We start from the raw sequence: 57,671 nt of genomic DNA on the forward strand, positions 1-57,671 counted from the left end.
TTACTTCCCTCAGGATTCTTTCGTCAGGGAGCTGTGCGGGCGGGACGGGCCGGCTGACGCGCACGAAGCCCGATTCGAGGAGGTCGCCGAGGAGGACGCGGACGACACCGACGGGCAGGTCGGCGTCGGCGGCGAGTTCGGCCACGGACTGGGTCTCGGCCCTGCACAGGGTGAGCAGGGACCGGTGCTCGGGGCCGAGGAGCGCTTCCTCGGCCGGCCCGGGCGGCTCGTCGTCCACGACGACGAGGGCGATGAGGTCGAACCGTACGTTGCTGGGTCCCGGCTTGGTCCGTCCTCCGGTCATCGCGTAGGGGCGTACGAGCGGTCCTGCCTCGGCGTCGTACCACTGACTGCCCGGCACGGAAGGCCGTTCGCCGCCGCTGTCGTCGTTCATGGGCTTCTCCGGGTCAGCCGGCGGCCGGTGGGGTCGCGGTGAGGCGCGGCGGGGTGTGCAGGTGCTCGCCGACGCGCTTCACCAGGCGGGCCATCTCGTAGGCGATGAGGCCGATGTCGGCGCTGACGGAGCTGAGGACGGCGAGGCAGGAGCCGTCTCCCGCCGCGGCGACGAAGAGGAAGCCGTCGTCCATCTCGACCATCGTCTGGCGGACTCCGCCGGTGTGGAACTGGCGTCCGGCGCCTTTGGCGAGGCTGTTGAAGCCGGAGGCGATGGCGGCCAGATGCTCGGCGTCCTCACGGCTGAGCCCGCTGGAGGCGCCCACGGCGAGCCCGTCGTTCGAGAGCACCACGGTGTGGCGGACCTCGCGGACCCGCATGACGAGATCGTCGAGGAGCCAGTCCAGTTCGCCGGACCGGTGGTGCGAGATCCGCTCGTGGTCGATCATGCGTCGTCTCCTTCGGAGCGAGGGTCGAGGGGGGCGGTGCCGCGGCCGCGGTCGTGGCTGCTGTCGGTTCCGAAGCCCGTGCCGAGGGGGCGTCTGGTGCCGGGGGCGGCGCCACCGCCCCGCTGCCAGCCGTCTCGGTACGCCGCCATGCGGTCCCGGACCTGCTCCGGAGTACGTGCGTCCGTGCCGGGGGCCACCGGTACGGACACCGATGCCGGGGCCGGTGTCTCACGCAGCTGGGGAACGAGACTCGCCTGCCGTATGCGGCGGGGCAGTTCACTCTCGGAGTCGCCGTGTCCGTCGGGTCCGACGGGTCCATAGGGTCCCGCGGGGTCCCCCTGGCTGCCGGGGCCGGCGTGACCGACGTTCCCGCCCCGATCGGGCGGAGCGCCCGGCGACTGCTCCCGCGTGGGCGCCGGTGCGGAGGGACCGCGTCGGCGCAGTTCGGTGACTCCCGCAGGGGCGGGGCCCGGCCTGACGCCCCTCCCGGCTTCCGGCCGGGATCCCGATCCGGCGCCCGGCCCGGATCCGGGGCCCGCTCCCGTCCCGTCCCCCTGCTCCGGCCCCGCCGCGAGTGCGGGCACGGCGGTCGGGCGGGCCGGCGACTGAGGACGCGAGGCCGACGTGGACGGGGAAGACGGGGGCTGCGAGGGAACCGGGGGTCGCGATCCTTCCGTCTGCTGGGGAAGGATCCCGGGTCGCGCCCCCGTCTGCGGCTGCGGGGCGGCCCGTCGTCCGGACGCGACGGGTGAGGCCGGGTGCCCGGGGAGTGCGGGAGCTGCCGGGGCGGGCGGGCCGACCTGCGGGGCGGGCGGCGGGACCTGGGGCCTGCCGAAGCGGCGGGCCTCGGCACGGTGCGCCTCTTCGCGTTCCCGTGCGGCGCGCGCGTCGTCGGTGCGCGGAGCCGCGCCGGTCCCGCCGCCGGCCTGTCCGGCGGTGGCGTGGGTCCCCGGGTTCCCCGCGCGCGGGGTTCCGGCAGGGGGCGTTCCGGGGCCGCTTGCCGGCATGCCGCGGCCGGGCGGCAGTGCGCCCTGGAGCAGGTCGGTGGGGAGCAGGACGACGGCGGTCGTACCGCCGTAGGGAGAGGTCCGCAGGTGGACCTTGATGTCGTGGCGGGAGGAGAGACGGCTGACGACGAAGAGGCCGAGCCGGTCGCTGTCGAAGAGGTCGAGTGCCTCGGACTGGGAGATACGGGCGTTCGCCTCGGCGAGGGTCTCCTTGCCCATACCGAGCCCCCGGTCCTCGATCTCCAGGGCGTAGCCGTTGCCGACGGGTTCGCCGCTGACCCGCACCTTGGTGTGGGGCGGCGAGAACTGGGCGGCGTTCTCGATGAGTTCGGCCAGGAGGTGGGTGAGGTCGGCGACGGCTCCGCCGACGACGGCCGTCTCGGGGAGCCGCCGCATCTCCACGCGCGCGTAGTCCTCGATCTCGGAGACGGCGGCGCGGACGACGTTGGTGAGGGGGACGGGCATGCGCCAGGCGCGGCCGGGGGCTGCCCCGGAGAGGATGATCAGGCTCTCGGCGTGGCGTCGCATGCGGGTGGTGAGGTGGTCGAGCCGGAAGAGGTCGCCGAGCTCGTTGGGGTCGTCGGCGCGCCGTTCCATGCTGTCCAGGAGGTTCAGCTGGCGGTGGACGAGGACCTGGCTGCGGCGGGCGAGGTTGACGAAGACTCCGGCGATGCCGCTGGCGAGTTCGGCGCGTTCCACGGCGGCGGAGAGTGCCGCGCGGTGGACGGTGGTGAGGGCCTCGCCGACCTGACCGATCTCGTCCTGGGACACGGGGCCGGGCGGGGCCTCGGCCTGGACGTCGATCTCCTCGCCGACGCGGAGCCGGCGCATGGCTTCGGGGAGTTTGCGGCGTGCGATGCCGAGGGCGGTGTTGCGGAGGCTGACGAGCTCGACGACGAGCCCCCGGCCGATCCGTACGGAGATGACGAGCGAGGCCGCGACGGCGGCGAGGCCGAGGACGACCGCCGCGCCACCCGCGGTGAGGGCGCCGCCGGCGAAGGGATCGGCGCGGTGGGCGGCAGCACCGCGCGCGTCGTTCTCGATCGCGGTGAGTCCGCCGCGTACGGCCGCGAGGGTGTCGTCCCATTCGGCGGAGGTGACCGCCTGGGCGGCGGGGCGGCCCGGGCTCGCCTCGCCGACCCGGTCCTCCGCGCGCGTGAGCCGGGTGTGGTCGCTGCCGGTGGAGAGCCGGGCCCAGGCGGCGCGTTCGGCGGCGGGCAGGTCGGCGGTGGCCGAGGCGAGGAGGGTACGCCGGGTCTCGACGGCCCCGGCGAAGTCGCGGAGCCGGTCCGCGGTGAGCCGGCCGGTGAGGTGGGCGGAGGTCAGGAGGGCGTCCTCGCGGGACAGCATCTCGCCGGCCCGGCCGAATTCGAGGAGTACGCGCGCGTCGGACCCCTGCTCGGCGTCCTGTATGCCGGTGAGGGAGCCGCCGACCGCGAAGGCGGCGGAGATGGTGTCCGTGTACTCCTCGTACACCTGGTCCCAGTCGGCGCGCCCGTCGGTCGCGGCGGTGCGGAGCCGGGCGAGGCCCTCGACCTTGCCGACGAAGGTGCTCACCCGTTCGGCGACGTCACCGGGCAGGTCTCCGGTGTCGCCGACGGTGTGCGCCCCGTCCAGGCGGAGGCGGTCGACGGCCTCGTCGGTCCGGTGGATCCGGTCCTTGAGCTCGGCGGCCCGGGTGGCGCCGGGTGCCGCGACCTGCCGTACGGCGGCGCGCCGTTCGGCCTGGAGGGCGGAGAGGGCGGCTGTCACGGGCTCGCGGATCTCGGCGTCGACGCGCTGGAGCTGGCGGAGCCGGGCGACGTCCTGAGCGGTGGTGACGGTGGCGAAGCCCCAGAGGGCGAGGAGCGAGACGACCGGGACCATCAGGAGCGAGACGATCTTGGCGCGGACGGTGCGCGGACGCAGCCCTTGGAATGCGGGGCGGACGCTGCCTCCGTCAGCCGGGTGTGGCCCTGCGGGGCCACCGGGGGGTACGGAGGCCTCGGCGAAGAGCCCGGCAGGGTGGGCGGCGGGGCCGGGCGTCGAGGCGCCTGCGTGGCTGCCCGGGGTCGGGGAGGCATCGGGGGTCGGCTCCCCCGGCTCGTCGGCGGGCGGGCCCGCGTGTGCGCGCCGCCCGCGCACGGCCGCCGGTGGCGGCGTGGCCGCCTCGGCGTCCTTGGTCTTGCGGGGAGTTCGCATGGCCTCCTCGTTCCGGCTTCGTCTGTCTCTGGTGCGGTGGGTCGTCCGTCGGGAGGGTCAGGTCGTGGGTGTGCGGGCCGCTTCCGCGGTGCGGAAGCCGGGCGGTGCGACGTCGACCGCGCGGTCGTCCGGTTCGGTGAGGCGTCCGGCGGATGCGTACGCGGCGCGTTCCCTGGCCGTCGGGGACAGGGCGACGAAGGCGGAGGTGATGAAGAGGTACGAGCCGAGGCCGACGGCGAGCGGGAAGATGAACTGCATGACCGTCGCTCCCGGGAGGGCAGCTCCGGAGGGAACGACCTCGACCCGGACGGCGAACATCCCGGTGTAGTGCATGCTGCTGACGGCCGCGCCCATCACGAGCGAGGCGACGGCCACGGCCGCGGGCGCGTGGATGTTGAGTGCCGCCCAGAGCGCGGCCGTGGCGGCGACGACGGCGATCAGCACCGAGAGTCCGACCAGCAGCGGGTCGTACCGCACCTGGCCGTGCAGCCGGAGTGCGGCCATTCCCATGTAGTGCATGCTCGCCACGCCGATGCCCGTGGTCAGTCCGCCGATCAGGAGCGAACGGACCCGGTCGCGTCCATAGCCGACGGCGAAGACGCCGACGCCGACGACGGCCATCGCGACGACAAGGCTGAGGATGGTGAGCGGCACGTCGTACCGGATGTCGGTGCCCGTCACTCCGAATCCGAGCATCGCCACGAAGTGCATGGTCCAGATGCCGGTGCCGATCGCGGAGGCGGCGGTCAGCAGCCAGTTGCGCCGGGACCGGCCGGTCGCGTCGAGCGCTCGTACGGTGCAGCGCAGCCCGAGAGCGGCGCCGATGCAGGCCATCGCGTACGACAGCGCGGGGGTCAGCCAGCCGAAGGTGGCGTGGTCCAGGTGTCCCATGGCTCAGGGACGCTAGTGCGCATCAGGGGGCGCACCGGGGGCGCATTTCGAAAGCTGCTGGAATATGACAGAGAGATGGTCCCGAACGATCACGCCGAGCTCGAACGTGCACACAGAACGTTCACCCCTCCGTGTGCGGGAAAGGTACGAGATCATGAGCGCATGAGCGATGACCCCACGCATGTACGAGAGTTCTTCGGCGCCCGCGCAGCCGACTGGGACACCAGGTTCCCGGACGACGGCCCCGCCTACGCCGCGGCCGTGGGCGACCTCGGTCTGCGCCCCGGCGACGCCGTGCTGGACGCCGGCTGCGGGACCGGCCGCGCGCTCCCGCCGCTCCGCGCCGCCGTCGGCCCCTCCGGCACCGTGCTCGGAGCCGATCTCACCCCGGAGATGATCGAACGGGCCGTCAGCGCCGGGCGCGGAGGCGAGGAGGGCGGGACCCTGCTGCTCGCCGACGTCGGCCGACTGCCGGTGCGCGACGGCGCGCTCGACGCCGTCTTCGGGGCGGGGCTCATCTCGCATCTCGCGGAACCCGTCGCCGATCTGCGGGAACTCGCCCGGGTGGTACGGCCCGGGGGCCGGCTCGCGCTCTTCCACCCGATCGGGCGAGCCGCCCTGGCGGCCCGTCACGGCCGGCAGATCACACCGGACGACCTGCGCGCCGAGCCCCGGCTGCGGCCCCTGCTCGCCGAGGCCGGCTGGCGGCTCGTCAGCTACGTGGACGAGGACGCGCGCTTCCTGGCCCTCGCCGTCCGCGAGGGCTGAGCACCGCAGCGGGACGCGATGCACCGGCACCCCGCCGGGCTGCACCGCCACGCGGAGACCGGACGGGTCCGCCGGGTGAAACCGCGGTACGCGGCGGAGGCGGGGCCGGTTGCGGCAGAGTCGGGGCGGGGGTTGAGGTCGGGCTCCGGGGACTCGCCCGTCCCCGCCGGGGCCGTGTCGGGTGAGGGAGCAACGGGTGGCCCCCGTCACCGAGCCCGCCGATCTCAACGGTCTGACGGTCTGCTCAGCCACCGGCAGCACCTCCGCGCTCACTTTCCGGACGCTGATCGCCCCGCAGGCACAGGTCCGGACGTACGACACCTACACCCAGTGCATGACCGCGCTGAGCTCGGGCGAGGTCGACGCCGTCACCACCGACGACGCGCTGCTGGCCGGGTACGCGACCCGGGGCGGCCCCGAGGGCCGGTTCGAGCTCGCGGGCTTCCGCCTCACCGAGGAGCGCTACGGCATCGGCCTCCCGAAGGCCAGCGCCCTGCGGGCGAAGGCCCAGTCGGCGCTCGCGCGGATGGTCACCGACGGCTCGTGGCACAAGGCCGTCGAGAAGAACCTTCCGCTCCTGCGCACGGACCCGCCTCCGTTCACCGACTGAGCCCGCCGGACGCGTCTCACACGCTCACCACGCATGCCAACGCACCCTTCTTTAACGGCACTTCACTGTCTACCGTGGAGATGCCGGGCAGTCGTGCCCGGGAAAGGCGGCGGGCCGTGGCACGAGTTCCGGAAAGACTGCGCAGACTCCTCCCCTCCAGCCGGAAGGCGCCCGAAGCCGCCGCGCCGGCGCCACCGCGCCCCCGGCAGGGGCACAACCTCTTCGAGGCGGCGGCCGAGTACGTCGCCGCCTGCGCCGAGAACGACCCCGCCCGGGCGGAGGAGGCGGCGAGCCGGGTCTCCCCCGGCATGCTCTCCTTCGGCGTCAACGAACTGGCCTGCCGGGCCCTGATCACGCTCGCCCGGGAACGGAACCAGTCCCCGAGCACCGTCGCCCGCTCGCTGCTCGGCCTCCGCGACCAGACGACGACCCGGCGGGCCGGTGACGCCTGACGGGCGCGCGTCGATGAGACGAGGTTCCCGGGTGGAGACCCTCGACGCGCGGGTTACCCACTGGTTAAGGTGCGCCGACGACCAGATGGGGAGGATGCCGTGGCTGGGACGGACCCGATCGCCGAGGCCGACGCCGACGCGCTGTTTGTGCTGACCGCGGCACTGCTGACGCCCGCGCGCTTCCCGAGCGTGCTCGGTGACGACTACCCGGCGGCCTGCGCCGCACTGGGCCTGCAGCCGTACGCCGAGGGGTACGGCCTGGTGTTCGGCCAGGACGGGCGCGGAGCCCGCTGGACGGTCGTCGTCGACGACGTGTCGCTCGTCGCGGTGGCCATCTCCTCCTGGGACTGCGGCATGGCCTACGACCTCTCCCCCGACGAGCGCTCGGTGGTGGCCGGGCTGCCGGGCTGGCCGCTGCCCGTGGCGACCGTCGCCCCCGGTGTCCCGGCCCCGCACGATCCGGAGCCGGAGGAGGGCGATCCCGCGCCCCTGATCTCGCCCTCGGGCGAGGAGTGGGGACCGGCCCAGCGGCGGCTCGGCGCCGACGAAGTGGCGCTCCAGTGGGACGCCTGGCGGGCCCGGGTGGGCGACGAGGTGGAGTCGGGGACGGCTCGCACCTCGGAAGCCACAGGAGCGGCCGGCCCCCGACCCCCGGCCCGGCCCGAGGACCAGGGGCAGGCCCCGCCCCAGAGCCCGGCCGCGACCCAGGCCCCCGGCGACTCCGCCCCCGCCCCGGCCACCGGTGTCGGGAAGGCCCTCGCCGAGCTGCGCGGCTACCTGGAGGAGCCCCCGCCGGTGGGCCGGGTCCGCTCGGCCTCCGGCACGCTGCGCGTGGACGGTCCCGGCTGGTCGCTCGTGGCCAAGGCGGACGACATGGCGTTCGTCCTCCTCGACGAGCTGCCGCACGAGGTGCTGCCCGTGACGCGGGGGCCCAGGCTGCCCGCCCTCCTCGAAGCGCTCGACGCGATGGCCATCCGCCCCTCCTGAAGGCTCAGACCGTTCCACCCCGTCTTCGCACCCCATAGGACGACGATCCGCGGTGTGGTTCCGAACCATGGCCCGGCGGTAGTGCAGCGCCGCACGATGTGGCGCCGCACCCCCTTTCCGTCGTCCCACCGGAGGCTCACCATGCGCCTGTTCCCAGGCGTCTCCCTGTTCGCCGCGCTCCTCACCGGGGTCACCGTCCTCGGCCCCGCGAGCCCCGCCGGGGCTGAAGCACCGGCCGCCGCGCACTGCGCCCGTCAGGACCGGGTCCATGTGCCCGGCGCCGAGCGTCAGCAGTCCGCTTGTCTGGCCGACCTGACCACCGCCGCTCTCGCCGGCACCCCGTACACCGACCTGGCGGACCAGGCCGGGCTCGCCGCCAAGGCGACCCGCAACCCCTCGGGGGTGCCGGGCGTCCAGGTCGACGGCTACTTCCCCGACGACTCCCGCCTCAACGCCACCCACGGCTGGGCCCATGACGCGCAGTTCGTCATCCGGCTGCCCGACCACTGGAACGGCGGGCTCGTCGTCACGGGCGCCCCCGGCAGCCGGCGTCAGTACTCCACGGACGCCCTGATCTCCGACCAGGTGCTCGCCCGGGGCTTCGCCTACGCCGCCACCGACAAGGGCAACACCGGCCCGGACTTCTTCACCGACGGGCGGGAGCCGGGCGACGCGGTCGCCGAGTGGAACCGCCGGGTGACCGAGCTGACGCGGGCCGCGAAGAAGGTCGTACGGCAGCGGTACGGCCACGCGCCGGAGCGCACGTACATGACCGGCATCTCCAACGCCGGCTACCTCACGCGCTGGCAGCTGGAGAACCGGCCCGAGCTGTACGACGGCGGGGTCGACTGGGAGGGCGTGCTGTGGACGACCCGCGGCCCGAACCTGCTGACGAGCCTGCCGGTGACGGTCGCCCGGTCCCAGGGTCTCGCCACCGACGAGGACCTGATCGCGGCGGGCTTCGCGCCCGGGTCGCGTTTCCTGTGGCCGTACCACGAGAAGGCCTACTGGGGTCTGACGCAGAAGCTCTTCCGGGCCGAGTTCGACCCCGCGTACGACCCGGCCTGCCCCGGTGCCACGGCCGGTGGGACGGTGGAGCAGATCTTCGCGCCCTGCGCCTCGGACGCCTCCTACGACTACGCCTCCCGTCCGGCGTCCGTCCATCGCGCGGTCGCGAAGGTGGCGCTCACCGGGCGGATCGGCAAGCCGCTCATCACGCTCCACGGCGACCTCGACACCCTGCTGCCGATCGCCACGGACTCCGACGTGTACGCGCGGATGATCGACGCGCGGGGCCGGGGCGGGCTGCACCGCTACTACACGGTGCAGGACGGGACGCACACGGACGGGCTCTACGACACGTACCCGGACCGGCTGCGGCCGATCCTGCCCTGCTACCGCTCCGCGTTCGACGCCCTGACGCGCTGGGTCGAGGAGGGTGCGGCGCCGCCCGCGGACCGTACGATCGCGCGGCCCGCGAGCGGTGACGTGGTCAACTCCTGCGCACTGGAGGGATGAGCGGGGGCCCTCCGCGGGCTCAGACGCGCTCCAGCGGGCGGTGCGGCTCGGCCGGCAGTTCGGCCCGGATCGGGTCGCCGGGCCGCACCTCCCCGCCGGAGCGCACGACGCCCATGATGCCCGCCCTGCGCACGATCTCGCCGTTCTCGTCACGGCCGAGGACCTGCTTGAGGAGGCCGTGCTGGAAGGTGTCGATCTGCGCGCAGGGGTTGCGCAGGCCGGTGACCTCGACGACGGCCTCCTCGCCGAGGTGCAGAAGGGTGCCGGTGGGGAGCGCGAGCAGGTCGATCCCCCGGGTCGTGACGTTCTCGCCGAGGTCGCCGGGGGTGACCTCGAAGCCCGCGCCGGCGACGTCGTCGAAGAGCTCGGCGTGGATGAGGTGGACCTGCCGCAGGTTGGGCTGGGTGGGGTCCTGCGCGACGCGGGACCGGTGCTTCACCGTCACGCCCGCGTGGACGTCGCCCTCCACGCCGAGCCCGGCGAGGAGGGTGATGCCGTCCCTGTTGGGCTTGGTGAACGAGTAGGTGCCGTTGCTGCTGACCGTGGTGACGATGCCGCCGCTCATGGTGGAGAGCTCCCCTTCTCTGCCTCTCCGGGCGGCGGCTCACCGCCCGCCCGGACCGATGATCACATCGCGCCTCGGTGTACGACCCTACTCGGCGCCCTCGGTGCGGAGCGGCGCGCCCACCTCGTGCAGATGGCCGAGGGCCTGGCGGTACGAGTCCACGAAGCCGGTCTCCGTGTACGGGACTCCCAGTGCGGCGCAGTGGGCCCGGACGGCGGGCTGCGCCAGGCGGAGGTTCGGGCGCGGCATGCTCGGGAACAGGTGGTGCTCGACCTGGTAGTTCAGTCCGCCGAGGAACCAGTCCGTCAGGGCGCCGCCCCGGATGTTGCGGGAGGTGAGCACCTGGCGGCGCAGATGCCCCCAGCTGTCGCCGTCGGCGTGCTCGTCCGGCCGGTCCATGCCCTTGTGGTTGGGGGCGAAGGCCATGCCGAGGTGCACGCCGAGCAGCATCTGGTGGAGGAGGGCGAAGACGAGGGCCTGGGCGGGCGTCAGGAGCGTGAGCAGCAGCGTCGCGTATCCGGCGAAGTGGGCCAGGAGCAGGGCGCCCTCGACGAGCCGCTCGCGCCGGGTGCGGCACGGACCGTCCTTCGCGAGCAGGGCCTGGACCCCGTACACCTTGAGCGCGATGCCCTCCAGGGTGGTCAGCGGGAAGAACAGCCAGGCCTGGTGGCGGGTGAGGAATCCGCGTAGGCCCGTGCGGCCCGCCGTCTGGTGTTCGGCGAAGACGAGGATGTCGGCGGCGACGTCCGGGTCCTTGTCGAGGTGGTTGGGGTTGGCGTGGTGGCGGTTGTGCTTGTCGTTCCACCACTCCCGGCTCATCCCGAGGAGCAGGTTGGCGTGCACGAGCTGGAGGATCCGGCTCGTCTTCCGGTTGGCGGTGATCTGCGCGTGGCCGGCGTCGTGGCCGACGAAGGCGGCACGGGCGGAGAACAGGGCGAGGGGGACGGCGAGCAGCAGTGCCCACCAGGAGGGCCCGATGAGGGCGAGCCCGGCCGCGACGGCGGCGATGCCGAGGAGGTTCACCACGATCCCTCGGGCGTACCAGGCGGGACGGTGTTCGAGGAGGCCCTGTTCCCTGACCGTCCGCAGGAGTGGGGTGAACTCGCTGGTGCCCCTGGCGCGGGCGGGCGCCGCGACGGGTGCGGCGGCCGGGGGCAGGACGGTGGCCTGGGACATGACGGGCTCCGGTTTCTGTCGGTCGGTACGGTCGGTGCGGGTCGGTTTCCGGTCGGTGGGCGCCTACCGAGAACGTACGGATCCGTGATCGTCCGGGGCCATGGCGTCACCACCCGTCCACCACCGGGGGCACGCCGGGGGGCGGGGGTGGGGCGAGCCCCACCCCTCCCCGAGCACCGGCCGAGTGTGGCGTGGATCACTTGAGGGAGGTGCACATCCGGGGACTCTCTCGGGTACCATCGGCGACTCGGTCTCCAGGTAGTCAAATTTGAGGAATGCGTTGTCGCTCTCGCACGGATCCGATGAATCGGCCCGCGAACCCGCCCAGGAACCCTCCCTCTCGCACGAACTCGTCCGTCACTCCGCCGTCTTCCTCCCCGCCGATCCGCCCCGCGCCGGGCGGATCGCATTCTGGGCACCGGACGGCGAACCGTGGGCGGACCCTGCCGACGCCTCCGCCGGTGACACGGCGATCACGGTCGTCGAGGACGACGGTCTCCAGGCCGTCACCGTCGCCGCCCGCTCCCTGTCCGTACGGGACGCCCTGCCGTTGCTCGCCCGTGCCCGTTTCTCGGACACCGCCTCCCCCGCGACCGCCTTCTGGGGCGCCGCGTCCCTGTTCGCCCTGGACCTCGTCGCGCGCGGACTGCTGCTGCCCGGCCTCACCGCAACCGACCACGACGCCTGGCGTGTCGGGCCCCTCGGCCCCGGCGAACTGGCCGAACTCCGCACGCTCGCCGCGTCGATGCCGCCCGCCGCGCACGCCGTACCCCTGCCCGCCCGGGCGCCCTCGGCCGACGACGTACCGGTATCCGACGACGTAGCCGTCTCCGACGACGAGCAGCTGCTCCTGCCCGAGCCCGAGGCGCTGCTCCGTGCCTTCGCCGACGCCGTGGCCGACACACTGCCCCGTACCCCAGCGGCTCCGCTGGCAGCCGGCGGACCCGCCTTCGCGGCCGGCGAACCGCAGACCGTTCCCGAACAGCGGGCGTGGGCGGCCGACGTGGCGGCGGTGCACGACGCCGGCATCCGGCTCTCGCTCCGGCTGGAACTGCCCGGATTCACCGCGGACGCGCGGGAGGCGCCCGGCTTCCGGGCCGTGCTCCAGCTGCACGGCGTCGCCGACCCGACCATGGTCGCGGACGCGGCGGAGGTGTGGGCCGGCTCCGGTCGGGCCGGGGCCACGTTCGGCCCCAGGGCCCGGATGGACGCCCTCCTCGCACTCCGGCGCGCCGCCCGTGCCTGGCCTCCGCTGTCCCCTCTCCTGTCCGCGGCCGTACCCGACACCGTCGACCTCGCCGACGAGGAGGTCGCGGAGCTCCTGGGCCCGGCGGCCGAGGCCCTGGCGGCGTCGGGCGTCCTGATCCACTGGCCGCGCGAGCTCGCCGACCGGCTCACCGCGCGCGCGGTGATCGGCCCGGCGGCAGCCCACGCCGGAGCCGAGGTCTCGGCATTCCGCGAGGGAGTCGGCGCCGACGAGACGGACGCTGCGGACTCCACCGATGCCGCCCACGCCTCCGGGCTGCCCTCCTTCCTCGCCGCGGACTCCCTGCTCGCCTTCAACTGGCGCTTCGCCGTCGGCGACCACGAGCTCACCCGGGCCGAACTCGACCGGCTCGCGGAGGACGGCCGGCCGCTCGTACGACTGCGCGACCGCTGGGTCCTCGTCGATCCGGCCGAGGTGCGCCGGGCCCGGACCCACCAGGACCGCAAGGTCACCCCGGTGGACGCCCTCTCGGCCGTCCTCACCGGCACGACCGAGGTCGACGGACGCCCCGTCGAGGTGGCCGCGACCGGCTGGCTGGAACGGCTGCGGGCGCGACTCGCCGAACCCGAGGGCGACCGGCCGGAGATCGCGCAGCCCCCGGCGCTCGCCGCGACCCTGCGCGACTACCAGCTCCGCGGACTCGACTGGCTCCACCGCATGACCTCGCTCGGCCTCGGCGGCTGCCTCGCCGACGACATGGGCCTCGGCAAGACCATCACGGTCATCGCCCTGCATCTGCACCGGCAGACCGACCCGGCGTCCGCGGGACCCACCCTCGTGGTCTGCCCCACCTCGCTCATGGGCAACTGGCAGCGGGAGATCGAGAAGTTCGCACCCGGCACACCGGTGCGCCGCTTCCACGGCGCGGCCCGTGACCTGGAGGACTTCGCCGACGGCGGCTTCGTGCTCACCACGTACGGCACCATGCGGCTGGACGCCGAGCGGCTCGCCGCCCGGAACTGGGGGCTCGTCGTCGCGGACGAGGCACAGCACGTCAAGAACCCGTACTCGGCGACGGCCCGGCAGCTGCGCACCATCGGGGCACGCGCGCGCGTGGCGCTGTCCGGCACGCCGGTCGAGAACAACCTCTCCGAGCTGTGGGCGATCCTCGACTGGACCACGCCGGGTCTGCTCGGCGGCCTCGGCGCGTTCCGGACCCGGTTCGCCGCCGCCGTCGAAGGCGGGCGGGACCCGGCCGCCGCCGAACGGCTCGCCGCACTCGTGCGCCCCTTCCTGCTCCGCAGGCGCAAGTCCGACCCCGGCATCGCCCCCGAGCTGCCGCCGAAGACCGAGACCGACCGGACTGTCTCCCTGACGCCCGAACAGGCCGGTCTGTACGAGGCGGTGGTACGGGAGACGCTGGCGGCGATCGCCGAGGCCGACGGCATGGCGCGCCGGGGCCTCGTCGTGAAGCTCCTGACGGGCCTGAAGCAGATCTGCAACCACCCCGCCCAGTACCTCAAGGAGGAGCGGCCGAAGATCGAGGGCCGCTCGGGCAAGCTGGAGCTGCTCGACGAACTCCTCGACACGATCCTCGCCGAGGGCGCCTGCACCCTGGTCTTCACCCAGTACGTGGGAATGGCCCGGCTCCTGGAGACGCATCTCGCGGCACGGGGCGTGCGGACGCAGTTCCTGCACGGCGGTACCCCGGTCGCCGAGCGCGAGGCGATGGTCGCCCGCTTCCAGAGCGGAGACGTACCGGTCTTCCTGCTCTCCCTGAAGGCCGCCGGGACGGGGCTCAACCTGACGCGCGCCGAGCACGTCGTGCACTACGACCGCTGGTGGAACCCGGCCGTGGAGGCCCAGGCCACCGACCGGGCGTACCGGATCGGTCAGGACCGGCCGGTGCAGGTCCACCGGCTCATCGCCGAGGGCACCATCGAAGACCGGATCGCCGCGATGCTCGACCGCAAGCGCGAGCTGGCGGACACCGTCCTCGGGACCGGCGGGGACACCCCACCGGAACTGACCGAACTGACCGATGCCGAACTGGCGGAGCTGGTGCGACTGCGAGGGGACGGACGATGAGCGGGTACGGACAGGGGCGCGGCCACGGGAACGGGCACGGGGACGACGAGCGGACCTTCGAGGCCTTGCCTCCGGCGCCCGGCGGCGGATTCACCCGCACCTGGTGGGGACGGGCGTGGCTGAAGGCGCTGGAGGACACCGCGCTCGACGGGCAGCAGCTCAAGGCGGGACGCCGGCACGCGCGCGCGGGGGCGGTGGGCGCCGTCTCGGTGCGGCCCGGCCGGATCACCGCGCTGGTCAAGGACCGTGACGGCACGGCGTACCGCGGCGACGTGCTGGTGCGCGAGTTCTCCGAGGAGGAGTGGGACCGGCTCCTCGACCTCGCCGTGGACAGCGCCGGCCACATCGCCGCGCTCCTCGACCGCGAGATGCCGCCGCACCTGGTGGAGGACGCGGCGGCGGCCGGACTCGACCTGCTGCCGGGCATCGGGGACCTCGACCCGGAGTGCGGCTGCGAGGCCTGGGACCACTGCCCGCACACGGCGGCGCTCTGCTACCAGGTCGCGCGCCTCCTCGACGAGGATCCCTTCGTCCTGCTGCTGATGCGGGGGCGCGGCGAACGCACGCTCCTGGGCCAGCTGCAGGCGCGCAGTGCCGCACGGGCCGCCGCGCCGTCCGCGCACGGCGGGGTGGAGACGCGCGGCGCGTCGGCCGCCGGGCCGGAGGGGGCCGGCGGGATGCCGGGCGTGTCGGCCGAGGAGGTGTTCGCGGCGGCGTTCCTGGTACCGCCGTTGCCCGCTCCCCCGGTCGCCCCCGCCACGCCGGGCCGGTCGCCGTCCCTGGACACCGACACCCCGCCGGAGCCGGGGGTCGACCCGGCGGCCCTCGAGTTCCTCGCGGCGGACGCGGCGGCACGCGCACACCGGCTGCTCGGCGAGGTGCTGGGCGGCGGGGCCGGCGCGACAGAGGTCGGTCTGACGGGCACTCGCTCGCCGGAACCGGGTCTGGCGGTCGCTCACTCGACAGGGGTGGCTCTGACGGTAGCTCACTCGACGGGAAGGGGCCTGACGGTCGCTCAGGACGCGGTCCGACTCGCGGCGGGCGCGCCCGTTCCCTGGATCGCGGCACGGCTCGCCTCCGGTTCGGGGAGGTCGCGGGCCGATCTGGACCTTGCCACGCGCGCGTGGCGGTTCGGGGGCGCCGCCGCCCTCGCCGTACTGGACGAGGAGTGGACGCCGGACACCGAGGCACTCGACCGGGCAGGGCTGCGGCTCGCCGAGGCCTGGGCGGACGACGAACGCCCGGTGCTGCGGCGCGCGGGCGGCGCGCGGTGGACGGTCGTGGGGGCGGAGGCGCAGCTGCGGCTCGGCGAGGACGGGCGCTGGTGGCCGTACCTGAAAGCCGGGGCCCGCTGGTCCCCGGCCGGCCCGGCCGACCGTGACCCGGCGGCGGCCCTGGCGACGGCGCTCGCCGCCGGTACTACTGGAGCCGGTGGCTGAGCGTGCCGTCGGTGGCGGCCAGGCTGCAGGCGACGGTGTCCGCGCCGAGGAGGTGACTGGTCCGGTACGGGTACTGGACGAAGGTCGTCCAGCGCGTGCCGACCGGCTGCCTCGCGGCCTTGCGGCGAAGCGGTTCGCGGCAGAGGAGGGTGGCGGCCTCGCGTACCGCCTGATCGGTGGCGAAGGTGCCGACCAGGCGGGGCCGGGCGACGAGTTCGGCGCGGTGCGGCGCGTCGCAGCGCCGCCGGAGGGCGGTGCCCGGCGCGTCGCGGTCGATGTCGAAGCACTCGCCGACGCGCAGCGTCTCGAACGAGACGGGCCGCTCGGGAGGCCGGGCCCCCGTCGGGCGGCCGGACGGTGTGGCGCGGGTCGAGGGCGTGCCGGGCGTGGGGGTGGTGCTTCCGGAGCGGGACGGCGTCGGCGACGGGCTGCCCTCCGGATCCCCCACGCGCCTGTCGGACGCCGTAGGCGTCGGCCTGGCGCCGATGGTCGTGGGGTGCAGGGGCGTTTCCGTACTCGGCGTGTCGGCCGCCCCCGCTCCGTTCGTCGCGGTGGGTTCGGCCCGTCCCGTGCCACCGGTGACGACGGGGGACGGCACACCGACAGAGTCCCCGCCGGGTCGGCCGTCGGCGATTCCGCCGGCCTCCGCTCCTCCCCGGGCGGTCAGGAAGGCCCCGGCCACCAGGGCGGCCGTCAGCAGCGGCACCAGCGGCACGCCGAACCAGCGCGCGCGCCGCGCCGCCGGTCCCGGCCGGGCGGCGCCCAGCCGCACGAACCGGGCCGACCACGCCGACTCGGCACCGGCCGCGAAGGGCTGGGCCGTGGGGTGCTCGTCCACGAGGAGCGCGGAAGGGCGGGGTTCGTGCGCGATCGGTGCGTCCGAACGCGATTCGGGCGTCGCGCCAGGGGCGACCTGACGCAATTCCGGCGTGACGCCGGATGCGCTCGGACCCTGTGGGGTCGTCGCGCCCGGTGTGGTCGGGCGCGGCGAGGGGCCCGCGCCGGCGGGTTCGGGCGTGTCGGAGGCACCCGGACGGCCCGGCTCGGGCGCGGGAGGGACGGAGGACGGGTCGTACACAGGGACCAGGTTCTCCGTTCGACGGCGGCACGGCCAGCGTTCACCGGCCGCCGGACGCGGCAGGTACGGAATCGTGACCATCGCCGACCGCGCGCGCTCACGCCACCGCCGCTCCTCCGTCACCGCCGCCGCCCGGTCACCGTCGCCTACAGGCCGAGCTGACGCTCCGCGCCCTCGACCGTCTGGGCGAGGAGCACGGCGATGGTCATGGGGCCGACACCGCCGGGGACCGGGGTGATGAGGGAGGCGCGCTCGGCGGCCGAGGCGAAGTCGACGTCGCCGACGTTGCCCGGGTTGTAGCCGGCGTCGATGACGACGGCGCCCGGCTTGACGTCCTCGCCCTTGATGAAGTTCGGCTTGCCGACGGCGGCGACGAGGATGTCCGCCTCGCGGACGACCGAGGAGAGGTCCTTGGTACGCGAGTGGCAGTAGGTGACGGTGGCGTCGCGGCCGAGGAGGAGCAGACCGGCCGGCTTGCCCAGGATGGCGCTGCGGCCGACGACGACGGCGCGCTTGCCGCTGAGTTCGACGTCGTACGCGTCCAGGAGGCGCATGATGCCGCCGGGCGTGCAGGAGACGAAGCCGGGCAGACCGAATCCCATGGCGGCGAAGGAGGCCATGGTGACGCCGTCGACGTCCTTCTCGGGGGCGATGGCCTCGAAGGCGGCACGCTCGTCGATGTGCGGGCCGACCGGGTGCTGGAGCAGGATGCCGTGCACCTCGGGGTCCTCGGAGAGGGCGGTGATCGCCGCGACGAGCTCCTCGGTGGTCGTCTCGGCGGGCAGCTCGACGTGCTTGGAACGGATTCCGGCCTTCGCGCAGCGGTTCTGCTTCATCTTCACGTACGTGACGGAGGCCGGGTCCGCACCGACCAGGACGGTCGCGAGGCACGGGGTCACGCCGGTGCGGCGGGTGATCTCGGCGGCTCGGGCGGCGGTCTCCTCGACCGTGCGGCGGGCGAGGGCCGTGCCGTCCATGAGGGTGGCGGTGCTGGTGGACATGGCAACTCCTGGGCGTCGTCTCTGACCGGTTTCTCGCCCAGGCGCACGGCATCGGCACGGTGGTGCCTCGGGGGCACGCTCCGCCGGGCCGCTCCCCGGTGGTGATCCACCTCAAGCGCCAGTCACGGCCCGAGCCCCACTCTACGTGAGGGGTCGGGGGCCGGTCCCGGACAGGGTGCATATGCCGTGGTGCGAGGGAGCTTGTCGGCACCTCTCGGGCCCACCACGATGAGCGCGACGGGCCGGGACGACCTCGACGAGGAGGCCGAGTTGAGCGATGCGTGGGTGGCGGCGGAGCCACGGACGGAACGGACACCGGCGGAGGATCGGGGACGGGAGGACGGTCCTCGCCGGAGGACGGACCGCGGCGCGGCGAGCGGACGACGCTCGGCGACCACCCGGGGCGCGGGGATCGACACGGGCGGGGAGACTGCCCCGGGCGATCGGCCCGCCTCGGGCAGGGAGACCGAGTCGGGCAGGGGAACCGCCCCGCGCAGGGGAACCACCCCACGCAGGGACTCCGACTCCGGCAGGGAGGACAACCCGCGCAGGGACACCGGCCGGGGCGGGGAGACCAACCCACGCGGGGAGACCGAGTCGGACAGGGAGACCGGCCCGGGCAGGGAGACCGAGGCGGGCGCCCGCGAGGCCCGGCCGCTGGTCGCCGCGTCCTGGCGCCGGTCGGTACGCGCGCGCGTGAGTCCCGACGGGGCGGCACGGGTGGAACTGGACGAGGACGAGCTCGCCGCGTACCGGGAAGCGCATCCCCTCACCGCGGCGATGCCGGTGATCCGGGAGCTGATGGGGGCGTACGCGACGGACGGAGAGCATCTCCTCGCGGTCTGCGACGCCGCCGGGCGGATGCTGTGGGTCGAGGGGCATCCGGGCACCCTGCGCAAGGCCCGGGGGATGAACTTCGTGGCCGGGGCCCGCTGGTCGGAGGCGGCGGTCGGGACGAACGCGCCCGGCACCGCGCTGGCCGTCGACCGGCCGGTGCAGGTGGTCGCCGCCGAGCACTTCCGGCGTCCCGTGCGGGCGTGGACCTGCGCGGCGGCGCCCGTGCACGACCCGCACAGCGGGAGGGTGCTCGGCGCTGTCGACATCACCGGCGGGGAACGGCTGGCGCACCCGCACAGCCTCGGCTTCGTGCAGGCGGTGGCACGCGCGGCCGAGTCCCAGCTGGCTCTGCTCGGGCCGGCACCGGAGCCGGGAAGGCTTCGGCTGTCGGCGCTCGGCCGGGACGAGGCGGTGCTCTCCGTGGGCGGGCGGAGGATGAGGCTGAGCCGTCGTCACAGTGAGATCCTGGTGGTCCTCGCCCATCGACCCGAGGGGGTGAGCGGCGACGAACTTCTCACGCTGCTGTACGAGGACGAGTCGGTCACCCCGGTGACGCTGCGGGCGGAGCTGTCCCGGCTGCGCGCGCTGCTCGGTCCGGACGCGCTGCGGTCGCGGCCGTACCGTCTCGCCGGGGCGGTGGACGCCGACTTCGCGACGGTCGACCGGCGGCTCGCCTCGGGGGCCGTCGCGGCGGCGGCCGGGGACTACGCGGGCCCTCTGCTGCCCGCGTCGGCAGCCCCGGGGGTCGTACGGCTGCGGGAGCGGCTCGCGGAGCGGATGCGGGCGGCGCTGGTGGACCGGGGTGATCCGGGGCTGCTCGCCGACTGGGCGTACAGCGCGTGGGGCGAGGACGACGTGGTGGTCTGGCGGGCTCTGTGCGCGGCCGTACCGGCGAACCTGCTTCCTCCCGTACGGGCGCGGCTCGACTCGCTGGAGACGGAACTGTGCGCCGGTGCAACGGGATTGCAACGTACGGGTCACCACACTCGGGCGTGAGCGCCGGCCAGGGACGGCCGGCGCGTCCCAGGGAGGCCATGTCCATGACTCGTTTCGCCGCACCCGGTACCGAGGGCGCACTCATGTCGTACCAGGTCCGCTACGACCACTGGATCGGCGGCGAGTACGTCGCCCCTGCGGCCGGCCGCTACTTCGAGAACCCCAGCCCGGTCGACGGCCGCCCCTTCACGGAGATCGCGCGCGGCACGGCCGAGGACGTGGAGCGCGCGCTCGACGCGGCGCACGCGGCGGCCCCGGCGTGGGGGCGGACGGCTCCGGCGGAGCGGGCGGCCGTGCTGCTGCGGATCGCGGACCGGATGGAGAACAACCTGGAGGCGCTCGCGGTCGCGGAGACCTGGGACAACGGCAAGCCCGTCCGGGAGACGCTCGCCGCGGACATCCCGCTCGCGATCGACCACTTCCGCTACTTCGCGGGGGCGCTGCGGGCCCAGGAGGGCGCGCTGAGCGAGATCGACGACGACACGGTCGCGTACCACTTCCACGAGCCGCTGGGGGTCGTCGCGCAGATCATCCCGTGGAACTTCCCGATCCTGATGGCGGTCTGGAAGCTGGCACCGGCGCTGGCCGCCGGCAACGCGGTGGTCCTCAAGCCGGCCGAACAGACTCCGGCCTCGGTGCACTTCTGGCTGAGCCTCGTCGCGGATCTGCTGCCGCCGGGCGTCCTGAACGTCGTGAACGGCTTCGGCGAGGAGGCCGGCAAGCCGCTGGCGTCCAGCCCGCGGGTCGCGAAGATCGCGTTCACCGGCGAGACGTCGACAGGCCGCCTCATCATGGGGTACGCCTCCGAGAACCTGAAGCCGGTCACCCTCGAACTCGGCGGCAAGTCCCCCAACATCTTCTTCGACGACGTGTGGGCGGCGGACGACGACTTCCGGGACAAGGCCCTGGAAGGGTTCACGATGTTCGCCCTCAACCAGGGCGAGGTCTGCACCTGCCCCTCGCGCGCCCTCGTCCAGCGCGGCCACTACGCCGACTTCCTGGAGGCGGCGGTCGCCCGCACGGAGACGATCGTCCCGGGCCACCCCCTGGACACGGACACGATGATCGGCGCGCAGGCCTCGGCCGACCAGCTCCGCAAGATCCTCTCCTACCTGGAGATCGGCCAGAAGGAGGGCGCGAAGATCCTGACGGGCGGCCAGATCGTTGAACATGGCGGCGAGTTGGCGGGCGGCTACTACGTGCAGCCGACGGTCTTCGAGGGCGACAACCGCATGCGGATCTTCCAGGAGGAGATCTTCGGCCCGGTGGTCGCTGTGACCTCCTTCACCGACTTCGACGACGCGATCCGCACGGCCAACGACACGCTCTACGGCCTCGGCGCCGGCGTCTGGACCCGCGACACCAACACGGCCTACCGAGCGGGCCGCGCGATCCAGGCGGGCCGCGTCTGGACGAACTGCTACCACGCCTACCCCGCCCACGCGGCCTTCGGCGGCTACAAGCAGTCAGGCATCGGCCGCGAGACCCACCGCATGATGCTGGACCACTACCAGCAGACGAAGAATCTTCTCGTGTCGTACTCGCCGAAGAAGCTCGGCTTCTTCTAGGGGTACAAGAAAGGGCGCCTGACCTGGGCTGTTACCCAGGCAGGCGCCCACCGGTCGCGTCGGCCAGCGCGAGATAGGTCATGCGGTGTAAACCCCAGTTTCCCCACTGCCATCCCACTCCTGACCAGCTCTTCCGGTCGATTTCCGGTCCGGCTGACGGGGTGGCACCCCGGCTGACACGGTCCCATTCCGCCATGGACGTAAGCTGACGCCTCCACATAGTTCCCTTCCTGGTTCCGGAACAGGCGACCGTCGGGCTCCACGCCGAACCTCTCTACGTGAGCGACAAGCATGCGGACGAACGGCGGCGGGATCGGGACGGGACGCGTTGCAGTGGCTGCGCGTCGCTTGAGGGAGTGATTCTCCCGCTGTTCCTCCCGTACCCCTTCTTCCTTCGACAGAAGCTCTCTTGGCCGTACGTACCGTCTGGACCGTCACCCACGGCTGTGGACATTCGGTCCAGCATGATCTGTCGCACCGCCCGGCGGACCGCCGTGCCAGGTGACCGGCGCGTACGCCGTGCTCGTCAGCGAGGGCTTCCCTGTCAAGTTCTGCGTGTTGAAGCATCGACGGACGGACTGTGCCACCTGCCCGCGGTGCGGCTGACCATCTCAATGCGTGCCTTGGACTGGGCATCGTGGCATGCGGGTGCGCTACCGAGGTGAGTGATCGGCCGGTGAGGTACTCGGGTCGGTCGAGGTCCTCCTGTAGTCCCGTTCCCGCGAGCGCCCAGCCGAGGAGTTCTCGGGTAGCGGTGCTAGACGCTGGCCCATCTCCTTCCGCATAGGCCGTGTGCAGGCCGACGTTCCGTGAGCACTGCACGCCGCACTCTCGGAATGCCCGCGGACCTCTGGCAGGCGTGCCCCCCCAGGTCGAAGACGACGGAGGTGGCGGCGGGGAAGAGCCAGCAGGTACCGACGTTGGAGAGGTGCCGTCGGGCGGCCGAAGGGCGCATCCAGGCGCCCGTCCTGCGCCAGCCGCAGGGCGGGGTTCGCACCGCTGTGGAACCGGGGGTGAAGGCATGCCGAATGCGCGGACCGGTCACTCGGTCCGCGCATTCGGCATCGCCGCGACCCGGCGTCGTCCGAGGGGCTGCTTGTCCGTCAGGCTCGGCAGCCAGAACAGCCGAAGCCAAGCAGCCGCGGACGCCACGTCTGCGTGGGCGATTTACTCGATGATCTTCTGCCAGGCGGAGCACTTGATCGGAGTCGTGTCCGAGGCGCCATCCACCGTGCACACCTTCATTCGGTAAACGTTGATGGAGTACAGGTTTCCGTCGGTCTTGTAGGCGCCACCGGCGTCTGCTCCCTTGCCGTTGTAGAAGCTGCCCCACTCATACCAATGTTCAGTGCCCGCGCTCACCTCGATGTAGGCACGCACACCGTGACCGTCGGCAAGGTAATCAAAGAGGCCGAAGTCATCGCCGTCGTCGTAGAAGTGCAGAGCTCCGGCGAGCTTGCCGTCACTGTAGAGGTATACAGCCTGGTCCGTAGCGGAGGCCGGAGTGGCGATGCCCACCAGGAGGGCGGGTACTGCCAGGAGGGTAAGCCATTTCTTGGACATGGAAACACCCTTGATTCGTTTCAGTGAAAAGATCGCACTGCACGGCAATCGTTCCACGTGGGACATGATGGAAGGTCGCACGTTGACAGCCACTTCAAGGGAGTGCGGAAATATCCGACCCCCGGAAATATCTGTGCGAGTCGCTGTTCTCGCCGACAGGCCAAGAACGTACACCGACCCGAACCCTTGCGCTACAGGTTTGCACCCAGGAATCGGTAAAGATCATTTTCATGTTTTCCGTGAAATTTCGGACTTCCCTTCATCGCCGGCCTGCCAAAGCTCAAGAAAACCTCAATGAAACACGCAACAGCACTGATTGACCGCCAAGGTCTGCAAGTGTTGGGAATGCTGCGGGCGTTCACGAGCCAGCACCATGCAGCCGCCGCAGGCGGCGCCCATCTCCCGTACAGTGGAAGGGACTTCGAAACGGAAGGTGGCCGGCCAGCCGCGCACCCGAGCACCGCGCACGGACCCGGTTGCGGGCGGGTGGTCCGCGTGAACTACCGCCGGATACTGGTGACTTGCACTGCATGGACCGCCAATCCCCGAGGAGAGAGGCACACTCGGCGCGCCATAGTCGGCGGAGGGTCCGGGCCACACCCCCACTTGAACGCCCACGACAGGACGGTGAAGAGTTGTCCGAAATTGCACGGCGAACGTGAAATGATCTTTGCCGATTCCTGGGCGCAAACCCGTAGCGCGAAGGTTCGGGTCGGTGTACGTTCTTGGCCTGTCGGCGAGAACAGCGACTCGCACAGATATTTCCGGGGGTCGGATATTTCCGCACTCCCTTGAAGTGGCTGTCAACGTGCGACCTTCCATCATGTCCCACGTGGAACGATTGCCGTGCAGTGCGATCTTTTCACTGAAACGAATCAAGGGTGTTCCCATGTCCAAGAAGTGGCTTACTCTCCTGGCCGTACCCGCCCTCCTGGTGGGCATCGCCACTCCGGCCTCGGCTACGGACCAGGCCGTATACCTCTACAGTGGCGGCAAGCTCGCGGGAGCTCTGCACTTCTACGACGACGGCGATGACTTCGGCCTCTTTGATTACCTTGCCGACGGTCACGGTGTGCGTGCCTATGTAGAAAAGAGCGAGTCGCCGTGGGCCTCCTGGTATAACGGCAAGGGGGCTGACGCCGGCGGTGTCTACAAGACCGACGGAAACCTCTACAGCATCTACACGTACAAGATGCGAGTGTGCACGGTGGATGGCGCCTCGGACACGACTCCGGTTGCCTGCTCCGAATGGGAGTACATTTACGAATAGTCCCTGATCTCGGTATCGTCGATTTCGTACCCAGGCCCGCAACGCCGACTCGGGGGCGGCCCGGTGGGGGCACAGGCTCCCGGGCCCCTGGGTACGGATCGTGCTGGGCCTGGCCCCTCTGCGTGGGCATCTGCGAGGCAGGCCGGCCATCGGTGCGGCAGCAGATACGCAGTCAGGCCTGTGCCCGCCGGGTGGTGGGCACGCCCGGCCACAGGTGTACGGCGGGGCGGGTGTCGGGTGGCCCGCGTACCGGCACATCGGCCCCGTCCGCCTAGCCTCCCGCGTCGCGAACCCGAAGGTGATCGATGCCCGCGGCACCCTAACCGCCGACGACTGGCGCGACGCCCGGATGGCAGCTCGACTGGCGCGCCGCGACCGTCTTCCGCTGGAAGGACCACTACGGGTGGCCCCGCATCAGCAACGCCGGCATCGCCCGATAGGCCAGGGCCGACCGGTCCAGCACCCTTGACCGAGTCCCGAAGGGGAGAACAGGGACTTCCCGCTCCCTGGCCTTGGAGCGGCCCACGGGCTCGCGTCTGCACGTCGATCCGGTGTGGGTATCCGTGCAGCCACCCACCTGACCCATCCGGTCCCGCCCCATCACTGCCACCCCAGCCGAGACACGGCCCTGGCGGGCGCCCATCGGACCAAGATCCGGACCATTTCCGGACCAGCCCCCGCCACAGAGCCGCACCTACTGCCGTTTCACAAGGTCAGCATGGGTGCAGTTGCTGTACCACCAGCAGACGAAGAACCTGCTGGTCAGCTACCCGCCGAAGAAGCTCGGCTCTTCTGGAGCCACAGAAAGAGGGGCCTGCGGGAGATTCTCCCGCTCGGCCAGGCGCGCGAGCGTCGACCGGACCCGGGAGTTCCGGGCCGGGTCGACGCTCGCGCCGGTCATGCGGTCACACGCGTCATGCGCGCGGTGGGTCAGCGGCGTAGCTTCAGGCGGTGCACCCCGCCGTCGACCGTGCCGACGTAGAGCGTGCGGCCGTCGGGGGCGGCGGCCAGCCGCGTGGTGTCGGTGTTCTGCAGGCCGCTTGAGATGTTCTCCCATGTGAGGCCGTGGTCGGTGCTGCGCAGTACACCCCGGCCGCCCTGGACGAGTCCGGACTCCCTGGAGCCGGCGGTGGCCGCGTAGAGCGCTCCGTTCACCCGCAGCAGGTCCGCGACGTGGAGCGCGAGCGGGCCGGTGTCGGCGGTGCGGAAGGTCCTGCCGTCATCGGTGCTGACCCGGACGGACGATCCGCCGACGACCAGGCGTCGGCCATCCATCACGATCGCGGAGACGGGGCCCTCGGCGACCTTGGTCTTGGTGACGCCGCCGTCGTCCGAGCGGTAGAGGCCCGAAGCGTTGCCGAGCCAGAGGCGCCGCGGGTCGCGCGGGTCACCGGCCATGGCATCGAAGGACCTCTCGTGGAAGAGGTTCTTCCACGTCCTGCCGCCGTCGGACGTCGCGAACAGCCCGTCGCCGAAAATGCTCCTGAAGCTGATCGCCACCCGGTCCGGGTCGGCCGGGTGGACCAGGATCGAGGTCGGTATCTCCGACGACGTGCCCTTCACCTGCCAGGTCCGGCCGGCGTCACCGCTGCGGGAGACCTCGAAGAGCCCGGTCGCGGTGCGCCGGACCTGCCACACCACCTTGGTGTCCTCGGGCGACACGGCGATGTGCGAGGTGAGGCGACCGGTCCTGCCCTCCGCCCCGGACTGGCCCCACTCGGGGCCGGCGACAGGGATCGCGGTGCGGTAGGTGCCGCTCACCGTTCCGGCGAGCAGCTGGTCGCCGCCGGCCGCGAGGGCGAAGGTGGTCAGGCCCTGGACGCCGATCCTCCGGTATCCGGTGCCGTCGGCGGAGCCGCGGTACAGGCCGTCCTGTTCGCTGGAGACGGTCACCGAGCCGTCGGCCCAGCGGTCGTAGTCCATCGCGATGGCGGCCTTCGAGGGGGCGGGCACGGGCTTCCAGGTCTTGCCGTGGTCGTGGCTCACCTGCCCGGCGCCGAACAGCGCGCGCAGGTACAGATCGCCACCGGAGGCGGACAGTCCGTTGCCGCCCTCCGCCAGGGACAGCAGGGTGGACCAGGTGCGGCCCTTGTCGTAGGAGCCGCGGACGCCCGTACCGGGGACGTAGGCCGCCACCACGGTGGAGTCGGCCGCCATGCCGCGCACGGTGTTCACGGGCTCGTCGAGAACGAGGTGCGCCGTACCGGGGTCTCCCTTGCCGACGCCGTCGATCCGCCAGACGCCGTCGAAGGTCGCCAGGTACAGGGTGTCGCCCACGAGGGTCGCCTCGCGGACGTCACCGGTCACGCCGGTGGGGTACGTCGCCCAGCTGTCGCCCGCGTCCGTGCTGACCAGCAGTGTGCCGTCGACGATCGCGGCGAGGGTACGGGTCTGCTCGTCCGCGACGAACTCGTCGATGTGCGCGTCGGGCACGTCGAGCTTGCGCCAGGTGCGGCCGTTGTCGTCGGTACGCAGGATCGTGCCCCGGCGGGTGGGGTCGGCGGCCGTGTTCACGGCGTACCACCAGCGATCGGGGCGGCGGGCGTCGACCACGACCGCTCCGGTGCCGTTGCCGTCGGCGATCGGCAGCCTGCCCACCTGGCGCCAGTTGGCGCCGCCGTCGGTGGTCAGCCAGGGGGCGGCCTTCCGGAACTGGGTCACGACGGCCTGCTTCGGCCGGGCGGGCGAGAGCGCGACGTGACCGGCCTCGCTGTTCGGGCCGATGGGCTCCCAGCGGTTGCCGCGGCTGTCCGCGGGGGTGACCTCGAAGGCGCCGGTTCCGGTGATCCGCCGGCCGTCGGTGGTCGTGGCCCGCACGGCCAACCGGTAGGCGCCGGCCGCCTTCCCGGTCACGTCGGCCTGGTAGTACCCGGCGCCGTTCATGGTGGTGGGCAGGGTGTAGGCCTTGCCGTGCGGCGGCGTGACCCTGATCTCCGGCGGCGCGTTCAGGGCGGCCGGGGCGGCGATGTGCACGGTGGAGCGGCCGTCGCTCGGGTCGGGGGACGCCTGGACGACCAGGTGCCGGACGACGAGCAGGTACGGCACCCGGAGGGCCGGGCCTCGCACGGGGGTGGCCGTGATCCGGCCGCTGATCTCCGTGTCGGTGGCCGGGCGGTCTGCACGCAGGGTGACGTCGACGGTTGCCGACCCCTCGGCAGGGACGGTCACACGCGGCGGAGACACGGCGGTGGGCCCGGTACTGCTGAGGGTGACGGTCAGCGGTGTCCTGCCGGGGTTGGCCAGGCGCACCTGCGCGGTGCCGCCGACGGTCCTGTCCGCCAGGTCGGCGAGGCCGAACGACACGGTCGTCGGGGAGGCGCTGAGGGTGGCCGACGCTGCGGCGGCCACGTCGAGCCGTCCGTTGCCCTGGGCGGTGGGGCCGGTGCCGGCGAGCTGCTTCGCGGTGCCGACCAGTGCGGACCTGATCTCTTCGGGGTCCTGGTCCGGGCGCAGTTGGCGCAGCAGGGCGGCGGCTCCGGCGACGTGCGGGCTCGCCATCGAGGTGCCCGACATGCGGTAGACACCGGGTGCGTACATCGAGGTGGGGATGGTGGAGCGGATCTCCACGCCGGGTGCGACCAGGTCGGGCTTGAGGCCGAAGCCGGTGCCGGGTCCGCGCGCCGAGAACGAGGCGATCTGGTCGGTGGAGTCGGTGCCGCGCAGGGTGACGGACACCTTCCCGGCGGCCAGTTCGCGGCTCAGCTGGGCGTACTGGGTCGTGTCGATGCCCATGACGACCAGGCGGTCCATGCGCAGCGAGTCGCCGGAGGCGGCGGTCCGGGTGAGGTCGGGGCGGGCGGGGGTGGTCGTGGCGCCGACCGTTCCCGGGGTGGCGGCGAGCACGGGTCCGCCCCCGGCCGGAAGGCCGCCGAGCACTGCGAGCGCGCCGCGCTCTTCGGCTTCGCGCGCCCAGTCGATGTCGCTCTGGCTCAGGACATCCGTACTGGGCGCGACGAGGATGTCGGCCCGCAGGATCTTGCCCCGTACGTCACCGACCCGCTTCCAGTCCTCGGCCGTGCCCGCGCCGACGTCCACGAGCGGCGCGGTGACCGGTTCCCGAGGCGGGTTCGCGGACAGGACGCCCCGGTACGTCTGGATCAGCTCGGGCTCCTTGCCCGCCAGGTACGCGCTGGGTATCCGCAGCCCGCTGGTGGAGGCGCCGACCGCGATGACGCCGTCGGCCGACGCCGGAGTGTTGACGGTGCCGCTGCCGGGACCTTCGTTGCCGGCCGCGGCGACGACGACCACTCCGGCCCGCACGGCGGCGGTCGCCGCGCGGCCCAGCGGGTCGGTGCCGTCACCGGGGCCGCCGAGGCTCATGTTGATGACGTCGGCCCGCTGGGGGTTGGCGGGGTCGGCCGCCGCCTCGATGCCGGCGATGATGTCGGAGGTGTAGCCGCTGCCGTCGGCACCGATGACCTTGTAGGCCAGCAGGCGCGCGTCGGGCGCCATGCCGGTGACGCCTCCCTTCCTGACCGCCTTGCCCGCGATGATGCCCGCGACGTGGGTGCCGTGACCGTTGTCGTCCATCGGGTCGTCGTCGCCGTTGGCGAAGTCGAAGCCGCCGACGACCTTGTGCCCCTTGCCGAAGCCACCGCCCAGGTCGGGGTGGCCGTAGTCCACGCCACTGTCCAGGACCGCCACCACGGTGCCCTTGCCGGTGACCTTCACACCGGCCGGGGCCTCGCGCTTCCAGACCTCGGGCGCACCGGTGAGCGGAACGCTGATGTCCGTGCGCACCTGTATCCGGGTGTCGGGCCGGACGGCGACGACGCCCGGCAGCGCGGCCAGCCGCGCCGTCTCGGAGGCGGGCACCGTCATCGCCACGGCGTTGACGAGCAGGCCGAGTCTGCGGGGCGAGGCGGGGTGCAGTCCGGCTTTCCCCACCGTCCTGACGAAGGCGTCCTGCCGTGCCGCCAGGGCCCGTCGGGCATCGCCGACGGCGGAGGCGGTGCCGGCGGTCAGGGAGGTGAGCGAGCCGCCTGGGGCGGCTGCCACGGCTGCGTCTCCGGACAGCTCGACGATGACCCGCTGGTTCGGGTCGGGTGACTTCGCGGTCGCGGTGCCGGGTGTCGCGGTGAGCGTCCCGGCCAGCGCCACGGTGGTGACCGTGGCCGCCGCCAGGCGTCGGCTTCTTCGTGGGTTCTTGGCCATGGGCAGAAGTCCTAGCGCCGAAGTCACGCTCCGTACAACGGATCTTGGCGGCCCATTGCTGCACTTGGCACAAGTGGGCCAGGATCCGCACATGACGAACGAGCTCACCGCGGCAGGCATCGATCCGTTCGACGAGAGCGTCTACCGGGCTGTGTTGACACGGCGTACGGCGGCCCCGGCCGAGCTCGCCGCCGACCTGGGCTGCTCCCCTCTCCGCGTCGCCAGGGCACTGGACCGACTGCACGACCACGGCCTGGTCGGGCGGCTCGCGGGCGTCCGACGCCGGTACGCGGCGATCGAGCCGGGAGCCGCGGTCGAGTCACTGGTGCGAACCAGGACCGCGGAGTTGGACCGGGTCCGTTCGGCGGCGGGCGAGCTGTCCCGCCTCTTCGCGGCGGCCCAGGCCGGCACCGCCGGGGAGGACGAGGTGGAGATCACCACCGGCCGCGAGGCGCTCGGTCGCTGGTTCGTCCGCCTCCAACAGGAGGCGCGCGAGGACGTCATGACACTGGATCGGCCGCCGTACGCGCTGACCACGTCCAACCCGGTGGAGAGCAACGCGCTGGGGCGCGGGGTGCGCTACCGCGCGGTCTACGCCCCCGAGGCGCTGGAGTGGCCGGGGGTGCTCGAGGACATCCGAGGACTCGTGAGCCGTGGCGAGCAGGCCCGGGTGATGCCGGGCCTGCGGATCAAACTGGCCATCGCGGACCGCCGGCTGGCGCTGATGCCGCTCTCCCTGGACCTCGATGGCGTGCGCGCCGCGGTCATCCGCCCCTCCACGCTGCTGGACGCCCTCACCGACTACTGGGAACTGTGCTGGAAACAGGCCCTGCCGCTCGACGCCCCCGCCCAGGACCCGCTCGGCGAGGAGGACCGTCTGGTGCTCACCCTGCTGGTCAGCGGCCTCAAGGACGAGGCCATAGCCCGCCAGCTCGGCTGGTCGGTCCGCACCATGCGCCGGCGCATGAGCCGCCTCCACGACCTTCTGGGCGCGGTGAACCGCTTCCAGGCCGGTGTCGTCGCGGCACGCCGCGGCTGGATCTGACCCACCGTCGAGCCGGGGCCGATCTCGCTGGTCAGCGTGGGGTCATCGGCTGCACCACCAGCGGACGAAGAACCTGCTGGTCAGCTACTCGCCGAAGAAGCTCGGGTTCTTCTAGGGACACAAAAGGAGACGCCTGACCTGGGCTTTCACCGGTCAGGCGCCTCTCGCTGACACCGCACAGGGAGGGAGCTCGTTTGCGCCGAAACTCCCAGTTCGTCCCACCGGTTTCCCACCCCTGACCAGCACTTCCGGACCAGTCACGGACCAAACTCCGGACTCACCGCTCAGGTGCCTGGCCCCGGCTGACACGGTCCCACTCCTCCATGGACTTCTCGTTGAGGCGGTTGGCCTGCGCTCGCACGCCGTCCAGGAACTTGGCGTAGTGCCGGAAGAGGTCGCCGAGGAGGACGTCGTGGGAGCCGCGCACCCACTCGGCCCCGGCGAGTCCGCAGGGACTGAGGTGCCACCTCGGCAGGGCTGCTGACCTCAGAACGGCGCACCTCTTCTCCCGAGGGCAAGCCAACGGCGGTCAGGCTCCGGCCGGCGTCACGGCCTCCGTCAGAGCGAGTGGGGCCGGGATGTACCCGCTCGGCCGACCGCCGCCCAGCAAGGGCTCTCTCCGAGAAATGCCACGTTTGTGAGACGGTTCGAAGAAGCCCGACCCGTGCCACGAAGTGCGAGACCCTACAAACGGCACCGTATTCTCAGCGTCGATTGCGTACACGGGCCATAGTGGATCGCTCGCGGACTCGGTCGTGGACGGTCGAAGTATGCGTCAGCTGACCCGAAGACCGACCGCCAGCGTCAGTTCAAGGACCCGATGCGGCGATGCGAGATCCGGAAACAGCTCCCGCAGCTGCGACATCCGGTACCGGACGGTCTGGGGATGGACGAACAACGCCGCCGCCACCTCGTCCCGCCTGCCCTGGTGCAGCAGCCACTCCCGCAACGTCTCCTCCAGCCGCCGTGCGGTCGCGACAGACAAGGTCCGCAACGGTGCGAGGGCTCGGGCACGCAGGTCTGCGAACGCGTCCACGTCGGCGCTCAGCACCAGCTCGGGCAGGTGGTCCTCGGTGTCGCGAATATCAGGGGAGAGGGAGCGCGCGCGTACGGCGCGTGCGTACGAGGCGGACGCACGAGTCCATGGCCGGGCCGGGCCGACCACGGCGGTGCGGTCGGTCAGCTGCCGCAAGAGATGTGACCGGTCGGCATCGGGGACGAGCAGCACACCGAAGGCGTCCGGCAGATCGTCGAGGACGAGGGTGCTCGGGTCGAGCGCGCGGTAGGCAGGCCGAGCCTGGGCGGCGGGCAGCAGAACCGCGGTCAGCGAAACCGGAGGCTGCCACCCGGCCCGTTGAACAGAGGCCAGCAACACGTCCGGGCTCGCGCCGGCGAGGAGGTCGCGGGCCAGGTGTTCCAGGTGGCGCTCGTGGGCCCTGCCCCGGGCGGCCAGTTCGTCGGCGTGGCCCGCGGCGCTCGCGGCGGAGAGCTCGTCGATGTAGGCGAAGGTCAGCTCGGCGAACTTGGCGACCTCGGCGGCGGGCAGGCCTGCGGGTACTGCACCCGCTGCCAGGCATCGCCAGGCCACGCGGGCGCCGACGCGGTATGCGCTGAGCAGGGCGTCCATCGAACGGCCGGATCGCACCTCGCCGCGGCCCAGCTCGTAGGCTGCGTCACCGGCGTCGCCGCCTGTGGCGTTCCCGCTCGCGAGGTCCAGGTAGTGCCCCAGGGCGGTGCGGACGGCTCGGCGGATGGTGCCGCCCATGCGGCCCGAAAGGGCGTTGGCGTAGGGAGGGACCTCGTCGATGATCGCCTGGACGACCTCGTCGGCGGTGGTCTTCAGCGCGGCCCGAAGTGCGGTGACCGTCGTCTCATCCAGGGCCAGTTCGGTGACCCTCCGGATTGGATGGCTCATGCTTTATTCCCTGCGAACAATTCAGCCGACCAGATTTACGTCCTACGGTCAGGACTTTACGCCCTGAGGCGCAGCAAGCTGGAGTCATGACGAGTGCAGCCCTCCGCAGCAGGGCGTGGAAACTGCTGGAGATGGTCACGACGCCGCTGCTGCCGTCGGACTATCTCGACCTGGTCAGCCCGCTGCGTGCGGGCGCTGACCTGTGTGGGCGCATCGAGGCCGTGCACCCCGAGACGGGTGACGCCGCTACTGTCGTGATCAGGCCGGGACGGGGCTGGCGCGGTCACACGGCCGGTCAGTACGTGCGGATCGGGGTCGACGTCGACGGGGTGCGCCTGTGGCGTGCTTACTCCATCACCTCGCCGACAAACCGCCAGGACGGCCGCGTCACGATCACCGTGAAGGCGATCCCGGACGGCAAGGTCAGCAACCACCTGGTCCGCAGGGCGAAACCGGGCACGATGGTCCAGCTCGACCAGGCAACCGGTGACTTCGTGCTGCCGGAGGCCAAGCCCGCCAAGGTGCTCTACCTGACGGCCGGCAGCGGCATCACGCCTGTGATGGGCATGTTGCGTGACATCGAGTTCGACGACGTCGTCATGGTCCACTGCGCGCCACAGCCGCAAGACGTGATCTTCCGCAACGAACTGCACGACCTGGTCGCGGACGAGAAGCTGCGGCTCACCGAGGTGCACACTGACACGGACGGCATGCTCGACATCGCCCGTCTCGACGAACTGGTGCCCGACTGGGCCGAGCGCGAGACCTGGGCCTGCGGGCCCGCGGGCCTGCTCGACGCCGCCGAAGAGCTCTGGAGCGAATACGGCGTGCAGGAGCGCCTGCACACCGAACGCTTCCGCCCCAGCATCGTCGTCGCCGGTGACGGCGGCGAGGTCACGTTCAGCGCCACCGGCAAGACCGTCGACGCGGACGGTGCCACGCCGTTGCTGGACGTCGGCGAGGAGGCCGGCGTGCTCATGCCGTCCGGGTGCCGCATGGGAATCTGCTTCGGCTGCGTCACGCCGCTCAAGGCGGGCGCCGTCCGCGACCTGCGTACCGGCGAGATCACCGAGGCCGAGCCGGGTGTCCTCATCCAGACCTGCGTGTCCGCCGCGGCGGGCCCCTGCGACATCGAACGGTAGGAACAACCTTGACCGCCATCGACCCCACCGTCCACCTGACCGCGGAGCAGATCGAGGAGCTTGGCCGCGAGCTGGACGCGATCCGCGACGAGGTGATCGCCGACCGTGGCGAGAAGGACGCGGCCTACATCCGTAAGGTCATCTCGGCGCAGCGCAAGCTCGAGCTGGTCAGCAGGGGCGTGCTGCTGTTCTCGTTCTTCCCGCCCGCGTGGCTGCTCGGCACCGCCGGTCTGTCCGTGGCGAAGATCATGGACAACATGGAGATCGGCCACAACATCCTGCACGGCCAGTGGGACTGGATGCGGGACCCGAAGATCCACTCCACCACCTGGGAGTGGGATCACGTCTCGCCGTCCGAGCAGTGGAAGCACTCGCACAACGAGCTGCACCACACGTACACCAACGTGATCGGCAAGGACAACGACCTCGGCTACGGCATCATGCGCGTCGACGAGGACCAAAGGTGGCACCCGTTCCACCTCGGCCAGCCGCTGTGGAACTTCATCAACGCCTGCTTCTTCGAGTACGGCATCGCGGCGTACGACCTGGAGCTCGGCAAGAACCTGCACAGGCGCCGCCGCAAGAACCCGGAGTTCCGCGCGCGGGCCAAGGCCGTGGGCCGCAAGATCCGCAAGCAGGTGCTCAAGGACTACGTGATCCACCCGCTGCTGTCGGGCCCGTCGTTCCTCACCACGCTCGCCGCCACGTTCACCGCGAACCTGGTCCGCAACATCTGGTCCCACTCGGTGATCATGTGCGGGCACTTCCCCGAGGGCGTGCAGGTCTTCGAGCGCCGGTCGATCAAGGGCGAGACTCGCGGCCAGTGGTACCTGCGCCAGATGATGGGCTCGGCGAACATCAGCGGCAGCAGGGCCATGCACTTCATGACCGGCAACCTGTCGCACCAGATCGAGCACCACCTGTTCCCGGACCTGCCGAGCAACCGGTACGCCGAGGTCGCGGTGAAGGTGCGCGCGCTGTTCGAAAAGTACGAGCTGGAGTACGTCACCGGGCCGCTGCCCAAGCAGGTGTTCTCCGCGTGGCACAAGGTCTTCCGGCTCTCGCTGCCGAACAAGAAGCCCAAGGTCAGGACGCCGGACCGCGAGCAGGAGCTCGTCGCGGCCTGACCTGCGCTCCGCCATGACGCGGGGACGCTTGGGTGGCTCGCGCCCCGCTGGTGCGTGAGGGGCTCTATTTCTTCCCCGGCTCCTTGCCAGTGCCTGCGCCCGTGCGCAGCTTCAGTACGGGCAGGGTCGCGAACTTCGCTCGCATCGCCATGCTCGTGTCGTACGTGATCAGTCGGACTGGGCCAGCCGCCATCGTGCGCACGGTGAGCGCTCGGTCCACGATCTCGTCATCCGCCTCCGACAGCCGCGCATGCCCGGGGTTGTGCATGAGGATTTCCACCGTGGCCGTGGGCAGAGGCGCCCGCTCTTCAAGAAGCCGGTCGAGTACTGCGAGGCTGTAGCCCGCGCGCCAACGGACCTGCTGATTGTCATCTGTTCCGTGAACGCCTTGACCGCCAGGTCGAACGCTTCCACGCGCTGGCGGACCTCAAGGTCGATGAGCCCATTCGACAGCGCAGCCTCCAGCCGGCCGTTGATCTGCCCCGCGCCGGCGAGCAGGGCCCAGTATTGCGGGGTGCGCACGAGCGCGTCGATGTCCTTGGGGCGGATCTGCGAGTTCAGGACGCGGACCGACTCTGTCGCCCAAGTCAGGTACTTGAGCAGGTTCTCTTCGGGCTGGTGGTAGTTGCCCAGGTTGATGGCGGCGGTGTGAACGCTCCGGAGCACCTGGAGGACGTTGCCGCGGTGAGCGCCGGGTATCGGTGTGACGATCATTCGCGGATGATGTCAGGGCTTGCCTGGCTCCGACACGGTATTACGGATTTGCCCACCTGAAGCTGGGGAGTGAGTCAGCACGCTGCGTCATGCCACGAGCCACGAGCCACGAGACCCTACACGGATGTAGGTCCTCAGATTCGTGGCACAGCCTCAGCCTCGATGACACGCCCGTGGCACTTATGCCGCCGTCGTGAGACGCCCTGATGCCTGTCGCACTGAAGTAGCCGGATTCACATGGCCCCTCGTTCAGGCTGTCGGATTCTCGCTGCGTCGTGCGCCGAACAGCGGCGTTTCACCCGTACTCGCGGGCAGGTGATGATCGCTCCCCCGAGGACTTGAATCCGTCGCGCACGACGGTGATCGAGCGGACGAGACCCCTCGCGATTGCGCGTCCGGCATGGATGTGATGCCGCCGGCGGGCGGCGCTGGTGTCACGTAGTACTGGCAGCTTCGGTGCCCGCGGCCTGAGCGCGGCGCGCAGGCCACGTACCTTTCGCGCCGTTAGGCCGTTAGCGGTATCGCGGACGCACACGGCGTCCCGACCGAAAGGAAGCCCCCCATGTCCACGAAGCGCGTCACCCATCGCCTGCTGGTGCTGTCGGCCACGGCGGCCACCTGCACGGGCGCCTTGAGCGTTCCGGCCGTGGCGAGCACGAACGTGCTGGCGGTCGGGAATCCCGCCTACGACACCACGATGATCAACCAGGAGCGGGACGTCACGGCGGTCGGTGAGACCACCCACAGCAGCGGGCTGGGCAATGGTCTCGTCCAACTCCCGGTGAACCACCCGGCCAACCGCGGTGGAGGGGGCAGCCTGCTCTTCTCGGATCGCGGGCTGAAGACCGACGTCGTCGCGGTGGTCTGGGAACGATGAGCGGCCGGTGGTTGAGGGAGACCCTGGCCGGGCTGCGGATGCCGCCCCTGGTCAGGAAGCGTCTTCGACAGGGCGCTTCCGCCTCTGGCCTGGCGTCGGGGGCCGTGCCGGAGGTGGTGGGCGCCAGCGATCCGGTCAATGGCTACCGGGTGCTGGAACAGGTGGTGCGGCTGCCCGTCAGCACGTGGCGATATCACTGGGACCCTCCCCACGTACGCCACCTGGGACCCATGGCGCAGGACTGGTGGAAAGCGTTCGGGGTGGGTGAGAACGACAGGACGATCTGCTGCACCGACGCCAACGGCGTGGCCATCGTCGCCATCCAGGCACTGCACCGGGAACTGGCTGAGCTCCGGGGCGAGGTCGCTGCCCTGCGGGCCGGGAGCTCGCCGCGGACCGCTCCGGCAGGTCCGGAGCGGCTGGCCGGGGACGAGGACGACCTGGCAGGCGATGCGCTGACGTAGGGCGTGTGTCGAACGTCCCGCCGGCCGTCCGGTGTGTCGCTGCCGCTGTACGAGCGGGAAGTCGCGCCCGTACGCCTACGGGTCGGGCGCTGAGGGTCGGACAGGTCCAGGGCCGGGCCGGGCCGACCGAGGGGAACCGGCTGAGCGTCGGGTTCGCGGCGCGCGGGGGATGATTTGGGTGGAACGACGGAACGCGAGGTCAGGAGCTTTCGTGGTGAAGCGGGTGCACCAACCCCGCGAGGACGCGGAGTTCGATTTCATCCTCGGGATGAGCGACGCCCAGGTCCTCACGTACTTCACCCGGGACATGTCCCAAGGCGATCGATCCCGGCTGGGCGATGGACCTCCTGGTGGGTGGTATCGCCGAGGAGTACGCGGGCCGCCTGACGGCCGTCCGCGCCGACATCACGCGCTGTCCAGCCGCGACCGGGCGGAACGGGGTCGCCGGAGCCCCGTCGTACGTCCTGCTGAAGGAGTCGAGGCCGCGCTACTGTTGCTGGTCCTTCATCCCTCATGCTCAGGAAGCACAAGGCAGCCGCTCGCCGCTTCGGCCCATGTCCGGCGGCTCTCCGCCGATACCCGAAGTTGGGCTGCCGAAGCACCATCAGCCCTCGCCCGGAGTAATCAGCACGCCGCTCCGCTGGGTCAGGCCCGTCGGCCAGCTCCGCACGGCTGAAGGGCTGCGATGCCGCCATGGTTCGCACTTATATCGGCGGTCGGCAGTCCAGCGTCATGTCGAGGCATGCTCCGTGGAGCCCTGTCGGCACACCCCTCGTTTGTGTGCCCCCTTGCCGCCGCCACGAGGCGACGGTCAGGGGTCTTCCGTGCCGACCAAGATCCGGGCCATACGCGGACCAGCCGCCTGCAGCTTGGCCCAATCGGGGCCGTTTCTGCTGGTCAGCGGCCATGCGAGGCGTTTACCACCAGCACACGAAGAATCTTCTCGTGTCGTACTCGCCGAAGAGGCTCGGCTTCTTCGAGGGACACAGAGAGAGGCGCCTGGCCCGGGCTCTTGCCCGTCAGGCGCCTCTCGACGGCCTCATCCATCGCAGCAGCCGACTTGCGTCGGAACTCGCGCGCCAAGGGAACCGCAGGGATCCGCGCCGGTCCCGACGCATCCGCAGAGCGCCGTCCTCGCCACTGCCGGCCCGGTGTCCTTGCCTTGGGCATCGCCCACGCCGCCGACGGCGCCTCGTGGCCCGAACCGGCGTGATGACCGGCACCCCGGCTCGATCAGCCCCGAGTCCCACCGCACCAGCACCGCCGGCCATGAAGGGACATGTTCGCCTGGGGCGCACTCGCCGCCTCCTCGGCCACCGGTCGTCTGCCGTTCGGGGCGGGCCCGGGTCCGCCCGAAGGAGTGTCTCGCGCCCTGTGATCGGCTGCTTCTCCGTATTCCTGCTTTGCGAAGGAGTCCAGGTCGTACATGGTTCATCTCAACGGCTCGACGATGAGCTGTCGCGTACTGTTCGGGCCGGCGAGCTCCCTGGCACGGCCGGTGGCCGGAATCGCGACGGACTCACAAAGGCACGATGGTCCGGCTGTGGTTACCGGGCCTCACGCGTACGCGCAGCTGCTCTTCGTCCGGTCGTATCCGTTCTTGCCCTGCTGATCGGCTTGCTCGACGCTGCGGCAAAGCACGAGCTGACCGCAGGTCCGGAGCGCCGTGATCGGCCTCCGTCCACACACCTCGGCCGCCCGCCGCGAAGGTGCAATCACCAGAGGCGACAGTCCTCGACACGCTGTGTGCCGCAGGGCAGGCCGAGACGAAGGGTCCATCGGGCAGGCCTGGAGGTGCTGCCTGGCCTCCGTCATGGCAGCCTGGATACGGAGTCTCCGACCAGGGCGCCCGGCTCGGCGACGACGTTTCCTCGGAGGAGGCCGAACACATCCGGCAACGGGAGACCTGCGGCGCGACGCCGCCTGGGAGACCACCTCGTTCCAGAAGCCAGGCCCCTGACGGGTGCGGCGGAGCCGCGTTCCCGGCCCGATCTGCGGGCGGCCCCGTCGTGAGGCCCATCCGAGTCAGGCCCCGAACCGTGTCTCAGGGCCAGGTATGGGCGCTCTGGCAGGACTGACGTGCAGAGCACATGGGCGACTGCCCCGGTGGGCGCCGATCAGCCGAGGAGAAGGCCATGGCGAAGGACTTCAAGGGGAAGATCGCCCTCGACATCCACGACTCGGAGCCGGACTGGGCGCCGTTCCTGCCCCCGAAGGCACCCCGGGGTTCCCCGAACGTGCTGGTGATCGCCTGGGACGACGTGGGGTACGGGACGATGGAATGCTTCGGCGGTCCGGTGCGAACGCCGACGATGTCGCGGATCGCGGACATGGGCGTGCGTTACTCGAATTTCCACACCACCGCGCTGTGCTCCCCATCCCGGGCCTCGCTGCTGACCGGCCGCAACGCGACGTCGAACGGCATGGCCACCATCGCCGAGTTCAGTTCCGGCTTCCCTGGGATCTCCACGCGCATCCCCTTCGAGAACGGGTTCATCTCGGAGGTTCTGGCCGAGCGCGGCTACAACACGTACTGCATCGGCAAGTGGCACCTCACCCCTGGCGAGGAGACCAGCATGGCGGCGTACAAGGGCCGCTGGCCGTTGGGGCGCGGGTTCGAGCGGTTCTACGGCTTCCTCGGCGGCGAGTCGAGCTGTTGGTATCCGGATCTGGTTCACGACAACCACCAGGTCGAGCCCCCGGCCACGCCCGAAGAGGGATACCACATCGCCAAGGACCTGTCCGACAAGGCCATCCAGTTCATTCGCGACGCCAAGGTCGTGGATCCCGACAAGCCCTTCTACATGTACCTGTCACTAGACGCGGCCCATGCGCCCCATCAGGTCTTCAAGGAGTGGGCCGACGCGTACAAGGGCGTGTTCGACCAGGGTTACGAGGCGATCCGGCCGGAGATCCTGCGCCGCCAGAAGGACCTCGGCCTGCTGCCCGAGGACACCGAGCTGTCCGCGATCAACCCCCATGGCGAGCCGGAGGCGACCGGCCCGGACGGGCAGCCGTGGCCGACGCTGGACACCGTTCGCCCCTGGGACACACTCAGCGACGACGAGAAGCGGCTGTTCACCCGGATGGCCGAGGTCTTCGCCGGCTACGTCTCCTACAGCGACGACCAGCTCGGCCGGGTGATCGACTTCCTCGATGCGGCCGGCGAACTCGACAACACGATCATCGTGGCCGTCTCCGACAACGGCGGAAGCGGCGAGGGCGGACCGGACGGCACGTTCAACGAGTGGCGGTTCTTCAACGGCCTGGACACGCCGACCGAGCTGTCCCTGGAACACATCGACGAGCTCGGTAGCCCAACCTCGTACAACCACTACAACACCGGCTGGGCGTGGGCGTTCGACACCCCGTTCCCGTACTGGAAGCGTTGGGCGGGCTACGAGGGCGGCGTGGCCGACATGTGCCTGGTCGCCTGGCCCGCCAAGCTCAAGGCGCGGGGCGAGGTGCGCCACCAGTACGTGCACGCGGTGGATGTCGTCCCCACGCTCTACGACCTACTGGGCGTCGATCCTCCCGACGTACTCAAGGGGTACCCGCAGAGCCCGATCGAGGGTGAGAGTTTCGCGGCCTCGCTCACCGACCCCGCCGCGCCCGGAAAGCAGACCCAGTTCTACGCGATGCTGGGGCAGCGCTCGATCTACCACGACGGGTGGCTGGCCTGCACCGTGCACCCGCCCCTCAGCGGCTGGGGCAACTTCGCCCATGACAAGTGGGAGCTCTACGACTTCACGCGGGACCGCGCACAGTCCAGGGACGTGGCGGCACAGGAACCGGAACGGCTCGAGACGCTCAAGAGCCTGTGGTACTACTACGCGGGCCGCCTCAACGGGCTGCCGCTGGATGACCGCACCGCCCTCGAACAGACGCTCGCCGAGCGTCCGCACGGCACCCCAGCACGAGAGCGCTACATCTACTACCCCGACACCGCCTCGGTGCCCGAGCAGTCCGGAGTCGTGATCAGCGGCCGGTCGTACACCATCGCCGCCGGGGTCGACATCGAGTCGGCCGACGCCGAGGGCGTCTTGTACGCCCATGGTGGCATCGCCGGCGGCCACAGCCTCTACGTCAAGAACCACCGCCTGCACTACGCCTTCAACTGGGTGGGCACGCACCTGCAAGTCGTGGTCGCCGACCGGGAGATCACACAGGGCAGACACGTACTGACGGCCGAGTTCGCCGCGAACGGACGCAGCGCCGACCCGGCGATGCCGGGTGCAGCGGGAACTCTCACCCTCTACGTCGACGACCAGCCGGTGGGCAGCGGTGACATCGTCACCCAGCCTGGCTACTTCTGCCTGGTCGGAGACGGGATCTGCGTAGGACGCGACGACGCCTCGCCCGTCACCGCCGACTACCAGGCGCCGTTCCGCTTCACCGGCGGCACCATCGACAAGGTCGTCGTCGACGTCTCCGGCGAGCGCTTCGTCGACCACGAGGCCCAGGTCCGCGGCTGGTTCGCCATCGACTGACCGTAAGGCGCCGGCGTGCTGAGCCCCGTCGTGGTACGAGGCTCAGCATTCGACGTCCCGTGTGGAAGGCTACTGCGCGGGGTCGCGCCGGCCCGTGGCACGCGCGGTCCGGCGACGGCATCGCGATCGCCGCGTACCTGGCCGGAGGCGACTCGTTCGACCGAGCACTCGCGACGTTCACGGAAGCCTACGCCGAGCGGAACGAACGCGACCACCACGCCCTCGTCGATGCCGTGTCCGTGGGCTGGCTGCCCTCGGAGGAGCTGCCTCCCCTGGTGGGCGGCGGCACCTCGGGGAACATCGCCGGCAACACCTCCGGGAACACCACGGGAGGAAACAGGTCGGGCAACACCGCCGGAAACACGACCGGTGGGTCCATCACCGGGGGGGGGAACGTCGCCGGCACGAACGGCGGCAAGTCCGGCGGGCCGCACCACGGCGGCCCGGACTACAACGGCCCGGACCACGGGCATGACGAAGGCCCCGGCAAGCCGGACCACGGTGAGCACCCTGAAGGGCACTACGGGTACGCCGACAAGCCGGCGGACCATGAGGGTTACCATCTCGCCGATGCCACCGGGCTGACCAGCGCGTACTCCACCGCGCTGAGGCCGCTTCGGCGACGCGGCACCGGTCAAGCCCCAGGCCGGACCGCCGCCGACCGCGCGGTGATGGTGGCTGACGGCGGCGAGGCGATCGCGGATCTGGCCGCGCTGCGGGACCAGGGCGAGGTGTTCGGCCCGGTGGCCTCCACGCCGACGGCCTGGCGGCTGCCGGCCGCCGTCGACAAAGGCGTGTCGACGCGGTTGGCCGGGGCGGGGGAGATCGAGGACGTCTTCGACGCCGTGACGGGCCGGGGCGAGCAGGTGGGGCCAGACTCCGGCCTTGCGGCGAACGTCCTGGCGAACCGGCTGGAACGCACGGCGATGCAGGTCTCGGCGGCGGACGAGGGCGAACCGGGTCCAGGGCGAGACGTGTCTTTGATCGCCGTGATCGCGGCGTCCTTTGCGCTCGCCGCTCAGCTGCACGCCGATCACGGCGGCGTGCAGGGCACCCGGAAGGCTCTGGGCGGCGTGGCGGAAGCCATGGTCGACGTCCTTCGGGGCGTGCACGCTCTGCGCGTCGCCATCGGCGATGGGCAGGGGAGCACCGAGGAGTGACCTGGAACTTGTACGCGAGGGCGTTCAGGACGTGGGCGCGGTGCAGCGGATGCCGTCGGCGGGGTGCCTGGCTGCATAGGTCAGAACTGAGAGCAGATGTTCACGGCTGTTGTCCTGTCGCAACGAAGCCAGTCGTCCGGGCGCTGCTGAGTAGGTGTTCTGAACCCAGGGCGAATGGAGGATCCCGAAGGTCGCCTCCGTTCGTGGGGCATATGAATTGGGGTTGCGGTGGTCCGGTGAACCCGGTGAGGTACCTCCATGGACGGTGCCACGGAGCAGGTGCAACGGGCGAGGTCGGGAAAAGGCGGCATGGTCGCGCCACGACCGGATTCATGGCACGGGCCGGCGGTGCTTGCCGCCCTGATGCTGGCCGCCTTCACCTTCAACACTGCGGAGAACCTGCCTATCGGCCTCCTGGAGGTCATCTCCGAAAGCCTGCGGGTATCGGTGTCAGCGGTCGGTCTTCTGGTTACCGGTTATGGCGTGACGGTGGCCGTTGCGTCTCTGCCGCTCGCCCACGTCATGCGGGCAGTGCCCCGGCGCTACGTGCTCACGGGACTCCTGGCCGCGCTGGTCGTGTCCAGTCTGGCTGCCGCGCTGACCACTTCCTATTGGCTGCTTCTCATGGCACGGCTACTGACCGCGCTCGCTCAAGCGCTGTTCTGGGCCGTGATGGGGCCGGTCGCGGTGGGGCTGTTCGCGCCCGCGGTGCGTGGGCGTGTGGTCGGGGCGCTGTCCGTCGCTGGTTCGCTCGCACTTGTGATCGGTGTGCCCGCCGGGACCTGGTTGGGCCGTCTCAGTGACTGGCGGGTGCCAGTCGCCGTGCTTGCAGGTCTGGGGATCGTCTCTCTGTCGACGATCGCCGTTCTGCTGCCTACGTCACGGCCGGAGGAAGAGGACGCCGCCTACGGAGTCAGTCCCGACGTCCGGCGGTTCGGGATCGTGCTGGCGGCCGGAACCTTGTCCGCTGCCGGGGCGTTCGCGGGATTCACCTACATCGTGAGGTTCCTGGGCGACGTGAGCGGCTTTCCTCCCAGCACTGTGAGCGTCCTGTTCATGGCTTTCGGTGTTGCGTGTCTGTTCGGGGTGAGTGTCACCGGGGCCGTGCTGGATCGGTTTCCGCATGCCGCGCTGGCCGCTGCCGTGGCCACTCAGGCGGTGGGCTTGCTCGGCCTGTACGTGGCGGGCACCGATCCGGTGGCAGCGGTGGTGTTCTTGGTGCTGATGGGCGGTGCCGTCGGGCCGGTGTTCATGACGACCCAGAACGCGATGCTGCACTGTGCTCCAGGTCGCACGGATATCGCGCTCGCGGCGAACTCCGGCGCCTACAACGCCGGCATCGCGGCCGGCGCCGCGCTCGGAGGACTGATCCTGCCGCTTGCCGAGGTGCGGGGCGCCTTCCTCGCCGGCGGCCTGCTTTCTGTCGCAGCCTGCGCGGTGTTACTCGGCGGACGGCTGCTGCGGCTACGACCCGAACCGGCTGGGTAGACCCCACCGTCAACGGGCTGCTGGTGGCTTCCTTGCCCAGTGACCGGTACGGCCTCTACGGATGAGGCGGCGGGTCATGACGGTGATGAGTGCCCCGTTCAGTTGGGCTTCGGAGTGTTGTGGGAGGCGTTCGTAGTCGCGGACGTTGCGGCGGGCGTTCATGACCCAGCCGATGGTGCGTTCGACTTTCCAGCGGCGGGGAAGGACGATGAATCCCTTGGCCCCGCGGGGGCGGGTCACGGTTCGCAGGGTTGTCCAGAGGCGGTCGTCAGGCCAGTTCACGAGCTGGCCGGCGTAGGCGGAGTCGGCCCAGACCTGGGTGATCCGCGGCTGGGTGAGACGCAGGCCCCAGAGGAGTTCGCGGGCTGCGTCGCGGTCGGTCATGCTGGCGGGCGTCACCGTGATGATCACGGGCAGGCCGAGGGTGTCGACGGCCAGGTGTCTCTAGCGGCCGTTCATCTTCTTCCCGGCGTCGTAGCCGCGGGTCTTGCTGCCGACGGTCGAGGACGACCGCCCGCGACCACAGGCGGGGTCCGGCGTCGGCAGGCGGGACCAGGCCCGAGCCGGTGGCCCGGCGCCACGCCGCGACCGGCACCCGCAGCCGGCCCGCGGCCTCCGACTCGTCGTACGTCTCACGCATCACTCACTGCGACGAAGCCCCCGCCGTGAGCGGCAGGGGCTTCGGGAGGGGCGGGGAACGAACGGGCCAGCGACTCCCAGAGTCATGTCTGTCTGCGAAGACCTCCGGGGTACCCCACAACGGTGAGATGTGGCTCTGCGAGGTCCGTGGCGTGTACGAGGTGAGTGAGCGCGGCATGCCCGGCCTCGGGATCAAGCCGCGTCAGGGTCATGGCAGCCCACAGCCGGATGTCGCCGCTGCCCTCCCTGCCGTGGCGCATTGGACAAGGGCAGGTCCGTCGCACAGGCCGGTGGCCGACTGCGCTGCGGGCCCGTGCCCCGGAGGAGGTCCAGGGTGACCTGGGCCGCCGCGAGGTCCTGCACGCCCAGGCCGATGAGCTTGCAGACGGTGATCTCGTCGGCCCGTTCGCGGCCCGGTGCCGACCCCGCAAGCACCTCGCCGAGTTCCGCGGGCTCTGGGAAGGCCGCTTGGGCCCGCGCGAGGTCTCCGTGGACGGCGGTGAGGGCGCGACTGTCGACCACGATCCGGTCGGCGCGGTACAGGCAGGACGGGGACAGTTCGGCCTTGGTCGGGTCGTCGGCTCCTACGGCGGTGATGTGCAGGCCGGGAGCCAGCCACTCGGCGTCGACCAGCGGTTCGGTGCTGGCGGTGGCCGTCACCAGCACGTCGGCGCCCTCGCACGCCTGCCGGGCGGTGCCCACCGGGGTCACCCGCAGGTCGGGGCGGCGTGTGACCAGCGCGGCGGCCAGGCGGCGCACGCGTTCGTCGCGGCGGCCCCAGACCCTCGCCTCGCGGATCGGCAGTTCGTCGGCAGCCGCCAGGATCTGCAGATACGCCTGAACTCCGGTACCCAGCACGCCGACTACGGCGGAGTCCGGCCGGGCCAGCGTGCGCGCGGCGAGCGCGCCGGCGGCCGCGGTGCGGATGTCGGACAGGTGGTGCTCGTCCTCCAGCACGGCCTGCAGGTCCCCGGTCCGGGCGTCGAACACGGCGACGGCACCGGCTCCCGGCGTGCCGCCACGCCGGGCACGCTCCGCGAACCAGGTGGCCACCTTCACCGTGAAGACGGAACGGCCCGGCAGCCAGGCCGACTTCACGTGCACGTCGCCGTCCCGGCCCGCCGGCGCGAACACCGCCACAGGCGAGTCGCCCAGTCCGCGGCTGAAGTCGGCCAACGCAGCCGCCACTTCCTCGACGACGTCCTCGTACCCCACGAGCGCGCGGATCGTGTCCGGCCCGACGTATGCCGGAATCGCCTGTACCGTCTGCCGGGTCGCGGCGCTCACTGAGGCAGCACCTCCAGCCGTCCCTCGCCGACGAAGGAGACCTCGCCACCGACCCGCACGGAGTGGATGTCCTCCCCGTGGCCGTGGGCGCTGATGGTCATCTCGCTGGGGCGTCCGGTGAACCGACCCTGGCGCAGGGTCACGGCTTCGCCGTCGCCGATGCAGCCGTGACGGCGCAGGTAGGCTGCGGCGCAGCCGGCTCCGCTGCCGGTGGCCACGTCCTCGGTCAGCCCGTCGTTGTTCCAGTGCCGCGCCTCCAGAGCGGCGGCATCGAGGACGTAGGCGAACTGGGCGCCGAGGTCCGCCAGTCGTGAGCTGATGTCCGAGGTGATGCGGGCACGGTCGAGGGCGCCTTCGCGGACCGGGAGCACCAGGTAGCGCAGCCCTGTGGAGACGACCTCCGGGGGCAGGTCCGGATCGAGGTCCTTGGCGTCGAGGCCGAACAAGGACGCCAGGTCCTTCGCGTCCGAGGGCTCGGGGCGGCCGAGGAAGGCGGCCCGGCCCTGATCCAGCACGCTGGCGTACCGTCCGGTTCCGAGCCGCCTCGTGGTCACCTCCACGGTGCGGGCCTTCAAGCGCAGCATCCACGTCTCCTCCTCGCCGGCACCGTGCAGGGCGTGCAGCACACACCCAGCCCCGATGACGGGGTGCCCGGCGAAGTCCAGTTCCTCGATGAGGTCGAAGACCCGCGCCTGCCAGACCGAGTTCCCCGACGTCTTGTCCGGGGTCAGGAAGATCGACTCGAAGTGGCGCAGCTCCTGCGTGATCCGCTGCATCTGGGGGCCGCTGAGCTTGGCGGCGTCGGGGAAGACAGCCAGGCTGTTGCCGCTGTAGGGCAGGCCGGTGAAGACATCGACGTGGTGGTAGAACATGCGGCTGAGGCTACGAGCCCACGAGGCCAGAAGGAACTGGCCAATCTCGGAGATCCCTCATAACGTCTGCTTATGGGATCGGATCTGGACATGGCACAGCTGCGGGTCTTCGTCACCTGCACCCGCTCCGGCAGCATCAGCCGCGCCGCAACCGCGCTCGGGCACAGCCAGCCCGCGCTCAGCCAGCAACTGCGCAGGCTGGAACGCACCGTCGGACAGCCACTCCTGCACCGCGCCGCCACCGGCGTCACCCTCACCAAGGCCGGCGAGGCGCTGCTGCCGTACGCCGAACGCATCCTGGCCCTGTCCACCCAGGCACTCGGCGCCACCGGCCCGGCCATCCAGGGGCACTGCGGCGTGGGCCTGCTCGAAGACCTCACCACCGCGCCGCTCCCTCAGGCCCTGGCCGACTTCACCCGCATGAACCCCCGGGCCACGCTGGAGCTGATCAGCGGCCCCGGCCCCGTGCTCCGCGAGGCATATGGCAAAGGACGCATACACCTGGCGCTGTGCGACCCGTCCTATCTCCCCGAGCCACCCCGGTGGACGGTGCGCCTCCCTATGGCCTGGGCCGCCGCCCCCAGCCTGGACATCACCCTCGACCCTCTCCCCCTGGTCCTCTTCTCCCAGCCCTGCCGCTGGCGCCAACCGCTCCTCGACTCCCTCGAAGCCGCCGGACGCGGCTGGCGCACCGCATTCGAGAGCACCAGCGTGCCCGGCGTCCGGGCGGCCGTCCGCGCCGGCCTCGGCGCGGCCGCCCTCCTTCCGGCCACCGTCGAACCGGGCACCGCCGTACACGGCCTTCCCGTGCTCCCCGAAGTCGAACTCGGGCTGATCAGGCGCCCCGGAACCGAGGGCGATGTCCTCGTCGACGCCGTCGAAGCCGTCCTCAAACGGCTCGCCTGATCAGCTACCCCCCCCCCCCGCTTCCGGCCAGAAGCCGGTCACCTCCTTGGTCAAGCGACCACAGTCCGCATGGGGTACCAGCGCCACCGCGCCGACATGCGCATCTCATATCGTCGGCGAAATGGGCCTGGAAGCCGTACCGGTCGCGGCCCTGGCCGACGACCCTCGTCGGCCCTCATGCCATCGCCGATCGCCGTGACGCACAGTCCTCGGTCGCCGCAATTCGCCAGCACGTCGCAGCAGGTTCCAGACGATGGGTGCGCTATTCGGCGGCGCGCAGCGGCTCTCAACAATCACCGGGTCGTCATCCTCGGCGTCGTGTCCAGGTCGCTCCGGTGGGCCTCGACGTTCGGGGCTTCGGTCGCCTTTCGGGCCTCTTGGCAGCATCACGCAGCCAGGTGCGCGCACAGCTCTTACGCTCCCCGGGTCGGAGATCGGCCTCCTCTGCGTTCCTCTTCGATCCCGACGCTGCCGCCGACGAGATGCGCGCCCGCGGGTAGTACGAGCCTCTCGTGCCCTGGCCGGGCCGCACGAGCACGACGCCAAGCCGCCCTTTGCCTCGGATCAGGCCCGCGACCCAGCCCGGCGGGGGTCAGGGCAGGCGCACTGACCACAGCCCGGTGTCCTTGACGACGAAGACGACGTCGCCGGCGACCAGAGTCAGCGGCACCTCGGGGTCGGACAGGTCGGGCCAGGAAGCAGGCCGTTCGAACGCGATCGGCGCGCCGTCCGTCAGTGACCGCGTTTCGACCCCCGATCCGTTGATCAGCACGAGCCGCCGCCCGACGACGAGCGCCTGGCCCCGGTCCATGAAGCCCGTCGCGTCCCAGGGCGTGCGCCACAGCACCGTCCCGTCGCCGGAACGGCTCCCGATCAGCTCCCTGAGCTTTCCGGTCTCCGTCTGCGTCTCGTAGAGGCTGACCGCCGTGCTCGCGTCGGCCGTCAGCGGCCGGCCGGGAAAGCCGCCACGTACGCGGAGCGTGCCCCCGTCCCGAATCTGTGTCGTGTCGTCGTTCATCCACTTGTAGAAGGTCCCGTCCGGCCCTACCAGGTCGGTGCCGGTTCGCCTCCCGACGACGAGCAGCCGACCGTCCCGCTGGTCCAACTGCCAGGTTCCCCCGGGGCCGGTGAGGTACAGGCGGCCGGCCGCCGGCGTCATGCTGTTGGGGTACGCCTCCTTGACCTTGGTCTCCCAGATCCTCTGGCCGTCGCTCTCCCGATAGGCGCGGAACAGCATCTCCCCGGGCAGCCCTGCTCCCCCCGCGCCCTCGTAGGCGACGTAGACCCTGCCGCCCGCCGCGACCGCCAGCTCCGGCAGGAAGCCGGCCGCCCCCGGCCAGTGGGCCAGCGGCCGGGCGTCGGAGCGCCGCGCGACGAGGACGCCCCCACCCTCCGGGAGGTACACCCGGTCCCCGGAGAGGCCCGCCGTCATGACCGCACCGCCCGCGCGGACCGGCGCCGTGTGCCGCCACACGAGCTTCCCGTCGGCCGGACGGCGGGCCTCCACGCCCTCCTTGTCACTGCACACGAGCAGGTCCACGCCGAGCACGCACCCGTCGACGTGGGCCCCGGCCGTGGCGTGCCACGGCTTCCAGCCCTTCGGCCGCTCCGCTCCCCGCGTCCCCGGCTCGGGGTAGGCCCAGGTGATCGCGCCGAGGTTGCCCCCGTTCGCCATGGGTTCGACCGGATCGGGCGGCGCGGTGGGCCGTACCGCGGTCGACGGACTCGGTGCCGCCCCCGTTCCCTTGCCGTCGCCGTCGTCCCGGGCGAGCAGCCGCACCCCGACGAGAGTCGCCGTCACCGCGAGCACCGCGGCCACCGCGGTCACCGCCACCCTCACGCGCGTACGGCTCCGCCGCGGGGGCACGTCCGGCGGCGCCGGTACCGGCACGGCGGCGGAGGGCACAGCCGGGACCAGCGGCGCCGATGCCACGACCTCACGCGTCTTCGCCTCGTACGCGCCGATCAGCTCCCGCACCCCGGCAGGCCACGGGAACGGCTCCTCGGAACGGGCGAAGAGCGCCCCCGGCCGCTCCCCGGCGGCCCGCGGGTCGAACGCCCTGACCAGGGCGTCCGTCGTGGGCCGTGCGTGCGGGGCGACGGCCAGGCAGGCACCCACGAGTTCCCGCAGGCCGTCCGGTACGAGCCGGAGGTCGGCGTGCCCCTCGGCGATCCGGGCGATCACGGCGGCCGGCTCGGCGTCGTCGAAGGGGCCGCGCCCGGTGGCCGCCCAGCACAGCAGCACGCCCAGGCTGAAGACGTCGGAGGCGGGACCCACGGACCCCGTGCCGTCCAGTTGCTCCGGAGACATGAAGCCCAGGGTGCCCACGACCATGCCGGCAGCCGTCAGGACCGTGCCGTCGAAGGCCCGGGCGATGCCGAAGTCGATGACCTTGGGACCGGCCGCGGCGCAGAGCACATTGGCGGGCTTGAGGTCCCGGTGGACGATCCGCGCCCCGTGGATCGCGCGCAGGGCCCGCGCGAGATCGGCCCCGAGGGCCCGGACGACGTCGAGGGGCAGCGGCCCGTGCCGCGTGACCGCCTCGGCGAGGGAAGGGCCGGTGACGTACTCGGTGGCCAGCCACGGAGGTCCGGCGTCCGGTGCCGCGTCGAGCAGAACGGCGGTGAACGGGCTGCGTACGGCACGGGCCGCGTCCGCCTCCCGGCGGAAACGCAGCCGGAACTCCGCGTCGAGACACGCGTCCTCACGGACGGTTTTGACCGCCGCGAGGCCGGCCGGGCCGGCGGTGCCCTCCCGCCGGGCGAGATGGACCGTGCCCATGCCGCCCGCGCCGATCCGGCCGATGAGCACATACGGGCCGACACGGCGGACGGCGGACGCGTCCAGGGGCTCCAGCACGACGACTCCAGGTTCTCCGGGGATGCGGCGGCGCATCGGGGGTTCGGTGGTGTGTCAGGTCGGCAACGGATCGCTGGTTCAGCGCTCCGGAAGGGTCTGCGCGCGGACGGTGCCGTCGAAGTAGCCGAGCAGGACGATGCCGCCGACCGAGAGCAGGGACGGAGCACGGCGGGTGCCCGGACGGGCGGGGGTGGTGTCGGCGGCCCGGTTGCCGGGGGCGCCGGGCACCGGTGCCGCGAGCGGCCGGCCCTCGTCCTCGGGGGGCACCACGTGAAGGGTGGCGTTGTCCGCGTAGACGATCCGATCGCCGATCGCGACGGGCGGCGCCAGTGGGGCCGGCCGGCCGTCGTCGCCGCGCGGGATCGCGGTCACCGTCGTCAGCTCGGACAGCCCGTTGTAGACCGCGTCATGGACCCGCACGACCCTTCTCTCGGCGGGCAGTTCGAGCACCAGGGGGCTGCCCAGGGCGGCCGGACCGAACACGGCGTCCCGCACCGCGACGTCCCCCGCGAGCCGGAACCGCCCGCTCGAGTAGCTCGTCGTCAGGCCCTCGGCCGCCCGGAAGTGGATCCCCCGGCCGTCGGGGTCCGGGCACACCAGCTCACCGGCGGAAAGCCGCGGATCGGGGCAGTACCGGGTGTCGGGCGCTCCCGACCCGGTCCCGCCGGAGGGCGCCTCGTGCAGCGTCTTCCCCGTGGCCGGGCTCCATGCGGTCAGGCCCTCCTCGCCGTTGACGTAGAGCTGGTCCGGTGCGTACGCGAGGACGCCCTGCCGTTCGGCCTGCCCGCGGGTCTTCCGCGCGACGGGCCGGGTCCAACGACGGTGGCCGTCAGCGAGTGCGTACGCGTCGCTGTGGACGCCGTCGGAGTCGGCGCGGTTGACGTAGACGGTGGTGTCCACGCCGAGCAGTCGGCCCAACGGGCGTCCGGACAGCGGCTTTTCCCACCGGATCGTCCCGTCGGCCGTCGCACGGGCCCGGAGCCGACCCTCCTCGGCGGTGACGACCACGCTGCCGGCGAGGACGGGGCCCGTGGCGGCGGCACCGGGTTCTGGGGCCTTCGCCGGCGGGACCCGCCAGGTCCGCGCGCCGTCCTTCAGCCGGAGCGCCTGGGTGCTGCCGTCCGCGAGCCGGCACACCATGACGGAGTGGTCGGCGGCACAGGCCACGGGGCCCGCGGGGAGGTGCACGGTCCAGGGCCGCCAGCCCGCAGGGCGCAGCGAGGGCGCGGCGTCGAAGCTCCTGCCCCGGTCGGGGCCGCCGAGTTCGTCCACGTACGAAGCCTGTGCGGCGGCCGGAGCGGTACTGCCTCCGGCCCCGGACGGTGAGGCGGACGGCCCGGGGGTCGCCAGGCCGCGCGACGGCGGCCACGGCCACCGTCCGGTCGCGTAGGTCCCGCCGAGCCCGGCACCGGCCAGAAGCGCCAGGGACGCCACGACGGCCACCGCCGGCCCACGGCGCCGCCGCCGGCCCACGGCGCCGGCCCGGCGGGGCGCGGTCACGGTCGGCAGGTCGTGCAGACCGGGTGCGGCGATGTCCCCCAACCGGGCCTCCAGCTCTTCCAGTGCGGCTTCGCGCAGGGCGAGGTCACGGATCACGTGTGCGGGCCACGGGACGTCCGCCGCTCCCCCGCCGTCGGCGTCCGCGGGATCTTCGTCCGCGAGAAGGCGGGCCAGCTCGGCCGTGTCCGGACGGCTCGACGCGTCCTGCGCCAGACACGGTGCGAGCACCTCGCGCAGCCCGTGCGGAAGCCCCGTCAGGTCGGCCTCGGCCCGGGCGATGCGGAACAGGACGGCGGCAAGGGGGCCGTCGCCGAACGGGCCGCGTCCCGTGGCCGCGTAACAGAGCAGCGAGGCGAGGCAGAAGACGTCCGAGGCGGCGACGACGTGCTCGCTGCCCGCCACGTGCTCGGGTGACATGAACCCCGGCGACCCGACGATCTTTCCGGTGGCGGTCATGGTGCTCGCGCCGAAGGCACGGGCGATGCCGAAGTCGATGACCTTGGGACCGGCCTTCGTGAGGAGCACGTTCGCGGGCTTCAGATCGCGGTGCAGGACCCGCGCGTGATGGATCGAGCGCAGGGCGGCGACGAGACCGCGGCCAAGGGCGCGCACCGCCGGCTCCGGCAGCGGACCGCCGCCGCGGACCACTTCCTCCAGGTTCGGTCCCGGCACGTACTCAGTGGCCAGCCACGGGGGTGCACCGTCCGCATCGCCGTCGATGAGCCGCGCCGTGTACCGACCGGACACCGCCCGCCCGGTCTCGATCTCGCGCCGGAAGCGGGAGCGGAAGCCCTCGTCGTCCGCGAGGTCACCGTGCACGGTCTTCAGCGCGACGAAGGTTCGCTGCGGCGGCCGCCGTTCGTCTGCCGCGAGGAACACCTCGCCCATGCCGCCCGATCCGAGCCGGGCGACGATCCGATAGGGACCGACGGCCCGGGGCGACGCGTCCCGTAAGCCCCCAAGCACTCCTGCAGCCTCCCCCGCACCTGGTCACAAGGCGACCATGACAGCACAGGGGCAGGGTCGGAACAAGGCGTGCGAAAGGGCCCTCCTCCCCGGCGACGACAACGCCGAGTACCGCAGAGTGCGGGCCCGCGTCGAGCACGCCGTCGCCCGCATGAATCACTACAAGATCCTCCGCGTCTACCGCCGGCGCGGCAACGGCCTCCGTCACACGGTCCAGGCCGTCGCCCACATGCACAACCCGCCCTGGCGACGTGATCAGACCACCCCCAAAGCAGTCCTGACCTGCCCGGACACAACTCAGGCACCCAGTACGTTCGTCGCCCCCGTCAGCGTTGGGCCGGCAGCAGCGTGCCGCTCCGCACGCCCTCGGCAGGACCAAGAGCCCTGGGCCCCACTGGTGACCATCGACCAAGATCCGGACCATTTCTCGGACCAGCGTCTTCCGAGCATCCGCAGCTTTCCTTCTTTTCGCTGGTCAGAGGAGTGCCTCTGCCGTACCACCAGCAGGCGAAGAACATTTTGCAGAGTTCGGCCGGGCAGGCGCCTCCCGCTGGTGGTGCGGCGGAGCCGGCCCCGCCGGCGAGACCGTCAGGATCGACCTACCGGAGGCGGGAGGGACCGGTTCACTGCGCCGGCTCGCGTATGACGGCGGTCGTTCCCGCTCACCGCTGCGGAGCAGCCCCGCATTCCCACCGGGTGCACATGCCGTCTGCCCGCGCGAATCCGTCCGACCCGTTCAGTGAGGGGTGCTCGCCCCAGACCGTGATGCCCTGGACCGTGACCTCCGGACGCCCGGGCCCCGAACGCCGCGTCGAGCGCCCCGCGCAGCCGGTCGCCGGCCGTCGCGCGGCACTGGGCCACCGCCGAGACGTGAGCGGAGTAGCGGCCCCGAGTTCCCCGCCGGGGTGTCCCCCAGGCCAGAACGGCCCACAACTCCGCCCGGCGCAGCCGGGCCTCGGCGGTGGCGCGGAGCAGTCCGACTACCTCAGGCCAAGCACTCGAGATCAGCGGCCTGCACACGCAAAGGCCCCACGGAGGACCTCTCAGCGCTCCGGTCGGTAGGTCGCGATGATCACTCCGCTGCTCGTGGGCCGGGCACTCACCAGCTCCAACTTCTTCAGGGCGGCATCATCGGCGAACAGCTTCTTGCGCCCCTCACCGGCCACCACCGGGTGGATCAGCAGGACCAGTTCGTCCAGGAGGTCCAGCTCCAGCAACGAGCGCACCAGCGTCGGGCTTCCCGCGACGGTGATGTTCTTCCCCTCGCCCGCCTTGAGCTCCTCGATCGCGGTCGCCAGCTCGCCACGGACGAGTGTGCTGTTCGCCCAGTCGTCGACGCTGTCCAGCGTGGAGGAGACCACGTACTTGGGCGAGTCGTTGATCCACTTGGCGAAGGCCGCGTCGTCCCCGCTGGTCACCGTCGGCCAGTACCCGGCCCACTCGGTGAACGTCACACGGCCCAGCAGGATCGCGTCGGCCGTCTCCAGCGTCTCCGCCAGCGCGGCGCCCATCTCCTCGTCGAAGGCGAACTGCCACTCGTTCGGCGACTGGGCGACACCGTCGAGCGAGACGAACAGACCGGAAACGACCTTGCGCATGATTCCTCCATGATGCGTACGGGTTTGTCGCTGCGTCAGGAAGGCTATGCGGGCGCCGAGGGCGAGGGCTTGTACAGAAGCGACAGCGGCTCGGCCGTGTCGGGGGCGCTCAGCCGAGTGGCGGTGCGGCCGATGTATCGGGTCAGGGACCGTGCCAGGTGCGGCTGGTCGAAGTACCCCAGCCGGTGTACGACGTCCTGTGCCGGAACGCCCTCCTGGATCAGTACCGCCGCCTGGCGGGCACGGTGGATCTGCCGTATGGCGCCCTGGGTGAGGCCCGTCGCGGCGGCGAAACGCCGCTGGAGGGTGCGCTCGGAGACGTCGGGAACCGCCCCGTCGAGGACGGCGGGCACGATCGGGTCGCGGTCCACGATGCCCTCGCGTACCAGGCGCCGTACGAACGCCTCCGCGTTGTCGTAATCGGGCACGTGCCACGCCGAGCCCTTCAGCCACACGGACCGCCGCGTCACGTCGGGAATCTCCGCGCCGCTGCCGACCAGCCGACTGATCGGTACGTGCGGCATCGAAGTACCGACGGCGAAGCTGATGCCGAAGAACGTGGCGTCCTTCGGGACGGGCGCCAGGCTGGCCTTGGGCTCCGGGCCGAGTACCGCAGCCTGCACCCGGCCGTCGTGCTCCCAGAAGACGAGCTCCCAGTGCGCGTTCGCGATCGACGTCATCCGCCCCACGTCATCGCTTCGGCTGCGCCATACCCGCTCGATGTGCGGCAGCTCCGAAGCGCGGCTCTCGATCTCCAGCCCCAACCGGATCAACCCCCGCTCACCGCTGCTGCGTGAGCCGCCAGTCTGCCACGCCGTCCGGACGGGGCAGAGACGGTCCCCGGCCGGCGGTGACCGCGTCCAGCGGCTGGGCGTCGATCCCGGCGCCCCGGGCGCGGCTCGCCACGGCAAGCTCGTCGACCTCGCGCGCGCCGCACAACCAGTCGGCTGTGCGCACTTGCCGAGCGCCTCCCCCAACGCCGCCAGCGCCCAGTCGTACTCCCTTCGGCGTGGCGACTCGTCCGCCGTGCCGATGGCGCTCTGCCAAGCCGCCAGAGCCAGTTGGGTGCTGTCGGTACGGCCCAGGAACGTCACGTACGCCGCCCGCCGCACCGCCCTCTGGTTCGCCGGCGCCTGTTCCGTGAGCGTCCGGCGGGACACGTCGTGTTGCGCTGTGGCCTGGAGCCGACCCGCGTCCCAGGCGGCAGCCGCCTGTTGTCGGCCGGCCTCCCAGGCGGCAGCGGCCTGACGCTCCCCCGCCGCCCACGCGGCCGCTGCCTGCCGCCTCGCGGCAGCGAGGGCGAACACCCCCGTCAGCGCTCCGCCGCCGATCGCGGCCCCCGCGGCGACGAGCGCCGTCAGCACGGCGTCGTTCACGCCGGACGCCCGGCGTCCCGCCCGCTCCCACACCCTGCATCAACCTGCTCACCCGCAAGGCCGACGGTCGCGTAGGTCCCTCATTCCCCGGTGGACAGCTTCCACAGGATCCCGTTCTCCACCTGACGCCGGCCCCGCACCGGCCGACCCATCCGGCCTGGCGCCGGCAACGGAGCGATCAACGCCCGCGATTCATCCTTCAGTTCATGTCGGCGCACCACGAACGGAGCAACGAGCCATCAACTTTACGGACATGACCTAGTGGTCCCGGCGCGAGCGGGCATCTTGGGCATAAGGGGGCAGGGCTCAGCCTCCATCGTCCTTCGGTGCGAACTGCTCCCGCCTGGCGGTCGCTCTTCGGGGCCATGGACGGGACCGACCAAGATCCGGGCCATACGCGGACCAGCCGCAGGACGGGCTTCGACGGAGGCGTACTGCCCGGCTCCAAGCTGTGCGTGGGATCGCGCCGCGAATTCCTCGCCGTCTGCTCGTCGGCGCGGGCCTGCGCGACCGGATACGGATCGGCGCCTCCGGCAAGGTCGCCACCGGCAGCGACATCGTCAAGCGGCTGATCCAGGTCGCCGACTACACGAACTCCGCCCGGGCCATGAGGTTCGCGCTCGGGTGCATCCAGGCACAGCGCTGCCACCAACACCTGTCCCGTCGGGGTCGCCACCCAGGACCGCGGGCGCGCCCGGGCCCTCGACGTCGAGGACAAGGCACGGCGCGTCCAGCGCTTCCAGGAAGCGACGGTCAAGAGCGCCCTGCAGATCATGGCGGCCATGGGCGTCGACGATCCGAGCCGACTCGGGCCCGGCATGCTCCTGCACCGGGTGGGGCCGAACGCCGTCCGGTCCCATGCCGAGTCGTACGAACCCCTCGAACCGGGGCAGCTCCTCTCCGCCGCATCGATGCCGGCCGCGTGGGCAGGCGACTGGAACGCGGCTCATCCTGACCGGTTCACGCTCTCGTGAGCCGTCCGACGTCCTTACTGAGGGGAGACCCCATGACTCGTACCGTCGCGCAGGTGATCGTCGACGGTCTCGCGGACCTCGGCGTCGGCCACGTCTTCGGAGTGGTCGGCGACGCCCTCAATCCGATCACCGATGCCATCCGGACCACCGAGGGAATCGACTGGACCGGCTTTCGCCACGAGGAGGCGGCGGCCTTCGCCGCCGGCGCCCGGGCCCAGCTGTCGGGCGACCTCGCGGTCTGCATGGGCACCGTGGGCCCGGGCTCGGTGCATCTGTTCAACGGGCTGTACGACGCGGCCAAGAGCGGTGCTCCGGTCCTGGCGATCTGCGGCCAGGTGCCGCTGTCGGAGCTGGGCGGAGAGAGATCAAGGAGAACCTGCCGTAGGTCGGGGAGGGTCGGCCCGTCGCCGGTTGGACCCGTCCAAAGACGCAGGCGTGGATTGCGGGAGCCGGGGCACAAGAGCCCTGAGCGAAGGGACACGCTCGCGCGGCACGATCCACGGCCCCCGTGCCGTGAACGCGCCTGCGGCCGCGTGGGGCCCGCACCAGGCAAGGGTGCGGGCCCCAGGCACGCCGCTGGTCGCTGTACGGATCCGACAGAGGCCGCCGCTCCCCGCCCGGGCGTCGTCCCGGACAGATCCGTAGCTGCGAGCTCAGGCCGGATGGCCGGGCTTGAGGTCGCGCAGTTCCCGGTACCGAAGAAGGGGCGGCGGCCCCTCGGGCCGGGGACCCGCCGCGACGGGCCTCAGGAGGAAGCCCACGTGGTCGCCGCCCTCGATGCGTCTCTCGATCCTGCCGGTGAACCAGGATGGAGCCGGTGCACGGTGAGGCGCTCGGCCCGGAGTGCGACCCGGTACGCGTGGTCGGCGGTCGACAGCCGGACCGTGAACCTCGGCGGGTCGATGGAGCACTGCGAGGCGAAGCCCACCAGGCAGCCTGCCCGCTCGCCGCCGGAAGCCTCGGCCGTGACCACGTACATCGGGCCGTCGAGAACGTCGGTGAAGGAGTCGAGCCCGATCACAACGCCTCCCTTGCACTTCCGGGGGTTCACAGATGGAGATCGAGGACTGCGT

Annotated in this window: 39 protein-coding genes, 8 pseudogenes and 1 riboswitch (1 of these 48 only partly in view); of the genes and pseudogenes, 24 read left to right on the forward strand and 23 right to left on the reverse strand. The window is 71.7% G+C overall.

The annotated features are described in order from the left end of the window. The 4 genes in view from IE237_RS08250 to IE237_RS08265 are tightly spaced (at most 57 nt apart) and all read right to left on the reverse strand, a layout consistent with a single transcriptional unit that may run on beyond the window. Positions 1–394, reverse strand: the 5' portion of a protein-coding gene (locus tag IE237_RS08250; protein ID WP_189801140.1) for a DUF742 domain-containing protein. The gene continues 23 nt to the left of window position 1, outside the view; the window shows 394 of its 417 coding nt (coding positions 1–394); the start codon lies at positions 392–394; its stop codon lies off the left edge, out of view. A 13-nt stretch (positions 395–407) separates the two neighbouring features. Further along, positions 408–842: a roadblock/LC7 domain-containing protein gene (locus IE237_RS08255; protein ID WP_189801141.1), complete on the reverse strand. Its 435-nt coding sequence runs from the start codon at positions 840–842 to the stop codon at positions 408–410. Next, positions 839–4,030: a sensor histidine kinase gene (locus IE237_RS08260; RefSeq protein WP_189801142.1), complete on the reverse strand. Its 3,192-nt coding sequence runs from the start codon at positions 4,028–4,030 to the stop codon at positions 839–841. The genes IE237_RS08255 and IE237_RS08260 overlap by 4 nt, the downstream gene beginning before the upstream one ends. Before the next feature lie 57 nt (positions 4,031–4,087). Next, positions 4,088–4,921, reverse strand: a complete 834-nt coding sequence (locus tag IE237_RS08265; protein WP_189801143.1) for an MHYT domain-containing protein — start codon at positions 4,919–4,921, stop codon at positions 4,088–4,090. Positions 4,922–5,083: 162 nt separating this feature from the next. Between IE237_RS08265 and IE237_RS08270 the strand changes: the two genes are divergently transcribed. From IE237_RS08270 to IE237_RS08290, 5 genes are all read left to right on the forward strand, one after another. Next, positions 5,084–5,689: a class I SAM-dependent methyltransferase gene (locus IE237_RS08270; protein WP_189801144.1), complete on the forward strand. Its 606-nt coding sequence runs from the start codon at positions 5,084–5,086 to the stop codon at positions 5,687–5,689. A 196-nt stretch (positions 5,690–5,885) separates the two neighbouring features. After that, positions 5,886–6,299, forward strand: a complete 414-nt coding sequence (locus IE237_RS08275; RefSeq protein ID WP_189801145.1) for a type 2 periplasmic-binding domain-containing protein — start codon at positions 5,886–5,888, stop codon at positions 6,297–6,299. Positions 6,300–6,415: 116 nt separating this feature from the next. Continuing rightward, positions 6,416–6,751, forward strand: coding sequence for a hypothetical protein (locus IE237_RS08280; RefSeq protein ID WP_189801146.1), 336 nt, complete (start codon positions 6,416–6,418; stop codon positions 6,749–6,751). Positions 6,752–6,850: 99 nt separating this feature from the next. After that, the gene (locus tag IE237_RS08285; protein ID WP_189801147.1) at positions 6,851–7,738 is read left to right on the forward strand and encodes a hypothetical protein; all 888 of its coding nucleotides are present in this window, start codon (positions 6,851–6,853) and stop codon (positions 7,736–7,738) included. 141 nt (positions 7,739–7,879) lie between these two features. Next, positions 7,880–9,256 carry a tannase/feruloyl esterase family alpha/beta hydrolase gene (locus tag IE237_RS08290; protein ID WP_189801148.1) on the forward strand — a complete coding sequence of 459 codons (1,377 nt, stop codon included), beginning with the start codon at positions 7,880–7,882 and terminating at the stop codon, positions 9,254–9,256. Positions 9,257–9,275: 19 nt separating this feature from the next. Here the strand turns inward: IE237_RS08290 and IE237_RS08295 are convergent, their stop codons facing one another. After that, the gene (locus IE237_RS08295; RefSeq protein WP_189801149.1) at positions 9,276–9,821 is read right to left on the reverse strand and encodes an MOSC domain-containing protein; all 546 of its coding nucleotides are present in this window, start codon (positions 9,819–9,821) and stop codon (positions 9,276–9,278) included. 87 nt (positions 9,822–9,908) lie between these two features. Beyond that, complete coding sequence (locus IE237_RS08300) at positions 9,909–10,997, reverse strand: fatty acid desaturase family protein (RefSeq protein ID WP_189801150.1); 1,089 nt, start codon at positions 10,995–10,997, stop codon at positions 9,909–9,911. Between the two features lie 280 nt (positions 10,998–11,277). Between IE237_RS08300 and IE237_RS08305 the strand changes: the two genes are divergently transcribed. Together IE237_RS08305 and IE237_RS08310 are read left to right on the forward strand one after the other, a co-directional pair. After that, positions 11,278–14,292, forward strand: a complete 3,015-nt coding sequence (locus IE237_RS08305) for an SCO1167/SCO6262 family helicase (RefSeq protein WP_229842443.1) — start codon at positions 11,278–11,280, stop codon at positions 14,290–14,292. After that, positions 14,289–15,731 (forward strand): SWIM zinc finger family protein, encoded by a 1,443-nt coding sequence (locus tag IE237_RS08310; protein ID WP_189801152.1) that lies wholly within the window; start codon positions 14,289–14,291, stop codon positions 15,729–15,731. Before IE237_RS08305 ends, IE237_RS08310 begins: the two co-directional genes overlap by 4 nt. Here IE237_RS08310 and IE237_RS08315 read toward each other — a convergent pair. After that, positions 15,712–16,569, reverse strand: a complete 858-nt coding sequence (locus IE237_RS08315; RefSeq protein ID WP_189801153.1) for a hypothetical protein — start codon at positions 16,567–16,569, stop codon at positions 15,712–15,714. The two genes, IE237_RS08310 and IE237_RS08315, sit on opposite strands and share 20 nt — an antisense overlap. Before the next feature lie 386 nt (positions 16,570–16,955). Continuing rightward, complete coding sequence (locus tag IE237_RS08320; RefSeq protein WP_189801154.1) at positions 16,956–17,810, reverse strand: bifunctional 5,10-methylenetetrahydrofolate dehydrogenase/5,10-methenyltetrahydrofolate cyclohydrolase; 855 nt, start codon at positions 17,808–17,810, stop codon at positions 16,956–16,958. A 28-nt stretch (positions 17,811–17,838) separates the two neighbouring features. After that, positions 17,839–17,946, reverse strand: a riboswitch (ZMP/ZTP riboswitch). 275 nt (positions 17,947–18,221) lie between these two features. On the opposite strand from IE237_RS08320, the gene IE237_RS08325 reads away from it, so the two are divergent. Both IE237_RS08325 and exaC read left to right on the forward strand, forming a co-directional pair. After that, complete coding sequence (locus tag IE237_RS08325) at positions 18,222–19,643, forward strand: GAF domain-containing protein (protein WP_229842549.1); 1,422 nt, start codon at positions 18,222–18,224, stop codon at positions 19,641–19,643. A gap of 44 nt (positions 19,644–19,687) precedes the next feature. Continuing rightward, on the forward strand, positions 19,688–21,211 hold the full coding sequence (exaC, locus tag IE237_RS08330) for an acetaldehyde dehydrogenase ExaC (protein WP_189801620.1): 1,524 nt from the start codon (positions 19,688–19,690) through the stop codon (positions 21,209–21,211). A gap of 1,167 nt (positions 21,212–22,378) precedes the next feature. Here the strand turns inward: exaC and IE237_RS08335 are convergent. Next, a complete protein-coding gene (locus IE237_RS08335) occupies positions 22,379–22,831 on the reverse strand; it encodes a hypothetical protein (protein WP_189801155.1) in 453 nt (150 codons plus the stop codon). Positions 22,832–23,663: 832 nt separating this feature from the next. Here IE237_RS08335 and IE237_RS08340 point away from each other — a divergent pair. Next, positions 23,664–24,044, forward strand: coding sequence for a hypothetical protein (locus IE237_RS08340; RefSeq protein ID WP_189801156.1), 381 nt, complete (start codon positions 23,664–23,666; stop codon positions 24,042–24,044). 930 nt (positions 24,045–24,974) lie between these two features. Here IE237_RS08340 and IE237_RS08345 read toward each other — a convergent pair. Continuing rightward, the gene (locus IE237_RS08345) at positions 24,975–29,198 is read right to left on the reverse strand and encodes a S8 family serine peptidase (protein WP_189801157.1); all 4,224 of its coding nucleotides are present in this window, start codon (positions 29,196–29,198) and stop codon (positions 24,975–24,977) included. Positions 29,199–29,289: 91 nt separating this feature from the next. Between IE237_RS08345 and IE237_RS08350 the strand changes: the two genes are divergently transcribed. Beyond that, positions 29,290–30,243 carry a helix-turn-helix domain-containing protein gene (locus IE237_RS08350; RefSeq protein WP_229842445.1) on the forward strand — a complete coding sequence of 318 codons (954 nt, stop codon included), beginning with the start codon at positions 29,290–29,292 and terminating at the stop codon, positions 30,241–30,243. Between the two features lie 277 nt (positions 30,244–30,520). On the opposite strand, the gene IE237_RS08355 is transcribed toward IE237_RS08350, so the two are convergent. Together IE237_RS08355 and IE237_RS08360 are read right to left on the reverse strand one after the other, a co-directional pair. Continuing rightward, a complete protein-coding gene (locus IE237_RS08355; protein ID WP_189801159.1) occupies positions 30,521–30,670 on the reverse strand; it encodes an integrase in 150 nt (49 codons plus the stop codon). Between the two features lie 348 nt (positions 30,671–31,018). Beyond that, complete coding sequence (locus IE237_RS08360) at positions 31,019–32,158, reverse strand: PucR family transcriptional regulator (protein WP_189801160.1); 1,140 nt, start codon at positions 32,156–32,158, stop codon at positions 31,019–31,021. Positions 32,159–32,244: 86 nt separating this feature from the next. On the opposite strand from IE237_RS08360, the gene IE237_RS08365 reads away from it, so the two are divergent. After that, positions 32,245–33,300, forward strand: a complete 1,056-nt coding sequence (locus tag IE237_RS08365; RefSeq protein ID WP_189801161.1) for a ferredoxin reductase — start codon at positions 32,245–32,247, stop codon at positions 33,298–33,300. Between the two features lie 8 nt (positions 33,301–33,308). Further along, positions 33,309–34,427: a fatty acid desaturase family protein gene (locus IE237_RS08370; protein ID WP_189801162.1), complete on the forward strand. Its 1,119-nt coding sequence runs from the start codon at positions 33,309–33,311 to the stop codon at positions 34,425–34,427. A gap of 168 nt (positions 34,428–34,595) precedes the next feature. Here the strand turns inward: IE237_RS08370 and IE237_RS08375 are convergent, their stop codons facing one another. After that, entirely contained in the window at positions 34,596–35,141 is a 546-nt protein-coding gene (locus IE237_RS08375) for a hypothetical protein (RefSeq protein WP_189801163.1), read from the reverse strand. Positions 35,142–35,703: 562 nt separating this feature from the next. Here IE237_RS08375 and IE237_RS08380 point away from each other — a divergent pair. The 7 genes and pseudogenes from IE237_RS08380 (at position 35,704) to IE237_RS08405 (ending at position 43,620) form a co-directional block, all read left to right on the forward strand. After that, the gene (locus IE237_RS08380; RefSeq protein WP_189801164.1) at positions 35,704–36,018 is read left to right on the forward strand and encodes a hypothetical protein; all 315 of its coding nucleotides are present in this window, start codon (positions 35,704–35,706) and stop codon (positions 36,016–36,018) included. Between the two features lie 11 nt (positions 36,019–36,029). After that, positions 36,030–36,482 (forward strand): tail fiber domain-containing protein, encoded by a 453-nt coding sequence (locus tag IE237_RS08385; RefSeq protein WP_189801165.1) that lies wholly within the window; start codon positions 36,030–36,032, stop codon positions 36,480–36,482. 211 nt (positions 36,483–36,693) lie between these two features. Further along, a pseudogene (locus IE237_RS40605) lies at positions 36,694–36,958 on the forward strand (YbbN family protein); the annotation flags it as partial. Between the two features lie 1,659 nt (positions 36,959–38,617). Next, the gene (locus IE237_RS08390; protein ID WP_189801166.1) at positions 38,618–40,972 is read left to right on the forward strand and encodes an arylsulfatase; all 2,355 of its coding nucleotides are present in this window, start codon (positions 38,618–38,620) and stop codon (positions 40,970–40,972) included. A 98-nt stretch (positions 40,973–41,070) separates the two neighbouring features. Continuing rightward, positions 41,071–41,232, forward strand: a pseudogene (locus IE237_RS40610) (DUF2252 family protein); the annotation flags it as partial. A gap of 303 nt (positions 41,233–41,535) precedes the next feature. Beyond that, a pseudogene (locus IE237_RS40615) lies at positions 41,536–41,790 on the forward strand (IS1380 family transposase); the annotation flags it as partial. A 651-nt stretch (positions 41,791–42,441) separates the two neighbouring features. Continuing rightward, positions 42,442–43,620: an MFS transporter gene (locus IE237_RS08405; RefSeq protein ID WP_370468167.1), complete on the forward strand. Its 1,179-nt coding sequence runs from the start codon at positions 42,442–42,444 to the stop codon at positions 43,618–43,620. 9 nt (positions 43,621–43,629) lie between these two features. On the opposite strand, the gene IE237_RS08410 is transcribed toward IE237_RS08405, so the two are convergent. The 3 genes from IE237_RS08410 to IE237_RS08420 form a co-directional block, all read right to left on the reverse strand. After that, a complete protein-coding gene (locus IE237_RS08410) occupies positions 43,630–44,058 on the reverse strand; it encodes a transposase (RefSeq protein ID WP_268253684.1) in 429 nt (142 codons plus the stop codon). Positions 44,059–44,451: 393 nt separating this feature from the next. Then, the gene (locus IE237_RS08415; RefSeq protein WP_189801170.1) at positions 44,452–45,546 is read right to left on the reverse strand and encodes an ornithine cyclodeaminase family protein; all 1,095 of its coding nucleotides are present in this window, start codon (positions 45,544–45,546) and stop codon (positions 44,452–44,454) included. Beyond that, positions 45,543–46,418 (reverse strand): PhzF family phenazine biosynthesis protein, encoded by an 876-nt coding sequence (locus IE237_RS08420; RefSeq protein ID WP_189801171.1) that lies wholly within the window; start codon positions 46,416–46,418, stop codon positions 45,543–45,545. The genes IE237_RS08415 and IE237_RS08420 overlap by 4 nt, the downstream gene beginning before the upstream one ends. A 72-nt stretch (positions 46,419–46,490) precedes the next feature. On the opposite strand from IE237_RS08420, the gene IE237_RS08425 reads away from it, so the two are divergent. Further along, on the forward strand, positions 46,491–47,324 hold the full coding sequence (locus tag IE237_RS08425) for a LysR family transcriptional regulator (RefSeq protein WP_189801172.1): 834 nt from the start codon (positions 46,491–46,493) through the stop codon (positions 47,322–47,324). Between the two features lie 592 nt (positions 47,325–47,916). Here IE237_RS08425 and IE237_RS08430 read toward each other — a convergent pair. Both IE237_RS08430 and IE237_RS08435 read right to left on the reverse strand, forming a co-directional pair. Beyond that, the gene (locus IE237_RS08430) at positions 47,917–50,184 is read right to left on the reverse strand and encodes a serine/threonine-protein kinase (protein WP_189801173.1); all 2,268 of its coding nucleotides are present in this window, start codon (positions 50,182–50,184) and stop codon (positions 47,917–47,919) included. A 78-nt stretch (positions 50,185–50,262) separates the two neighbouring features. Continuing rightward, on the reverse strand, positions 50,263–52,650 hold the full coding sequence (locus tag IE237_RS08435) for a serine/threonine-protein kinase (protein ID WP_268253681.1): 2,388 nt from the start codon (positions 52,648–52,650) through the stop codon (positions 50,263–50,265). Between the two features lie 7 nt (positions 52,651–52,657). Between IE237_RS08435 and IE237_RS40620 the strand changes: the two are divergent. Further along, positions 52,658–52,888: pseudogene (locus tag IE237_RS40620) on the forward strand (IS5/IS1182 family transposase); the annotation flags it as partial. A gap of 805 nt (positions 52,889–53,693) precedes the next feature. On the opposite strand, the gene IE237_RS08440 reads toward IE237_RS40620, so the two are convergent. From IE237_RS08440 to IE237_RS08455, 4 genes and pseudogenes are all read right to left on the reverse strand, one after another. Beyond that, positions 53,694–54,248 (reverse strand): dihydrofolate reductase family protein, encoded by a 555-nt coding sequence (locus IE237_RS08440; RefSeq protein ID WP_189801175.1) that lies wholly within the window; start codon positions 54,246–54,248, stop codon positions 53,694–53,696. Positions 54,249–54,292: 44 nt separating this feature from the next. Next, complete coding sequence (locus tag IE237_RS08445; RefSeq protein WP_189801621.1) at positions 54,293–55,012, reverse strand: helix-turn-helix domain-containing protein; 720 nt, start codon at positions 55,010–55,012, stop codon at positions 54,293–54,295. 16 nt (positions 55,013–55,028) lie between these two features. Further along, positions 55,029–55,205: a hypothetical protein gene (locus IE237_RS08450; RefSeq protein WP_189801667.1), complete on the reverse strand. Its 177-nt coding sequence runs from the start codon at positions 55,203–55,205 to the stop codon at positions 55,029–55,031. Positions 55,206–55,710: 505 nt separating this feature from the next. Further along, positions 55,711–55,845 (reverse strand): annotated as a pseudogene (locus tag IE237_RS08455) (transposase); the annotation flags it as partial. Between the two features lie 266 nt (positions 55,846–56,111). Between IE237_RS08455 and IE237_RS08460 the strand changes: the two are divergent. Together IE237_RS08460 and IE237_RS08465 are read left to right on the forward strand one after the other, a co-directional pair. Beyond that, positions 56,112–56,598, forward strand: a pseudogene (locus IE237_RS08460) (glutamate synthase-related protein); the annotation flags it as partial. A 32-nt stretch (positions 56,599–56,630) separates the two neighbouring features. Next, a pseudogene (locus tag IE237_RS08465) lies at positions 56,631–56,960 on the forward strand (thiamine pyrophosphate-binding protein); the annotation flags it as partial. A 291-nt stretch (positions 56,961–57,251) separates the two neighbouring features. Here IE237_RS08465 and IE237_RS08470 read toward each other — a convergent pair. Continuing rightward, a pseudogene (locus tag IE237_RS08470) lies at positions 57,252–57,619 on the reverse strand (flavin reductase). Between the last annotated feature and the right edge of the window lie 52 nt (positions 57,620–57,671).

Origin of the sequence: Streptomyces tanashiensis, from assembly GCF_014648895.1 — a bacterium.
In the GTDB taxonomy this organism is placed as follows: domain Bacteria; phylum Actinomycetota; class Actinomycetes; order Streptomycetales; family Streptomycetaceae; genus Streptomyces; species Streptomyces tanashiensis.

Excerpts from the sequence above, each read along its gene's own strand:
- IE237_RS08300 (WP_189801150.1), bottom strand. The coding sequence starts at position 10,997 with ATGTCCCAGGCCACCGTCCTGCCCCCGGCCGCCGCACCCGTCGCGGCG.
- IE237_RS08375 (WP_189801163.1), bottom strand. The coding sequence starts at position 35,141 with ATGATCGTCACACCGATACCCGGCGCTCACCGCGGCAACGTCCTCCAG.
- IE237_RS08360 (WP_189801160.1), bottom strand. The coding sequence starts at position 32,158 with ATGAGCCATCCAATCCGGAGGGTCACCGAACTGGCCCTGGATGAGACG.
- IE237_RS08340 (WP_189801156.1), top strand. The coding sequence starts at position 23,664 with ATGTCCAAGAAGTGGCTTACTCTCCTGGCCGTACCCGCCCTCCTGGTG.
- IE237_RS08255 (WP_189801141.1), bottom strand. The coding sequence starts at position 842 with ATGATCGACCACGAGCGGATCTCGCACCACCGGTCCGGCGAACTGGAC.
- IE237_RS08320 (WP_189801154.1), bottom strand. The coding sequence starts at position 17,810 with ATGTCCACCAGCACCGCCACCCTCATGGACGGCACGGCCCTCGCCCGC.
- IE237_RS08265 (WP_189801143.1), bottom strand. The coding sequence starts at position 4,921 with ATGGGACACCTGGACCACGCCACCTTCGGCTGGCTGACCCCCGCGCTG.
- IE237_RS08345 (WP_189801157.1), bottom strand. The coding sequence starts at position 29,198 with ATGGCCAAGAACCCACGAAGAAGCCGACGCCTGGCGGCGGCCACGGTC.
- IE237_RS08295 (WP_189801149.1), bottom strand. The coding sequence starts at position 9,821 with ATGAGCGGCGGCATCGTCACCACGGTCAGCAGCAACGGCACCTACTCG.
- IE237_RS08425 (WP_189801172.1), top strand. The coding sequence starts at position 46,491 with ATGGGATCGGATCTGGACATGGCACAGCTGCGGGTCTTCGTCACCTGC.
- IE237_RS08350 (WP_229842445.1), top strand. The coding sequence starts at position 29,290 with ATGACGAACGAGCTCACCGCGGCAGGCATCGATCCGTTCGACGAGAGC.
- IE237_RS08405 (WP_370468167.1), top strand. The coding sequence starts at position 42,442 with ATGGTCGCGCCACGACCGGATTCATGGCACGGGCCGGCGGTGCTTGCC.
- IE237_RS08380 (WP_189801164.1), top strand. The coding sequence starts at position 35,704 with ATGTCCACGAAGCGCGTCACCCATCGCCTGCTGGTGCTGTCGGCCACG.
- IE237_RS08310 (WP_189801152.1), top strand. The coding sequence starts at position 14,289 with ATGAGCGGGTACGGACAGGGGCGCGGCCACGGGAACGGGCACGGGGAC.
- IE237_RS08440 (WP_189801175.1), bottom strand. The coding sequence starts at position 54,248 with ATGCGCAAGGTCGTTTCCGGTCTGTTCGTCTCGCTCGACGGTGTCGCC.
- exaC (WP_189801620.1), top strand. The coding sequence starts at position 19,688 with ATGACTCGTTTCGCCGCACCCGGTACCGAGGGCGCACTCATGTCGTAC.
- IE237_RS08270 (WP_189801144.1), top strand. The coding sequence starts at position 5,084 with ATGAGCGATGACCCCACGCATGTACGAGAGTTCTTCGGCGCCCGCGCA.
- IE237_RS08390 (WP_189801166.1), top strand. The coding sequence starts at position 38,618 with ATGGCGAAGGACTTCAAGGGGAAGATCGCCCTCGACATCCACGACTCG.
- IE237_RS08365 (WP_189801161.1), top strand. The coding sequence starts at position 32,245 with ATGACGAGTGCAGCCCTCCGCAGCAGGGCGTGGAAACTGCTGGAGATG.
- IE237_RS08290 (WP_189801148.1), top strand. The coding sequence starts at position 7,880 with ATGCGCCTGTTCCCAGGCGTCTCCCTGTTCGCCGCGCTCCTCACCGGG.
- IE237_RS08260 (WP_189801142.1), bottom strand. The coding sequence starts at position 4,030 with ATGCGAACTCCCCGCAAGACCAAGGACGCCGAGGCGGCCACGCCGCCA.
- IE237_RS08420 (WP_189801171.1), bottom strand. The coding sequence starts at position 46,418 with ATGTTCTACCACCACGTCGATGTCTTCACCGGCCTGCCCTACAGCGGC.